We start from the raw sequence: 57086 nt of genomic DNA on the forward strand, positions 1-57086 counted from the left end.
GGAGGAGGGGGTTTGGGGGAGGAATGGCAGAGTGGGTTTACAGCGTCCGATTTCCAGATCTGCTGAGCTCGCTCAACCTGCACCGGATTGAGCGAGACAAATCTGCCGCAGGATTGATAGCATGTGGCTATCAATGTCCACATCCTTGCAGGAACGGAATCCATGTCCAAAAAAATCCATGCGTTAGTGCTTTGCCTGACCGGCGTCGTTGGCGCTATGCAGAATGCCGTTGCAGCTGACAACCTGTTCAAGAGCTACGCTTACGACACGCCCATCACGAAATACACCGAGGCAGGTGGTTACTATGACTGCTCGGCAGAGGTGGGCGCGCCCGCCCGGTGTATTGATGACGTGGATTTCATTGATCAGAAATTCACCGCCGGCCTGGTGTTCAGCAGTGACAAGCTGATTATGGTTTCACTGTTTGCGCCCTATGAGCGTGAACTCTTCGGGCGTGCCATCGGTGCTCTGGCCAAGTCGTTCGGTCTGGTCGCACTGGCTGACGGCAAATCCATGTTGGATCTCGTCGATCTGGCGGCTAAAGCTAAAAGCAAGGATGAGTACACCGCTAAACTCACCAACTACGAAAGTGTCGCTCTAAACGCCAATAATCTGACCTACTCGTTTATTGAGGGCGCTGCCTCAATCAAAGGCACACCCAGTGTTACTAGTTTGATGGCAGCCGCGCCTGCAAATGTCAGGGGGGCTGATCTGATTGTCACGGGCGAGGGCGAGGAATCGGTCATCATGATCAAGTTTTCTTTCCCGAAACTTGACGAGAACAAACTTGTTGAGCAGGCCAAAAAACCAGTCGAATCTTTCTAAGCTCGATGCTTTGACGTGTAACACGCCTCGCCAGCAATAGAAAAGGGACAGATTTGTTTGCTCATTTTTTGGCGATAAATAAATCTGTCCCCATTATTCAATCTATGAAGATGACGTGTATCCCGCCTTTGAGAATGAGGTAGACGATCTCCTCTCTGATGCGGCCGGTGAAACCAACGCAACTGGATTCATGGTAGAAGGACTGTCAGTTACAGTAACGCCCAACCTACCCGAATCCGACCCCGCATCCCCCAAACGAATCGCTCGATTCTCGCAAACTCCACGAAGCCGCCGAACGCGCCCTCGATCACTACCTCACTCCGGCCAGCCAGACATGGCCAGCGCTGAGCCCTCCGTGGCGAGCGCTGATGTGGTGGTCGTAGAGGGCGCTCAGCGATGCGCAACACAACCGCCGAAAATGGCGGGTTTCAGCCCTCTTCCACAGCAATAGCGATGTGCCACAAAAAATGATGGCAATGCGTCATCACGCGCTCAAAAAAGTTCAACGACTATACAAAAATATAAAGTTGTACAACTTTTCCCAAAATTTATAGCATCTGCTCCAACACCTCTGCTGAAACGATAAATCCAGCGCAAACCCTGGATTTGTCCGCTGGTGCGTGCGCCGTCGGTACGGTTCTTCGCGTCAGTCTGTTGCAGCCGGGACAGTTGGAGCTGTCCGCCATTTGCTCAGGATGACGCCCCCGAATATGAGCGGTAACTCCGGTTATCAGAGATCTACTTTATGTGCCTGACGCTGAATCGCGTCAGGGCGTTAGAGGCTGAACATGGCAGAAGCATCGAGTTTTCTGGGCAACATCAAGGTTTCCCGAAAGTTGGGGGCCGGGTTTGGCGTTCTGTTGCTGGCGGTGGGGGCGGTGGCCTTCATTGGCTACAGCAGCAGCAATGTGTTGGTGGATCGCCTGGACACCACGCGTCTGATCGGCACGCTCAACGATGCGTCGCAGGACATGCGGTTGTCGGAGAAGCAGTACGAGGCGGCGGCGGATGCGGCGTTTGCCGAGGCTTATCAGTCGCGGCTGACGGTGTTGCAAGGGCTGATCGCCAAGGCGTTGCAGACCCTGACGCGGGCGGAAAACCAGCAGGCCTTGAAGCGTTTGCAGGAAACCACGCTGGCTTACGATCAGCAGGTCAAGCGCCTGGTCGAGGCGGATAAGGCGACCAGCGAAGCGCTGAAACCGTTGGGGGCGATGTCGGACAAGTACGCCGAGACCTTCAACAGGCTGTTCGAGAGCGCCACGGCCAGTGCGTTGGCGTCAGCCGACAGTGCGCGGGTGGCGGACTTGCGCACGGTGGCGGATCTGCGCAATGGCATGACGATGTTTCGGCTGATGCTGCGGCGTTATATCGCGGTGCCGAGCGAGGCCAACAAGCAGGTGCTGCTGGACACCACCGATACGTTTCTGACGGACATGGGCAAGGCGCGCAGCGGGTTGCCGGCGGCCCTGTCGAGTCAGCTTGAGGAGGCGCAGGCCGGGATCCGGCGTTATCGCGAGGTGCTGGTGGAGGTTGCCGCGCTGTTCGAGCAGAAGCAGAGCCTGCGCCAGCAGGTGGATCAACAGAGCCAGGCGATGGACAGCATCATGACCGGGCTGATGGACACCCAGCAGCGTCTGGCGCGGGACGATCAACATCGTGCGTTTATCCAGATTGCCGTGCTGACCGTGCTGGCGCTGGTAGTCGGTTTGTTGGCTGCGGTGTTGATCTCGCGGCAGATCACCGGGCCGCTGGCGCTGACGGTGGAACTGGCGCGGCGGATTGCCAAGGGCGATCTGACGGTACAAGCCAAATCCAGCCGCAAGGATGAGTTGGGCGATCTGCAAAACGCGATGCAGGACATGGCGCAAAGTCTCAACACACTGGTGCAGGGGATCGGTAACGGCGTGACGCATATTTCGACGTCGGCCGAGAAGCTTTCGGCGATGAGCGAGCAGACCAGCGCCGGTGTGCGCCAGCAGAAGGTCGAGGTCGATCAGGTCGCCACGGCGATGCACGAAATGGCCTCGACGGTGCAGGAAGTCGCACGCAACACCACCGACGCATCGGCCGCCGCGACCCTGGCCGATCAGCAGGCGCGTCACGGCAGTGCGGTGGTCAAGCAGGCGACTGTGCAGATCAGCGAGCTGTCGGTGGCGATCGAGGACTTGGGCGCGGCAATGAACGTGCTGTCCCAGGACAGTGAGCAGATCGGCAAGGTCATCGATGTGATCAAGGCTGTCGCCGAGCAGACCAACCTGTTGGCGCTGAACGCGGCGATTGAAGCGGCGCGGGCGGGGGAGCAGGGCCGTGGTTTTGCCGTGGTTGCCGATGAAGTGCGTTCGCTGGCGCAGCGCACCCAGGATTCGACCAAGGAAATCGAAGCGCTGATTGTCACCTTGCAGCAGGGCACGCAAGCGGCCTCTACACTGATGACATCCAGCCGCGAACGCACGCTGGACACCGTGGTGCTGGCGCAGAAGGCCGAGCAGGCGATCACCGAGATCAACCAGTCGATCGGTACGATCCAGCAAATGAGCCTGCAGATTTCCGCCGCCGCCGAGCAGCAAAGCGCGGTGGCCGATGAGATCAATCGCAGCATCGTCAGTGTGCGCGATGTGGCCGATCAGTCGGCCGTCGCCAGCGAAGAAAGTGCTGCAGCGACCCTTGAACTGGCGTCGCTGGGGCAGGATTTGCAACGCATGACGGCGCATTTCCGCACCTGATGGCATTTCGCAATGAACTTGGCCGGAATTGACCGGTCAGCCTGTATAAGCGGGGGCCGCCACGCGGCGCCACCCGGTCCGTGCAGTGATTTTTTTCTGGGCCATGGATGGTTGCAACCCGCTCTCAGGGGGCGTCATGACCAAAACTCCAGTTTTCCCCCAGCCCAGCGGGGGGTGCCAAGGCTGCCGGCAAAAAGGCGAGGCCGACATGGCGTTCTCCTTCGCGTTCCAGCCGATTGTCGATGTGCGTGATCAATCGACCTTCGCCCACGAGGCGTTGGTCCGGGGCGTGCAGGGCGAAGGGGCGCTGTCGGTGCTGCAGCAGGTCGATGACCAGAACCGCTATCGCTTCGATCAACTGTGCCGCGTGCGGGCGATCTCCACCGCCGCGCAGTTGGGCCTCACCGGTTTTCTCTCGATCAACTTCCTGCCGAACGCCGTTTATCGTCCGGACCTGTGCATTCGCAGCACGCTGGAGGCGGCGCGTGCGCATGCGTTTCCGCTTGAGCGGCTGATCTTCGAAGCGGTCGAGGGCGAGCACGTCGAAAGCAACAAGCACTTGATGAATATCTTGCGCGAGTACCGCGAGTTTGGCTTCAAGACCGCCATCGATGACTTCGGTGCGGGGTATTCCGGGCTGAATCTGCTGGCGGACTTTCAACCGGATCTGATCAAACTGGACATGGCGCTGATACGCGGTATTCACCGCGACCGCGTACGTCAGGCGATTGTGCGGGGCGTGGTAGGCATGTGTACCGAACTGGGGATCGAGGTGATTGCCGAGGGCATCGAACATCCGGAAGAGCGCGATTTCCTCGCTGATTGCGGGATTTATCTGATGCAGGGATTCTGGTTCGCCAAACCGGCGTTCGAGGCGATGGCGCAGATTCCGGCCGGGGCGTGGCGGACGGTTTGATGCGAAGCTGAACCCGTGCTGTCGATCAGCCAGGTTTCATCTTGCCGGGTGCGGTGAACGCCTAGGATGTTTGCACAAGATCATCCCAAGGGGAGCCGTACCATGCGCGCCGCTGTCGTCAAAGTGCTGTTGATCGCTGCAACTGTTTCGGTATTGAGTGCCTGTTCGGGCGCCGGTGGCTTGACCACCACCAGTTGTTTTTCTGCGGATTGTCAGTCGCCCGAAGGGCGCAGTCATGCCACGACCCTGAAGTTTGGCGGCAACAGCATTGGCAGCAGCTTGAATCAGTACAGTTCCGGGATGTTGCATGATGATTGATCAAAATCGAGGCTGAACCTGTGGCGAGGGAGCTTGCTCCCGCTGCGGCGCGAAGCGGCGCCTCAAAAGAAGGCCTGCTGCGCAGTCCAGCAGAAGCAAGCTCCCTCGCCACAACTGTTTGTGCCTGGACGATTACTGCGGCACTGCCAGCCACTCACCAATGACCTTCTGATAACTGCCAGTGACTTTGCTCAAATGCAGCCACTGATCGACGTACAGCTTCCAGCTGATGTCATCGCGCGGCAGCAGATACGCCTTCTCGCCATACTGCATGTACTGATGTGGATTCACCGCACACAACCCCGGTTTGAGTTTCTGCTGATACAGCGCTTCCGAGGCGTCGGTGATCATCACGTCGGCCTGGTTGTCGAGCAGTTGCTGGAAGATCGTCACGTTGTCGTGCAGGGCCAGTCGGGCCTTGGGCAGGAAGGCGTGGACGAAGGCTTCGTTGGTACCGCCGGCCGGTTCCACCAGGCGCACGTCTGGCTGGTTGATCTGCTCGATGGTCTGGTATTTGCCTTGGTCGGCGCAGCGTACCAGCGGGATCTTGCCGTCGCTGTCGAGGGTGTTGCTGAAGAAGGCTTTTTTCTGCCGTTCCAGCGTCACCGAAATGCCGCCCATGCCAATGTCGCACTTGCCAGCCTGCATCTCCGACATCAGGGTTTTCCAGGTGGTCTGCACCCACTCGACTTTGACCCCGAGGCTGTCGGCCAGCGAGCGCGCCATGGCGATGTCGATGCCCTCGAAGTCGCCGTCGGCGCGCTTGAAGGTGTAGGGCTTGTAGTCGCCGGTGGTGCAGACGCGCAGTTGGCCTTGTTGCTGAATGCTGTCGAGGTGCGAAGTGGCTTCCTGGGCTTGCACACCCGCGGCCAGGGCCAGCGTGCCGCAAAGGATCATCGTGCTTTTTAGAATAGTCATGAACATTGCGCTTCTGCAGAGGACGGTGAGCCAGTGTAGTGAAAGGCCTTCGCGGGTGTCATCCCGCGTCCGGACTCAACGTGCCGAGCCACGCCACCAGCGCCACGATCAGCAGGGCCAAGCCCAGTTCCAGCAGCACACTGCGTCTGAGTGCGTTCGCCGCGATGACGTGCTGTCCATCGCGTAGCGATCGCTCCAGCGCCGGCCCAAGGTGGAAGCGGTTCAGCGCGGCCAACACCAGCATCCCGGCAAACAGCGCAACCTTGATCGCCAACAACACGCCGTAAGTGCCGAGCAGCATGTCATCCAGCCTCGGGCCGACGATGAACAGGTAATTCACCACGCCGCTCACTGAGAGCGTCAGCACAATCGTCGCGCCGACCCATTCGAAGCGTTTCACCGCGTCGGCCAGCAGGCGAATCCGCGCTTCATCCACGCGACCCCGCGCCAGCAACACCAGCGCCAGCATCCCCCCCAACCACGCACCCGCCGCCAGCAGATGCAGGATGTCGCTGAGGAAATGCCAGACCCGCAGCGAGCCCTCGTCCATGGCCCCGTGCCCACTCCACGCAAGGGAGCTGAGGACAACCGCGCCGGCCGTCGACGCGAGCCACTTCCCCGGCTGAATCAGCACCACGATCAGCGCAATCATGCGCAGCGCCCACGCCAACCCGACGTCCGTTTCCAGCAGCATCATCTGCAGATGCGGCCAGAGCGCGGCGAGTTCGGTTTCGCCACTCATGGTGCTCGTCATCAGCACCAGTCCAGCCACTGACAGCAGTGCCCCGATCAACGCCAGTCCACGCAGCATCGGGCCAGAGCGCAGGTCGGCGTTGGCGCTGTACAGCGTAAACAACCCCACCCCGAACAACAGCAGCAAATCCACATACAACGCCAGGCGCAGAATGATGTTGATCAGTTCAGCCATCGCTCACTTCACTTTGAACGTGACGTTGCCGGTGATCGGGTGCGTATCTGACGACACCGCACGCCACTCGACCTGGTAGGTGCCGGCGGGCAACGGCGCGAGCGGGGTGACGAGCATGGATTTCGGGTCGCTGCCAGCGCTGACTCTGGCCTTCATCGGCATCGGTGAATGGGCCATGCCGGGCATCTCGGTCATCACCAGTTTGGCACCGGAGAACCGGGTCAACAGGTTTTCGGAAAAGTGCAGCTCGATCTTGTCCGGCGCTGCGCCGTCAGCACCTTCGGCCGGGGTTGATGACAGCAGTTTCGGGTGGGCCTGGGCGAGGGTGCTCAAGAGCAATCCGCTGGCGAGTGCCAAGGTGATATTCAATGTGCGCATGCAAGACTCCGGGTTGTTTTTTAATGGGATTCAAAACCACAGCCGCACACCGAGTACGAGGCGTGCTTCGCTGCGACTTTCGCCTTCTTCGCGGGCGTAATCGGCGGTGTTGCCGTAGGTGCGGTTCCACGTCACGCCGAGGTACGGCGCAAATTCGCGGCGGATTTCGTAGCGCAGGCGCAGGCCGGCTTCAGTGTTCGACAGGCCGGAACCAAGGCCCCGTTGCGGGTCGTTTTTGCCGTAGACGTTGAGTTCGGCAGTGGGCTGCAGGATCAGCCGGTTGGTCAGCAGAATGTCGTAGTCGCCTTCCAGCCGCAGCGCGCTTTGTCCGCCCTCACCGAGAAACGCCGTGGCCTCGGCCTCGAAGTTGTACAGCGCCATGCCCTGCAGACCGAACGCGGCCCAGGTTTGTGCGGCGCCGGGTTTGAAGTCCTGACGCACGCCGCTGACCACGTCCCACCAAGGCGAAATCGCATGACCCCACAATGCCTGGAGCTCGGCGTCCTCGGTCTTGCCGTTGCTGCGTTCGCCTTCGGACCGCAGCCACAGGCGATCGATGTCGCCGCCGATCCAGCCGGACAGATCCCAGGCCAAAGCGCTGCCGTCATCGGCGTTTTGCCACTCAAGTTTGTCGGCGAGGAAGTAACTGTTGATCGCGCTGTCATGCACCTGATGGCCGCCGGGGCTGGCGAACACGGCGGCGCGGTCGGCGTCGGTCAGCGCCGGGATCGGCGTGCGGCTTTCAGTGGGGGCGGCAGGCTGCATCATGCCGTCGTCCATGCTTTGCATCGAGTGATCCATGCCGGGCATCTGGCTGTGATCCATGCCTTGCATGTCGTTGGCGGCCATGACGGAGGCGCTGATGAACAGCACGGAGAACGCTGCAAGTCGAGTCATCATCAGCCCCTTCATTCTTCCACCCGCACTTCGCGGAACATGCCCGTTTCCATGTGATAAAGCAGATGGCAGTGATAGGCCCAGCGGCCCAATGCATCGGCCGTGACCCGATAACTGCGACGGGTACCGGGAGGCATGTCGATGGTGTGTTTGCGCACCTGGAAGTTGCCGTTTTCGTCTTCCAGATCGCTCCACATGCCGTGCAGGTGGATGGGGTGGGTCATCATCGTGTCGTTGACCAGCACCAGACGGATGCGCTCGCCGTACTTGAGGCGCAGCGGCTCGGCGTCGGAGAACTTGATGCCGTTGAACGACCAGGCGAACTTCTCCATGTGCCCGGTCAGGTGCAGCTCGAGCGTGCGCCCGGGATCGCGGCCATCCGGGTCGTCGAAGGTGCTGCGCAGGTCGGCGTAAGTCAGCACGCGACGACCGTTGTTGCGCAGCCCGAGGCCGGGGTCGTCGAGTTTCGGTGTGGGGGTCATGGCTTGCATGTCCACCAGCGGGTTGTCTTTTTCGCTGGCGGGGTGCGATTGCATCGGGCCCATCGCCGAGTGGTCCATGCCCGCCATGTCGCTCATGTCCATCGAGCCGTGGTCCATGCCACCCATGCCCATGTCGTCCATGGTCACCCGTGGGCGCGAATCCAGCGCTGGCAGCGGGGCCGTCAGACCGGCGCGGGACGCGAGGGTGGCGCGGGCGTAACCGCTGCGGTCCATGGCCTGGGCGAACAGGGTATAAGCGTCGGCGGCGGGCTCGACGATCACGTCGTAGGTTTCCGCCACCGCGATGCGCAGTTCATCGACGCTGACCGGTTTGACGTGCAAACCGTCTGCTGCCACCACGGTCATTTTCAGCCCGGGTATGCGCACGTCGAAGTAGGTCATGGCCGAGCCGTTGATCAGGCGCAGGCGCAGTTTTTCGCCGGGGCGAAACAGGCCGGTCCAATTCGAGTCAGGAGCGTGGCCGTTGATCAGGAAGGTGTAGGTGGCGCCACTGACGTCGGCGATGTCGGTGGGGTTCATCTTCATTTCGGCCCACATCGTGCGGTCGGCGACGGTGGCACCCCAGCCTTTGTCGCTGACGTCGTCGATGAAATCGCCAACCGTGCGCTTGTGGTAGTTGTAGTAGTCGGACTGCTTTTTCAGGGTTTTCAGCAGGCTGGCCGGGTCATCGTCGGTCCAGTCGCTGAGCATCACCACGTAGTCGCGGTCGTAGTGGAACGGCTCCGGTTCTTTCGCATCGATCACCAACGGCCCGTAGACCCCGGCCTGTTCCTGCAAGCCGGAGTGGCTGTGATACCAGTAAGTGCCGTGCTGCCGCACCTTGAACTGGTAGACGTACATGCCGCCCGGTTCGATGCCGTGAAAACTCAGACCCGGCACGCCGTCCATGTTGGCCGGCAGCAGGATGCCGTGCCAGTGAATCGAAGTGCTGTCCTTGAGCCGATTACGCACCCGCAGCGTCACCGTGTCGCCTTCGCGCCAGCGCAACAGTGGACCGGGCAGGCTGCCATTGATGGTCAGCGCAGTGCGCGGGCTGCCGGTGAAGTTGACCGGGGTTTCGCCGATGAACAGCTCGAACTCGCTGCCGCTCAGCTCATTGATCTGCCCTGGCCCGCTCAGCGCCCAGACCGGCGCGCGCCACAGACCGAGGCCGCCGAGCAGGCCGCCGGCGGCCAGGCCTTTGACGAAGGTGCGTCTTGAAGTGTTGGAAGGCATGCGCTGGAAGTCCCCGTTTGAAACATGACGGGGAGGCTAACCAGCGCTGGCTTTCAGTTGGCTGAGGGCGGGATTACAGTTTTGACAGTTTGCCCGTTCCTGTTACAGGCCCAGACCTTCCTGCACCACCTGCAACAGATTGTTCTCGGTCAGCGCAATCGCATCCAGTTCTTGCCCGGTTTCCACCGTTTGCAACCACCAATGGCTTTCATGATGTTCATCGACGGTGCGCAGCAGGGAGGTGTTGCGGTCCGGCAGGGTGATCTGTACGCGGCCGGCGCCGTCCTCGGTAAACCGGGCGATGGGATCAAAGGTCAGGGTTTGCTGGTTGGCTTCGATCACCAGTTGGTCGATCGCATAATCGTGGCTTTCGCCATCAGGTGAGCTTTCGCAAACGTGGGTCGGGTTGCGGCGGATTTTCAGGCCGACTTCGGTGACGGGCTGCAGCCAGGCCTCGATGCGGTGGTACAGGTCATAGACCTGCGCCGGCCAGCAATCGATCTCCAGCGCGGCATCCGCGTGGGTGTGCCGGGTTTGCTTGAGTTTGGCGGCGAGTTCGTCTGCTTTACTCATTTCGGATCCCTTGGTTTGATGTCTGCCTGTTAATCGTAGACCTTTCAACGGCGTACGGTCTTGCCTTGCGTCATGCGCTTGCAACACAAGCATGGCGAAATCAGCGCTGGTCAAGTCTGGCCAGCATCAAAAACCACGGACGCAGGCGTCCCAAGGAGCGGGTACATGAAAAAGCTGTTTACAATTCTGGCGCTGATCGCGCTGACGGCCGGTAGCATCGGCCTGAGTTCGGCGCGTCAGTCGCACGCCAGCAAGGTGCAAACGGAAGCGGTGGCGGGGCAGTTCGATTACTACCTGCTGACGCTGTCCTGGTCGCCGACCTTTTGCCTCACTCACAAAGATGACGTGCAATGTTCCGGCAAGGGTTATGGCTTCGTGCTGCACGGTTTGTGGCCGCAATACGCCAATGGCGGCTGGCCGGAATCCTGCCCACCCTTGACCACGCTGTCGGCGGCGGAGACGACCAAAGGTCTGACGCTGTTCCCGACCAAAAAACTGCTTGATCACGAATGGTCCAAGCACGGCACTTGCAGCGGTTTGGGCTCGATGGGCTATCTGGATGAGGCGGACAAAGCGGTGGGCGCGGTGAAGATTCCGCAAGAGCTGCAGCCGTTCAGTTCCTCGTATTATTTCGAAGCCCAGGAAATCGCCGACCTGTTCCGCAAGGCCAACCCGGGCATCCCGGCCAATGGCATCGCGGTGATCTGCAGCGGCCCGGAACTCTCGGAAGTGCGGGTGTGCATGGGCAAGGATCTGCAGTTCGGTGCTTGCGGCAAGGGCGTGAAGACCCAGTGCCGGGCGGGGGATATTCGGGTGCCACCGTCGCGTTGATGTGAGCGGTTTACGCGAATGAAAAAGGCGCCTCGATCGGGCGCCTTTTTTTGCCTGGAGGTTTGAAGCAACCTGGAAATTCACGCATGCTTGCGCCCCCAAAAGGATGACCCGCAACACGGCAAGGAGCTGTTCATGAGCGGAAAACCCGCCGCCCGCGTCACCGATCCGACCGCCTGCCCACTCCCGGGACATGGCACCAATCCGATTGCCAATGGCTCGCCGAACGTGAATTTCGACGGATTGGTGAAAAGTGGCTTATCTCCTTTGGCCCTTCATTAAACGTCAATGTAGACACAAATTATGCAAATGCTTTGGGGTTGTTTACTGCCCGTATCGCCGGGGCAAGCCGGCAGGCGATATGCTTTTTGACTCAATCATGAAGGAGTTTCCATGATGTACAGGCTACTCCTTTGCGTTTTACTCGCTATTTGCTCTGGTTGTGCGAAGAACCACGTAAAGCCTCCGGCAAACCTGAGCTTCGAGTCTGTGGAAAGAGAAAAATCGCTGCTATACGTCATCCGGTATCAGTCGGACGTTGATGTGTTGGATCTTTTTGATCGCGGAGAGCGAGTTGGGGTGATTTCGGGCATGCTTCATTGTGCATTGGCGGATGATCATGATTTCTCAGTAGGCAAAGCCATACAGTTTTCCGCCACCGGTTTGATACGCTCGGAAAAAAATGAAAACAACAAGGCCAAGTTTTCCTATCTCACTCGCGCATTCTTGAGTGAAACTTCAAGCAACCGGAGTTCTGAAAGAAATCTCTCGGTGGCAGAGCTGAATCAACTCCTCGCCAACAAACAACAAATCCCCTGCAAAGTCGTCGTCACCGCGTACGGCTATAAACCCTACTACTCAAACACCATGAACCTGCCGGTCGCGGATCTACTGCGGGAAATCAACAAACCCCGATAGCTGCCACTGGTGCCCTGCGCGAATGCCCTGCGCAGATACGCGAGGGCGATCACCTGCAAAACGACCTCTGAAAATAAATCGCGGCGCGGCGTTCATCCAAATCCCTCGCGCGCCGATACAGCGGGGCGGGCGTGTGTTGGCGCGGCGGGTTTGCCGTGCGCATCCCGGTGGGCTACGCTCACAAAAAGTAAGGGTTTCGGGCTGCGGCCCCTGTCGTACCTGCCCAGGACACGTTTTTGCCAATCCCCATTCACGAACCGCATCAAACTCCCGGCACGCTTAAACGCCTGCCGTTGCGCAAGGCGGCAGCGCTGTTCATCGTTGCGGTGTGCCTGTGCCTGTCCGGCTTGCTTTATTTGCAGCTGGAGCAGACGCGGCGTCAGGATCTGGCGAACGCGCAGGTTGCCTCTACCAACTTGACCCGAGCCATGGCGCAGCAGGCCGAAGACACGTTTCTGGCTGCCGATCTGGTGCTCACCAGTCTCGCCGACTGGGTCGAGGACGATGGTTATGGCGCCACGCAGCGACCACGCCTGCAAAAAACCTTTGCCCGCCGGGTGCAGCAACTGGAACAGCTGCACGGCATGTTCCTGTTCGACCGCGAGGGGCAGTGGGTGATTACCTCGTTCCCGGACCTGCCTCGTGGCAACGGCGTGGCCGACCGCGAGTACTTCAGGTTTCACCAACAGAATGTTTCTACCGTGGCGCACATCGGCCCGGCGATCCGCAGTCGGGAAAATGGTGAGTGGATCATTCCGATCTCGAAGCGCATCAATGACCGCGCCGGCAACTTTCAGGGCGTGCTGATGGCCGGGATCAAGATGGCGTACTTCGACCGCTTCTTCAAAAGCTTCAGTATTGATGACGACGGCATCATGTTTCTCGGCCTTAAGGACGGCACCTTGCTGGCCCGGCGACCGTTCGACGAAAGCCTGATCGGCTCGTCGCTGGCGCGGGGCAAGATCTATCAGAAACTGCTGCCTGAAGCACCGGCCGGTACGGCGATGATCAGATCAGTGGTCGACGGCGTGGTGCGTTTATATGGCTACCGGCAGTTGGCGGCTTACCCGCTGGTGGTCGCGTCCGCCTCTTCGCGCGACACGATTCTCAAGGGCTGGTCCGAGCGGGCCTTTCAGTCCAGCGTGATTGTGGCGCTGGTGATTCTCGGCGTCGGCCTGTTCGGCTGGGTGTTCATTCATCAGGTGCGTGACGGTGAGCGTATCGAGAAAAACCTGCGCAAGGCACAGCGCGCACTGGAGCAGATTGCGACTCATGACAGCCTGACCGGGCTGGCGAACCGGCGGCTGTTCGAGCAATCGCTGGACATCGAATTCGCCCGCGGTGCACGGCAGTCGAGTCCGGTCGGCCTGATCATGCTCGATATCGACTTCTTCAAACGCTACAACGATGCCTACGGCCATGTGGCGGGGGATCATTGCCTGACCCAGGTGGCCCAGGTGCTGAAGAACAGTTGCCAGCGCAAGGCTGACCTGGCAGTACGGTACGGTGGCGAAGAGTTCGCGGTGCTGCTGCCGGACACTGACATCAACGGCACGCTGGCGATTGCCGGGCAGATCCGCCGCAGCGTGATGGACAAGCGCATCACCCACAGCGGTTCGCCGACCGGCTACCTCACGGTGAGCCTGGGTTGTTATGCGTTTGTGCCCAGCGGCAACGACAGCGTGGAAGAATTTATCCAGCGTGCCGACGCGGCGTTGTATCAGGCGAAAAACGCCGGGCGCAATCGCGCAGCGGTGTTGTCGCTGGAATCGGAGGTTGCCGAGTTGATGCGTTCGGATCGCTAAAGGCCCGCCCCTGATCCGTGGCGAGGAGCCCGGTTCCCGCGCCACAGATTGTTGGCTTTATGCCGGATCACCAGCTGTCACGCTTGTTCGTTCAGCTGCCGGTGCCACCGCCGGCACCGCCAGTTCCGCCGCCGGCCGAGCCGGTGCCGCCACCCGCCCCCGAACCAGAACCCATGGTGCCACTGTTAGTGCCCGTACCCTTGCCGGCGCCATCGGTACTGTCGCCGTTTTTCGGTGCTCCGGGATTGGTGTTGGGGGGCATGTTGGTGCCACTTGTCGCACCGGATTGGGTGCCTGAGGAATCTGCCCCGTCATTGGCGGCAAAGGCGCCGAGCGACGCGGAGGTCAACAGCCCGGCGAGCAACAGCGAAGTCAGTTTGCGCGATGTCATGGTACGTCTCCAGAAAGGGTCGGTTACCTGACTTTGGTCTGACGGCCCTGAACGTTGGTGCCACCTGGCTGACGAGCGGTTGCGACCTGAGCTTTACTGAGCATGCGGCAGGTCGCGGCAATCAGGCCAGAGGTGAGCGCCTGTTGCGCGGCAGGCGGTTGATCCGATGCAACCAGCGGCGCCGCCACCGGGTCACAATTGTCATACCTTGTTCGCCGGAGCCTGGACGATGAAAAACCTGCGGATTGCCACCTTCAACGTCAACGGTTTGCGTGCGCGGTTACCGAACCTGCTGCAATGGCTCAAGCGCGAGCAGCCGGACATTGCCTGCCTGCAGGAACTCAAGTCGGTGGACAGTGCATTTCCGGCTGCCGAACTCGAAGCGGCGGGTTACGGCGCGATCTGGCACGGTCAGGCGTCATGGAACGGCGTGGCGATCCTCGCTCGCGATGCGCAGCCGCTGGAAAGCCGTCGTGGTCTGCCGGGCGATCCCGACGACAAGCACAGTCGTTATCTGGAGGCGGCGGTGCACGGCGTGCTGGTCGGCTGCCTGTACTTGCCCAACGGCAATCCGCAGCCGGGGCCGAAGTTCGATTACAAACTGGCCTGGTTCGAACGCCTGATCCGCTACGCCAAGGATCTGCAAAGCAGCGATCATCCGGTGGTGCTGGCCGGCGATTACAACGTGGTGCCCAGCGACATGGACATCTACAACACCCGTTCCTGGCTCAAGGATGCGCTGCTGCAGCCCGAAAGCCGCGAGTGTTATCAACGGCTGCTCGATCAGGGCTGGACTGATTCGCTGCGTCATCTGTATCCCGAGGATCGCCTCTACACGTTCTGGGATTACTTCCGCCAGCATTGGCAAACCAACTCCGGTCTGCGTATTGATCATCTGCTGCTCAACCCGGCACTCAGCCCTTACCTGCACGAGGCCGGGGTCGACGCCTGGGTGCGCAACGAACCGCACGCCAGCGACCATGCACCGACCTGGATTCGCATCGGTTCGCGCAAGCGGCGGTAGCGCTGATTGGCGAAATCAATTGTCGGAGTCGGGGCCTGATCCCGTATACCTGTCGGCCAGCGGCACAGCGATCCGCGGCCACATGCAAAAGGACTGAGCAATGAGCGAGCCACGTCTGGCGAATCCGACGTTGTACCTGCAGCGCCTGGGGTTCGATGCCCCACCGGCACCGACCCTGGAAACCCTGCGGCAGTTGCAGTTACGCCATACCGGCGTCTTCCCCTTCGAGAACCTGTCGACGATCACGGGCGCAGCGGTGCTGATCGATCTGGCGTCGGTCGAACAGAAAGTTCTCCACGGAGGCCGAGGTGGTTACTGCTACGAACTGAACAATCTGTTTCTGGCGTTGTTGCAGGAATTGGGCTTCGAGGCCCGTGGCATCTCCGGCCGTGTGGTGCTGGCGCAACCCGAGGGCACCTGGACGGCGCGCACCCATCGCTTGAGCCTGGTGATCATCGACGGCGAGCGTTACATCACCGATGTCGGCTTTGGCGGCATGGTGCCGACTGCGCCGCTGTTGCTCGATACCGAGGCTGAACAGCCGACGCCGCACGAGTCCTATCGTATCGAGAAACAGGCCGACGGTTACATGCTGCGCGCCAATGTCGCAGGCGAGTGGCGCGCGATGTACCTGTTTGATCTGCAACGCCAGGAAGACATCGATTACACCCTCGGCAACTGGTACGTCTCGACCCATCCCGAGTCACCGTTCGCCAAACGGCTGATGGTTGCACGCACTGGCGATGGCTGGCGACGGACCCTGAACAACGGCAGCTTCGCGATTCATCACATGGGCGCCGACAGCGAGCGGCGCGAGGTGGCGGATGTCGATGAGTTGATCGAGGTGCTGGAACAGGAGTTCGGCCTGCGCCTGCCTGACCAGCCGCATGTGCGCCAGTCGCTGGCGCGGATGCTCGTACCGGCCTGATCTCAAGGCTTGGCCTCCGGTTCCAGTACCCGGCGGATTTCACCGACCGCCGCCGAGAGCTTTTTTTCCAGGCTCTTGAGGTCGGCGGCGGTGATGCCTTTCTTTAATTGCCCGGAGTGGGGCGGCTCGGCCTCCTGCGTTTTGCTGCCAGCCTCCAGCAGGGCATGGCGCAGGTTGTTGTTGATCACCGTCTGATAACCGAAGCCTTCGTTTTCCGCCACGTTGCGGGCGGCTTCGATGACCGCGTCATCGAGCATGATGGTGATGCGGGTCTTGCCCTTGGCGGGCGCCAAGGCACCGCGTTTGCCCTGCGAGAAGTCGTATTCGTCTTTCATTGTTCAAGCCTCCAGAAAGTAAGCGCAACGCTCGCTCGGTGTGGCGACGCGTGCAGAAATGATTCGTACGACGTTGGCTTCGCGATAACTGTACGCAACCACCAGCAAACGCCCTTCGCCATCAAGGCCGAGGGTGATCCAGCGCTGTTCGTCATGGTCGTTGTCCTCGATCGTCAGCGCGCGCTCGTCGTGAAAGACCGGCTCGGTCTCGGCAAGGCTGACGCCCCTGTGCTTGAGTTTGTTGGCTGCGTTCTTGCTTTTGTCGTACTGAATTTCGAATGACTTCACTATGCATACTTTATATGTATAAAAAAGAGCGCCGGTGCACCGCTGGTCGCCATGAATAATTCAGCCTAGTGCGATAAGAACCGGGGCAGGAGGGGATGTGTTGCCGGATTTGTGGGAGCTAGAGGTGGCGAGATAGAAGCTTGGGTGGCTACCTATCCATTATGTGACTGATAAGTTGTATACAACTCTATGGACATTTGTCCCGAGTATTGAATACAGTGTGCGCATAACAAAAACTAGGGAACCCCCCACATGAAAACGCCCCATGTTTCACACCAACGGCCCGAGGACGAAAATCTCGGGGTCGGCGCGAATATGGCTTACGGCCTGCAACATGTTCTGACCATGTACGGCGGTATCGTTGCGGTGCCACTGATCATTGGCCAAGCGGCCGGCCTTTCGCCGGCGGACATTGGTTTGTTGATTGCTGCTTCATTGTTTGCGGGGGGGCTGGCGACACTGCTGCAAACCCTGGGTCTACCGTTTTTTGGCTGTCAGTTGCCGCTGGTGCAGGGCGTGTCGTTCTCCGGTGTCGCGACCATGGTCGCGATCGTCAGCAGTGGCGGGGAGGGCGGCTTCCAGTCGGTGCTGGGCGCGGTGATTGCCGCGTCGTTGATCGGCTTGCTGATTACGCCGGTGTTCTCGCGAATCACCAAGTTTTTCCCTCCACTGGTCACCGGCATCGTGATCACCACCATCGGTCTGACGCTGATGCCGGTGGCGGCGCGCTGGGCCATGGGTGGCAACAGCCATGCGCCGGACTTCGGCAGCATGCAGAACATCGGGCTGGCGGCGGTCACGCTGGTGCTGGTGTTGTTGCTGAGCAAGGTCGGCAGTTCGACCATCTCGCGTCTGTCGATCCTGTTGGCCATGGTGATCGGCACGGTGCTGGCGGTGTTCCTCGGCATGGCGGACTTCTCCGGTGTCGCTCAAGGACCGATGTTCGGCTTCCCGACGCCGTTCCACTTCGGCATGCCGACTTTCCACTTCGCCGCGATCCTGTCGATGTGCATCGTGGTCATGGTGACGCTGGTGGAAACCTCGGCGGACATTCTGGCGGTCGGTGAGATCATCGGCACCAAAGTCGACTCCAAGCGCCTGGGCAACGGCTTGCGGGCGGACATGCTGTCGAGCATGTTTGCGCCAATCTTCGGATCGTTCACCCAAAGCGCCTTCGCGCAGAACGTTGGGCTGGTGGCAGTGACCGGGATCAAGAGCCGTTACGTGGTGGCCACCGGCGGCGTGTTCCTGGTGATTCTCGGTCTGCTGCCGTTCATGGGGCGAGTGATTGCTGCGGTGCCCACCTCGGTGCTGGGCGGTGCCGGTATCGTGCTGTTCGGGACGGTGGCGGCGAGCGGGATTCGCACGCTGTCGAAGGTCGATTACCGCAATAACGTCAACCTGATCATCGTCGCGACCTCGATCGGCTTCGGCATGATCCCGATTGCCGCGCCGAACTTCTACGATCATTTCCCGAGCTGGTTCGCGACCATTTTCCACTCGGGCATCAGCTCGTCGGCGATCATGGCGATCGTGCTGAACCTGACCTTCAACCACTTCACTGCCGGCAACTCGGATCAGCAGTCAGTGTTTGCCGCTGCGGAAGAGCGGACCCTGCGTTATCGCGACCTGGCGGCGTTGCGCGAGGGTGACTACTTCAGCGACGGCAAGCTGCACGATTGCGACGGCAAAGAAGTGCCGGTGGTCGAGCCTGATGACCACGATCATGGGCATGGTACGCCGAAGACCCAGATGAAGAGCAGCGAACACGTTTGATCGCTGATTGGGTGAAAAAGGCCGAACTGTAGTTCGGCCTTTTCGTTTGAAGATCAAAAGATCGCAGCCTTCGGCAGCTCCTACAGGGGAACGCATTCCACATGCAGGAGCACCGCAGGCTGCGATCTTTTGACTTTTCGAGCGCCCACAAAAAAGCCCCTGAATCTTTCAATTCAGGGGCTTTGCTATTTGGCTCCACAACCTGGACTCGAACCAGGGACCCAATGATTAACAGTCATTTGCTCTACCAACTGAGCTATTGCGGAATTGGTGCGTATGTTACTGATTCAAAAAGAGAAGTCAAGCAATGGATGTAAATTTTCAGGTGTAGGCAGGACGGACGGTGATTTGTCAGTGATTGGCGGTTACCAGAAAACCATCGGCGGTCTACCATGGGGTCCCGGAAGTGGTCACACGCGCTGCCGGCCATTCGCCGAAAAGGTACGCGCCATGAAGCCTGCAATCCGCAACAACGAGGTGCTCGCATGAGCATCGCGCAAATCAGTCTGCCCAAGGGCGTTGGCCCCCACGCCGAGAAACTCTTCGACGCAATCACTCAGGCCGGCACGGCTGAGGAACTCAATCGCGCTGGCGGCAAAGCCGAAGGTTTCGTGCTCGGCCTGGAAAGCACCAAGGCGATCAAAAGCCATATCGCCGAATCGCTGTACGTCGTGTATGACGATGCCGCGAGTCAGCGCGCGAGCGAACTGGCTTAACTGCCGAAGGTAATCGTTCCGAGCAGTAATTTGGCGTACGCCGCGGTGGCCGCCAGTTGCACCAGCCACAGGGCGAGACCGCCGAGAAACACCCCGGCGGCGACTTGCAGCACCAGGCTTTTTTCGCGTCTGGCCGGGGCGCGGGGGATGAAGTCATCCAGGTCGTCACGGTCGGCGCGCAGGTTGTCGTTTTTCATTTGGGTTCTCACAGAATTCCTGGATGTATATGAAACCTGTGGGAGCGAGCCTGCTCGCGAATGCTGTCAGCCACCAACAATGGCGACTGACCCACCGCATTCGCGAGCAGGCTCGCTCCCACAATTCAGATTTGTATGCAGTTTAGAGGGAATGTTGCATTCCTTCGGACAAATAAAAAACGGGAAGCCCAAGGCTTCCCGTTTTTCATTGCCAGGCGAATCAGATGACCTGCACGATCGCATCCGTTACCGCTTTGATGTTGCTCTGGTTCAGTGCCGCGACGCAGATGCGGCCGGTGTCCAGGGCGTAGATGCCGAACTCGTTACGCAGGCGATGCACCTGTTCGGTGGTCAGGCCGGAGTAAGAGAACATGCCGCGCTGACGGCCGACGAAGCTGAAGTCACGCTGCGGGGCTTTCTCGGCCAGCAGGGCGACCATCTGCTCGCGCATGCCGCGAATGCGCAGACGCATTTCTGCCAGTTCGGCTTCCCACTGGGCGCGCAGTTCCGGGCTGTTCAACACGGCGGCGACAACGCTGGCACCGTGAGTCGGCGGATTGGAGTAGTTGGTGCGGATCACGCGCTTGACCTGCGACAGCACGCGCGCGCTTTCTTCTTTCGATTCGCTGACGATCGACAGGGCGCCCACGCGCTCGCCGTACAGCGAGAACGACTTGGAGAACGAGCTCGAAACGAAGAAAGTCAGGCCCGATTCAGCGAACAGACGCACCGCTGCGGCGTCTTCGTCGATGCCGTCGCCGAAACCCTGGTAAGCCATGTCGAGGAACGGCACGTGACCTTTGGCCTTGACCACGTCCAGCACGTTCTTCCAGTCGGCCGGGGTCAGGTCGACGCCGGTCGGGTTGTGGCAGCAGGCGTGCAACACAACGATCGAGCCGTTCGGCAGGGCGTTGAGATCGTCGAGCATGCCGGTACGGTTCACGTCGTGGGTGGCGGCGTCGTAGTAACGGTAGTTCTGCACCGGGAAGCCAGCAGTTTCGAACAGCGCACGGTGGTTTTCCCAGCTCGGGTCGCTGATCGCCACGACGGCGTTCGGCAGCAGTTGCTTGAGGAAGTCGGCACCGATTTTCAGCGCGCCGGTACCGCCGACAGCCTGAGTGGTGACGATGCGACCGGCAGCGATCAGCGGCGAGTCGTTACCGAACAGCAGCTTTTGCACGGCCTGGTCGTAGGCGGCAATGCCGTCGATCGGCAGGTAGCCACGGGAGGCGTGCTGGGCAGCGCGAATGGTTTCGGCTTCGATCACCGCGCGCAGCAGGGGAATTCGCCCCTCTTCGTTGCAGTAAACACCTACACCCAGGTTGACCTTGGTGGTCCGGGTATCGGCGTTGAATGCTTCGTTGAGGCCCAGGATTGGATCGCGGGGTGCCATTTCGACAGCGGAGAACAGGCTCATTATTACGGCGGCTCTGAATGGAGAGTGGAGGGACGTGTCGCGCTCCAGCCGAATGCACTAGAGCGGTGCACAAACGGGGAGCTAGTATAGAGGCCATTACTGAGCAATGGCGACAGGCGATTCAGCTTTTCCGGCAAGTTTTTCCGATTATTTCTTGACCGTTAGTCGATTGACTCTGTCAGAGACTTTACCGGATGTAGGACGTTTGCCTTGAAAGGCGAGGCAATCGGCTCCACATTGAGCACAATCTTCGTTTTTCCTTGGGCGACAACGGTCGTTTGCGGTCATCCCCGCGGCTCGGCTGTTTTCTGCGCGAGCCGCGATCCCAGAGGTGTGTATGTCCGAATTCCAGCTAGTCACCCGCTTCGAGCCCGCCGGCGATCAGCCGGAAGCGATCCGCCAATTGGTCGAGGGCATCGAAGCCGGGCTGGCGCACCAGACGCTGCTCGGTGTGACCGGCTCGGGCAAGACCTTCAGCATCGCCAATGTCATCTCGCAGGTACAGCGCCCGACGCTGGTGCTGGCGCCGAACAAGACCCTCGCCGCGCAACTGTATGGCGAGTTCAAGGCGTTCTTCCCGAACAACGCCGTCGAATACTTCGTTTCCTACTACGACTACTACCAGCCCGAAGCCTATGTGCCGTCGTCCGACACCTTCATCGAGAAGGACGCGTCGATCAACGACCACATCGAGCAGATGCGTCTGTCCGCGACCAAAGCGTTGCTCGAGCGCAAGGACGCGATCATCGTCACCACCGTCTCGTGCATCTACGGTCTCGGTAGTCCGGAAACCTATTTGAAGATGGTGCTGCACGTCGATCGCGGCGACAAACTCGATCAGCGCGCTTTGCTGCGGCGTCTGGCCGACCTGCAATACACCCGCAACGACATGGATTTTGCCCGGGCGACGTTCCGCGTGCGCGGCGACGTGATCGACATTTACCCGGCCGAATCCGATCTGGAAGCGATCCGCATCGAGCTGTTCGATGACGAGGTCGAGAGCATTTCCGCGTTCGACCCGCTGACCGGCGAAGTCATCCGCAAGATGCCGCGCTTCACCTTCTATCCGAAGAGTCACTACGTGACGCCGCGCGAGACCCTGCTCGACGCCATCGAGGGGATCAAAGTCGAGTTGCAGGAGCGTCTCGAGTACCTGCGCAGCAGCAACAAACTCGTTGAGGCCCAGCGCCTGGAGCAGCGCACCCGATTCGACCTGGAAATGATCCTCGAACTGGGTTACTGCAACGGTATCGAAAACTACTCGCGCTACCTGTCCGGGCGTCCTGCTGGTGCCGCGCCGCCAACGCTTTATGACTATTTGCCGGCCGACGCCTTGCTGGTGATCGACGAATCCCACGTCAGCGTGCCGCAAGTCGGCGCGATGTATAAGGGCGACCGTTCGCGTAAAGAAACCTTGGTGGAATATGGCTTCCGCTTGCCGTCGGCACTGGACAACCGGCCGATGCGTTTTGACGAGTGGGAAGGGGTCAGCCCGCAGACGATTTTTGTCTCGGCGACGCCGGGCAACTACGAGGCCGAGCATGCCGGGCGCGTGGTCGAGCAAGTGGTGCGTCCGACCGGCCTGGTCGACCCGCAGGTTGAAGTGCGCCCGGCGCTGACCCAGGTTGACGACTTGCTCTCGGAAATCACCAAGCGCGTGGCGGTCGAGGAGCGGGTGCTGGTCACCACGCTGACCAAGCGCATGGCCGAAGACCTCACCGATTACCTCGCCGACCACGGCGTGCGCGTGCGCTATCTGCACTCGGATATCGACACCGTCGAGCGGGTCGAGATCATCCGCGATCTGCGCTTGGGCACCTTCGATGTGCTGGTGGGGATCAACCTGCTGCGTGAAGGTCTGGACATGCCGGAAGTGTCGCTGGTAGCGATTCTGGACGCCGACAAGGAAGGCTTCCTGCGTTCCGAACGCTCACTGATCCAGACCATCGGTCGGGCTGCGCGCAACCTCAATGGCCGGGCGATTCTCTACGCCGACCGCATCACCGGTTCGATGGAGCGGGCGATTGGCGAGACCGAGCGTCGTCGCGACAAGCAGATTGCCTTCAACCTCGCCAACGGCATCACGCCCAAAGGCGTGTTCAAGGACGTCGCCGACATCATGGAAGGCGCCACCGTGCCCGGCTCGCGCAGCAAGAAGCGCAAGGGCATGGCCAAGGCTGCCGAAGAAAACGCCAAGTACGAAGCCGAACTGCGCTCGCCGAGCGAAATCACCAAGCGTATTCGCGCGCTGGAAGAGAAGATGTATCAACTGGCGCGGGATCTGGAATTTGAGGCGGCGGCGCAGATGCGCGATGAGATTGCCAAGTTGCGCGAGCGGCTTTTGGCGGTTTGAACTTCATCGCCTGATCGGGCCCATCGCTGGCAAGCCAGCTCCCACAGGGATTGAGGGTGTACACAAAATGTGTGAGCACCATAGAAACTTGTGGGAGCTGGCTTGCCAGCGATGAGGCCGGTCCAGGCAATACAGATCAGTGAGACTCCCCAGCCTTCAATCCCTGCGGCAATTTTTTGGTCAACAAAATCGCCAACATGCTGATCCCTAGCGCTATCCCGACAAAGTGAAACGCGTCGTTGTAGGCCATGATCAGCGCCTGCTGATGGACGATCTCGCTCAACTTGCCCAACGCCGCCGTGTCACTGCCAAAGCGGTCGGTCATCGACGCCAGCCGCTCGGCCACTTGCGGATTGGTCGGCACCACCGCCTCGCGCAAATAATCGAAGTAAGTCTTGGTCCGTGCATCCAGCAGCGTGGCGAGCAGGGCAATGCCGATTGCACCGCCGAGGTTGCGCAGGATGTTGAACAGGCTCGATGCCGATCCCGCGTCCTGCGGCAGGATGTAAGCGGTGGCGATCAGCGAAATGGTCACCATGATCAGCGGCTGGCCCAGCGCCCGGATGATCTGGATTTGATTGAACTGCGGTCCGGCGAAATCCGGGTTGAGCACTCCCGACGAAAAACTCGCCAGCCCGAACAGTCCGAAGCCCAGGGTGCACAGCCACTTCGGTGAAACGAACTTCATCAGCTTCGGCACCAGCGGAATCAGGAACAGCTGTGGCACGCCCATCCACATGATCACTTCGCCGATTTGCAGGGCGTTGTAGTTCTGGATCTGCGCCAGGTACAGCGGCAGCAGATAAATCGAGCCATACAAGCCGACACCCATGCCCAGGCTGGAAATGCTCGACAGGCCGAAGTTGCGATTGCGCAGGATGCCGAGGTTGATCAGCGGGTTGGGTTTGGAGACCTGCACGATGACGAAGGTGATCAGGCTGAGGAGGGCGATGCTGCCGAGGGTCACGATCAGGTTCGATTCGAGCCAGTCCTTGCGGTGGCCCTCTTCAAGAAACACCTGCAGGCAACCGAGGCCGACACCGAGGGTGAGAATCCCGGTGTAGTCGGTGCTTTTTAGCAGTTCCCAGTGCGCTTCTTTCTTCTCCAGCCCGTACATCAGCCCGGCGATCATGATCAGCCCCGGCGGAATGTTGATGTAAAAAATGTATTCCCAGCCCCAGTTTTCCGTGAGCCAGCCGCCGAGGGTCGGGCCGATGGACGGAGCAAAGGTCGCGGTCATGGCGAACATCGCCATGCCTTTGGCGCGATGATGTTCGGGGAGTTTGATCAGGGTCAGGGTGAACGCCAGCGGGATCAGCGCGCCGCCGGTGAAACCCTGCATGGCGCGAAAGACAATCATGCTTTCGAGGCTCCAGGCCATCGAGCACAGCAGCGATGACACCAGAAACCCCAGCGACACCCACACCGCCAAGCGTCGTGCCGAGAGTAACTGCACCAGCCACGCGGTCAGCGGAATCATGATGATTTCCGCTACCAGATAGGAGGTGGAAATCCACGAGCCTTCTTCCAGTGTCGCCGACAGCGCGCCCTGAATGTCCTTGAGCGAAGAGTTGGTGATCTGAATGTCGAGCACTGCCATGAAGGCGCCAAGCATCACGCTCATCACCGCGATCCAGTCCCGCCGGGTCGGTTCGCCGGCCGGGCGGATCAGTTGATCACCGGCCATTGTCTGGGGCGTCTTTGATGTTCACGGTGGCGGTGACCGACATGCCCGGACGGATCTTGCCATGCAACGGATTGTCAGCCTTGAACGTCAATTTCACCGGAATCCGCTGCACGACTTTGGTGAAGTTGCCGGTGGCGTTGTCCGGCGGCAACAGGCTGAACTGCGCACCCGAGGCGGCGAACAGACTGTCGACACGCGCCTCGATCGGCGTGTCGCTGTAGGCGTCGAAAGTCAGTTCGGCTTTTTGGCCGGGGACCATGTGGCCGATCTGGGTTTCCTTGAAGTTGGCCTGCACCCAGATGTCTTCGTCCGGGACGATCGACAGCAGGTACGCGCCGGCCTGCACCACTTGGCCGTTGCGCGCGGCACGCTGGCCGACCATGCCGCTGATCGGCGCGTGGATATCGCTGCGGGTCAGGTTGAGTTCGGCTTGCGCCAGATCGGCGCGGGCGTTGGCGATCTGCGCGTCGAGGCGTTTGATCTCGGCGGTCAGTGCGTTGACCTGCTGGCGCTGACTCTGCGCATCGGCCTGAGCCTTGGCCACTTGCGAGCGGGCGATATGGTTGTCGGCGGAGAGGGTGGTGACCCGTTCCTCGGACACAAAACCAGGCTTGCGCAGGGCTTCAGCGCGAGACAGATCTATCTGCGAGCGACCCAGCGATGCCTGGGAGGCGGCCACTTGCGCGTCGCTGGCGGCGATCAGGCTCGATTGCTGAGTCAGTTTGCTTTGCGCCTGCAGGCGCTCGGCTTCGCGGGTGGCGAGGGCGGCGCTGGCGCGATCCACGGCCAGGCGGAAATCATTGGGTTCGAGGCGTACCAGCAACTGGCCTTTTTCCACGTGCTGGTTGTCCTGCACCAGCACTTCGTCGATGCGCGCGCTCAACTGGCTGGAGACGCGGGTGATCTCGCCCTGGACATAGGCATTGTCGGTGCTTTCATAAAAGCGTCCCTTGAAAAACCAATGGGCGAAGAAGCCCCCGGCAATCAACAGAACCAGCAGCAGGAAAACGAACAGGCGACGCTTGAGTTGGGCAGGCATGGGCAAACTGTAGTCGAGGAATTGTAAGGAAAGTTATCAGGGGGAGAATCTGGCACGAAGCCGATAAACGGTAAATGCTGTCGACCGATATTCGGCCATTCGCCACGCTCTATGGGCGTTCCAGCCGCAAACTTGGCTTAAATGCCCTGCCCGCTGGAGCGGGGCGGGTGTCGCCTGTTACCATTCGCCGCTTGATTGTTTTGCTTTTCATTCTTTTCGAGACATGCCATGACCACCGTCCGCACTCGCATCGCGCCATCGCCTACCGGGGACCCCCACGTAGGTACCGCTTACATCGCATTGTTCAACTACTGCTTTGCCAAGCAGCATGGCGGTGAGTTCATCCTGCGCATCGAAGACACCGACCAGTTGCGTTCGACCCGCGAGTCCGAGCAGCAGATTTTCGACGCCCTGCGCTGGCTGGGGATCGACTGGAGCGAAGGCCCGGATGTCGGCGGCCCGCACGGCCCGTACCGGCAGAGCGAGCGTGGCGATATCTATCAGAAGTATTGCCAGCAACTGGTGGACATGGGCCACGCGTTCCCATGCTTCTGCACCGCTGAAGAACTGGACCAGATGCGCGCCGAACAAATGGCGCGCGGCGAAACCCCGCGTTACGACGGCCGCGCGCTGCTGTTGTCCAAGGAAGAAGTCGCGGCGCGTCTGGCCGCTGGCGAGCCGCACGTGATCCGTATGAAGGTGCCGACCGAAGGCGTCTGCGTGGTGCCGGACATGCTGCGCGGCGATGTCGAGATCCCGTGGGATCGCATGGACATGCAAGTGCTGATGAAGACCGACGGCCTGCCGACGTACTTCCTCGCCAACGTGGTCGACGACCACCTGATGGGCATCACCCATGTGCTGCGTGGCGAAGAATGGCTGCCGTCGGCGCCGAAACTGATCCTGCTCTACGAGTACTTCGGCTGGGAACAGCCGGAGCTGTGCTACATGCCGCTGCTGCGTAACCCGGACAAGAGCAAGCTGTCCAAGCGCAAGAACCCGACTTCGGTGACGTTCTACGAGCGCATGGGCTTCATGCCCGAAGCGATGCTCAACTACCTCGGTCGCATGGGCTGGTCGATGCCGGACGAGCGCGAGAAGTTCTCGCTGCAGGAAATGGTCGACAACTTCGACCTCAAGCGTGTGTCCCTCGGCGGGCCGATTTTCGACATCGAGAAGCTGTCGTGGCTCAACGGCCAGTGGTTGCGTGACCTGCCGGTGGAGGAATTCGCCGCGCGCGTGCAGAAGTGGGCGTTCAATTCCGAATACATGATGAAGATCGCGCCGCACGTCCAGGGCCGCGTGGAAACCTTCAGCCAGGTTGCACCGTTGGCCGGGTTCTTCTTTGCCGGTGGTGTCAATCCGGATGCCAAGCTGTTCGAGTCGAAAAAGCTCTCGGGCGATCAGGTGCGTCAGCTGATGCAGTTGATCCTGTGGAAGCTGGAAAGCCTGCGTCAGTGGGAGAAGGACAGCATCACCGCGACGATTCAGGCGGTAGTCGAATCCCTTGAGCTGAAGCTGCGTGACGCGATGCCGCTGATGTTTGCCGCGATCACCGGGCAGGCAAGCTCGGTATCGGTGCTCGATGCGATGGAAATCCTCGGCCCGGACCTGACCCGTTTCCGTTTGCGCCAGGCGATTGACCTGCTGGGTGGCGTGTCGAAGAAAGAAAACAAAGAGTGGGAAAAGCTGCTGGGCGCTATCGCCTAAGCGTTTGCGGCTTGTGTAGGAGCTGCCGAAGGCTGCGATCTTTTGCTCTTGCTTCTAAAGACCAACGGCAAAAGATCGCAGGCTGCGCCAGCTCCTACAGGTCGGCGGCGTGCGTAAACCTCCCGGATTTTCGGGGGGAGGGCGGTAAGTGATTGTTATGCCGACAAAAAACTTTGAATTTTTTCAAAAATAAGTTTGACAGGCTTTCGATACGCCCTTAAGATTCGCCCCGTCCTCAGCGATGACATCAACGATGAGGGGCTATAGCTCAGCTGGGAGAGCGCTTGCATGGCATGCAAGAGGTCGACGGTTCGATCCCGTCTAGCTCCACCAATTTACACTTCGAAGCCTGGCCACACCGGCTTCGAAGCGATCAACACTCAGCGTTGATCAGTTGTATGGAAGGGTTTGCGTCCCCTTCGTCTAGTGGCCTAGGACACCGCCCTTTCACGGCGGTAACAGGGGTTCGAGTCCCCTAGGGGACGCCAGTTTTACAGAAGCGATGTTGCAAGATGTCGCTCCGCCGCGAGGCGAAAAATCCGGGGCTATAGCTCAGCTGGGAGAGCGCCTGCATGGCATGCAGGAGGTCAGCGGTTCGATCCCGCTTAGCTCCACCAATTTTACAGTTCAAGGTCTGGCCACACCGGCCTTGAATCAGATCAGATCTCAGCACTGATCAGCTGTATAGAAGGGTTTGTGTCCCCTTCGTCTAGTGGCCTAGGACACCGCCCTTTCACGGCGGTAACAGGGGTTCGAGTCCCCTAGGGGACGCCACGATTACCCGCTCTGCGGGATTTATAAGGGTCATTCAATTATTGAATGGCCCTTTTGTTTGTCTGGCGTTTGGCCAACTCTCCATTTTCCTTACACTGTGCTTCAGACCAGCGGTCATATCCTCGACTTGCAGAATATTATTATGCGAATAATATTCTAGGCGTAATATTCGGAGGCAACGATGAACGATAAAAAAGCTCAAACCCGCGAACGCATCCTCAAGGCTGCCAGCGCTGCGCTGATGCAGCGGGGTCCGGCGGATCCCAGCGTAGGCGAAGTGATGGGCGCCGCCGGCCTGACTGTTGGTGGTTTCTACGCGCACTTCGAAAGCAAGGACGCAATGATGCTCGAAGCGTTCAAGCAACTGCTCAGCCGTCGACGCGACCTTATTGCCGACATGGACTCCGAGCTGACCGGCGAAGAGCGGCGCGCCCTGGTTGCTGCGTTCTATCTGTCGCGCAAGCATCGGGATTCCAGCGATGCTGCGTGCCCGATACCGGCTTCGATTGGCGAACTGGGGCGTCTGCCGGAATCCTTCCGCATCGCACTGAACGAACACCTGGAACTGATGATTGCGCAGTTGGCGTCCAGCCCCGAGGACACCGACAAAGCATTGGCCGATGTGGCGTTGATGGTGGGTGGTCTGGCGCTGGCACGCGCGCTGGGCCCGGGCGATTTATCCGATCGATTGCTGCGCGCTGCCAAGTCGGCGGTGCGTTGACCTGAAGGCAATACGCCTGAGGAGAGAGCGATGAACACGTTGAAGTGGGTTCGTGGCGTTAATGGCACCTTGGGCTGGATTGCACCAAAGCGGGTAGCGAGCAAAATGCGCGTAGCGTTCATGACGCCGCGCACGTTGCCGCTGCGCGATTGGGAGCTGCCGCTGCTGGCGAGCTCCGAACGCATCACTTTGCGCTTTGGCCTGTCGGCGCTGCGCTGGGGCCAAGGCCCGGCGGTGCTGCTGATGCACGGCTGGGAAGGGCGACCCACGCAGTTTGCGGCGTTGATCACAGCGCTGGTCGAGGCCGGTTACACCGTCGTTGCCCTTGATGGTCCGGCTCATGGTCGTTCGCCGGGGCGTGAAGCCAACGTCGTACTGTTCGCCCGCGCCATGCTCGAAGCAGCCGCCGAACTGCCACCGCTGCAAGCCGTCATCGGCCACTCCATGGGCGGCGCCAGTGCCATGCTCGCGGTGCAACTGGGGCTGCGTACCGAAACCCTGGTCAGCATCGCGGCGCCCGCACGGATCCTGGGAGTGCTGCGTGGTTTCGCCCGTTACGTCGGCATGCCGCCGCGGGCACGATCCGCCTTCATCCGTCAGGTCGAGCAGGATGTCGGCATGCGCGCCGCCACCCTAGATGTCGCGCACTATCAACTGGATATGCCGGGCCTGATCGTGCATGCCGAGGATGACAATTTCGTCCCGGTCAAGGAATCGCAATTGATCCACGAGTCCTGGTTCGACAGTCGCCTGTTGCGCCTGGAAAGCGGCGGTCACCAGCGCGTACTGGCCGACCCTCGGGTGGTTGATGGCGTGTTATCACTGTTGGCGGGGCGCAGCCTTCAAGCGCGGCAATCGGCCTGACATCCGTTACACTGCCCCGGTTGAATAATCTGACCGGGAGTGGGGCATGGGCTGGGATCGGGCAACGCCGTTCACCATTGATCTGCAAGTAGGCGCCGAGGACATCGACGGGTTGGGCCACGCCAACAACGCGGTGTACGTGACCTGGCTCGAACGCTGCGCCTGGCGTCACTCGCAGCGTCTGGGGCTGGATCTGGTCGAGTACCGGCGCCTGGATCGGGCGATGGCCGTGGTGCGGCACGAAATCGATTACCTGGCGGCGGCCTACGAAGGCGACGAACTGCAACTGGCAACCTGGATCGTCGATTGGGATCAGCGCCTGAAAATGACCCGGCACTTCCAGCTGATCCGCCCCAGCGACAACGCCACCCTGTTGCGCGCCCAGACCACTTTCGTCTGCATCGAACTGTCCACCGGCAAGCCCAAGCGCATGCCGGCGGAGTTCATCGAGGGTTACGGCCCGGCGATCCTGTCCCTGGCCTGACCCGATCCCTGTAGGCGCTGCCGAAGGCTGCGATCTTTTGATTGTGATCCTTAAAAATCAAAGTCAAAAGATCGCAGCCTGCGGCAGCTCCTACAGGTGGTCGTGGGTTTAACCGGCTTAATCCAGTAAACTGCCGCACGTTTTTTCTTCCTGAGTAGTGTGTTCCCCATGCAAATTGCCCTGGCGCCCATGGAGGGGTTGGTCGACGACATCCTGCGCGACGTGCTGACCCGCGTTGGCGGCATCGACTGGTGCGTGACCGAATTCATTCGGGTCAACGATCAGCTGCTCACCCCGGCTTATTTCCACAAGTTCGGCCCGGAGCTGCTCAACGGCGCCCGCACCCGTTCCGGCGTGCCGCTGCGCGTGCAATTGTTGGGTTCCGATCCGGTGTGCCTGGCGGAAAACGCGGCGCTGGCCTGCGAACTCGGCTCGCAAGTGATCGACCTGAACTTCGGCTGTCCGGCCAAGACCGTCAACAAATCGCGGGGCGGGGCGGTGCTGCTCAAGGAGCCGGAACTGCTCAACAGCATTGTCGAGCACGTGCGTCGCGCCGTGCCGGCGCACATCCCCGTCACCGCGAAGATGCGCCTGGGTTTCGACAGCCCGGATGGCTCGCTGGTCTGCGCCACCGCGCTGGCCGAGGGCGGCGCCGAACACATCGTGGTGCATGCCCGTACCAAGGTCGATGGCTACAAGCCGCCGGCGCATTGGGAGTGGATTCCGCGGGTGCAGGACGTGGTCAAGGTGCCGGTGTTCGCCAACGGTGATATCTGGAGCGTCGAGGACTGGCGCCGCTGCCGCGAGATCAGCGGCGTCGAAGACATCATGCTCGGACGCGGTCTGGTATCGCGCCCGGATCTTGCCAGGCAGATCGCCGCCGCGCGCGCTGGTGAAGACGTGGTCGAGATGAGCTGGGCCGAGCTGCTGCCGCTGATTCAGGACTTCTGGCTGCAAGCCAAGGCGCAGATGACCGCACGCCAATCGCCGGGTCGCTTGAAGCAGTGGCTGGCGATGCTGACGCGCAATTATCCCGAGGCGACCGAGCTGTTTACTGTGCTGCGTCGCGAGACAGAACCGGACCAGGTCTCGCGTTTACTGGGTTTGCCGGTCGCCGAAGCGGCCTGAAAAAAATCTTCAAATACTCTCTTGAAATCATTTTGGCGGTCCCTATCTAAGGGTTACGCGATGCCGAATTCGGGTCGCGGAGACACAAAAACTTGCTGATTGTTTTCAGGAGATTTGAACCATGAGTACTGCATTTTCCCTGGCACCACTGTTCCGTTCTTCGGTGGGTTTCGACCGTTTCAACGACCTGTTCGAAACCGCTCTGCGCAACGAGCCAGGCAGCACCTACCCACCCTACAACGTGGAAAAACACGGTGACGATCAATACCGCATCGTCGTGGCGGCCGCCGGTTTCCAGGAAGAAGACCTGGAGCTGCAAGTCGAGAAGGGTGTGCTGACCATCAGTGGCGGCAAGCGTGATGTCAACGAAGGCGTGACCTTCCTGCATCAAGGCATTGCCCAGCGGGCTTTCAAGCTGTCCTTCCGCCTGGCTGATCACATCGAGATCAAGGCCGCCGATCTGAGCAACGGTCTGCTGAGCATCGACCTGTTGCGGGTGATCCCGGAAGAAGCGAAAGCCAAGCGCATCCCGATCAACGGAGCGCAAAAGCCGGTTCTGCAATAAGACCGAGCAATAAAAAAGGGCGCCACTGGCGCCCTTTTTTTGTGCCCGTCATTCGAGCATCTTTTTCAACGCTTCCAGTGCCACCGGCCGACTGTGCAGGTAGCCCTGATACAAATGGCAGCCGAGCCCTTGCAGGAACGCCAGTTGCTCCGGCGTCTCCACGCCTTCGGCAATCACCTCCAGTTCCAGGCTGCGGGCCATGGCGACGATGGCGCGGATGATCTCGGCGTCGTTGGGGTCGGTGGTTGCGTCGCGGATGAACGACTGGTCGATTTTCAGAGTATCGACCGGCAGGCGTTTGAGGTAAGTCAGCGATGAATAGCCGGTGCCGAAATCGTCCATGGCGAAGCTCACACCGAGTTTTTTCAGGCGACGCATTTTGCTGATGGTGTCTTCCAGGTTCTGGATGACGATGCCTTCGGTGATCTCCAGTTTCAGCAGCGAGCAGGGCAGGCCGTGGCTGCTCATGCTGTGTTCGATACGTTCGACGAAGTCGTTCTGGCGGAACTGCCGTGGGCTGATGTTCACGCACAGGCTGAAGTTGAGCGGGTCGACCAGTTTCAGCGCGATCAATTGTTTGAACGCCTCGCAGGCTTCATCGAGAATCCAGGTGCCGACTTCCAGAATCAGACCGCTGTCTTCCAGTACCTTGATGAATTCGGTGGGCGATTGCGCACCCAGTTCCGGGTGGTTCCAGCGCACCAGCGCTTCGGCGCCGATGATGCGGTTGTCCTGCGCGTCGACCTGCGGCTGGTAATGCACGTTGAACTCGCCACGGGACAGCGCCAGACGCAAGTCAGTCTCCATGCGCAGCCGTTCGCTGGCCGCTTTCTGCATGGTGTTGTGGTACATCTGCGTGGTGTTGCGCCCGGAGTCCTTGGCCCGGTACAGGGCAATGTCGGCGCGCTTGAGCAGGTCGGTCGGGGTCGAGCCGTGGTCGGGAATCAGCGCCACGCCGATACTCGGTGTCACTTGCAGGCGCTGGCCGTCGAGGAACATCGGCTCCGACAGCAGCTCGCGAATGGTGTCGGCCAGCTCGCGCACTTGCGCGCTGACCTCGTTGCGCGTGCCTTCGAGACCGCTGAGCAGTACCACGAACTCATCGCCGCCGAGACGCGCCACCGTGTCCTCCATGCGCACGCTGGCTTCGAGCCGTGCGGTGATGATTTTCAGCACCGTATCGCCGACCGGATGGCCCAGCGAGTCGTTGATGTGCTTGAAGTGGTCAAGGTCGAGGAACAGCAGCGCACCGCGCAGGTTGTGGCGCTTGAGCAGGGCGATCTGCTGGCTCAGGCGATCCATCAGCAAGGCGCGGTTGGGCAGGTTGGTCAGCGGGTCGTGATAGGCCAGGTGACGGATCTGCGCCTCGGCATTTTTCAGCAGGCTGACGTCGCGCGCGGTCAGCAGCAGACACGCGGTTTCGTTGAGGGTGATCGGTTCGATCGACACCTCCACCGTCAGCAACTCACCGCGCTTGTTGCGTCCGAGCATTTCCTGATGATGCACGCGGCCCTTGATCTGCAGTTCGGCGAGCAGCGCCGAGCGTTGTTTCTCTTCGGCCCAGATGCCGATCTGATACACGGTCTTGCCCACCACCTCGTCGGCGCGATAGCCGGTCAGGCGGCAGAAGCCGTCGTTGACCTCCAGATAGCGCCCGGTGTCGCGCTCGGTGATGGTGATCGCGTCGGGGCTGGAGTGGAACGCCTTGGCGAATTTCTCTTCGCTGGCCTTGAGTGCGGCCTCGGAGCGTTGCTGTTGAGTGATGTCGCGCAGGGTGGTGACGATGCACGGCTGATTGCCAACGCTGATCTGCCGACTGGAAATCACACACGTCAGCGACTGGCCGTCCTTGTGCTGGACGATGATCGCGACATTGCTCAGGCCCTGTTCGCGGATGACGCGTTCGATGCGTTGCAGGCTCTTTGCCGAGGCGTCCCACAGGCCGATGTCTTCGGCGGTGCGTCCGATGACGTCGGCGGCGCTCCAGCCGAAAGTCTGGGTGAAGCTGTTGTTGATTTCGATGAACTCGCCGCTGTCCTGACGGGTGACGCAGATCGGGTCCGGACTGACCTGAAACAATGTCGCGAATTTTTCTTCCGAGGCCACCAGACGTTGCTCGCGCTCGACCTGATCGGTGATGTCCAGCAAGGTTCCGGCCATGCGCAGCGGCGCGCCGTTTTCGTCGCGATAGAGGCGGGCGCGGCTTTCCAGATAACGTGAGCTGCCGTCGGGCAGTTGCACGCGATAAGTCAGCTGATAGTTGCCGGCCGGGCCCTCGCGCAGGCTGCGGTAGGCGTCGCGCATGCTGTCGCGCTCTTCGCCGGGCACGCCTTCGAAAAACTCTTCGAATGACTCGTGAAACGGGATCGGTTCCAGCCCGTGCAATTGCGCGGCCCGCGCCGAGCCGTAGAGCATGCCGCTGGGGATGTGCCAGTCCCAGGTGCCGAGCTGCGCCGAGTCCAGCGCCAGATCGAGACGTTCCTGGCTGTCTTTCAAGGCGTGTTCGGCGGCTTTGCGCTCGGTGGTATCGAGGAATGTGCTGAGCAGATATGGCTGGCCTTCGAGTTCGACCTTTTGCGCGCTGAGAATGCCGTCATGGATCTGCCCGTTGCTGGCGCGAAACTGCACTTCCATGCTGACCAGTTCGCCTTTGGCCTTGGTCTTTTTCACCAGTTCGGCACGTTGCTCGGGGTGCACCCACAGGCCCAGCTCCAGAGTGGTGCGGCCAATGGCGCTCTGCACCGGCCAACCGAACAGGCTTTCGAAGTACTGGTTGGCCTCGCTGATCAGGCCGTCTTCCTGGCGCGTCAGCAGCACCATGTTCGGGCACAGATGAAAGAGTGTGGCGAAACGTTTCTCCGAGCTGCTGAGGGCCTGTTCGCGTTGACGCTGGTGGGTGATTTCGCGAATCACCCCGATCATTCGGGGACGGCCGTTTTTGTCCGGCAGCAGGCTGCCGCTGATTTCCAGCCAGTGCAGGCTGCCGTCGGGCCAGCGGATGCGGTGGTGCATCGCCTGTTCCAGCGGCGCGCCGGCAATCACCGCGTGGAAGGCGCGCACGGTTTTCGCCCGGTCTTCGGGTGGCAGCAGGTCGAGGTATTCGAGGTCTTGGGGCAGCGGTTGCCGTGGATCGAAACCGAACAGCGCCTGAGTGCCCCGTGACCAACTGATCTGACCACGCTCGATGTCCCAATACCAGGCGCCGAGCCGGGCGCCGTTGAGTGCGGCGAGCAGTTGCGGCGCACTCTCCCAGCTCTGCTCGGAACGTCGCGGATCAATGGCCTGAATACGCGGCATCGGCGGAATTCGGTCAACAGATTTCGGCATTGTTAACGGGCCTTGAGCTGATGGTGGCGTTAGGCACAGGGACAGCGGCTCTATAGGAGTAGCACAAGTTAGCCTGGAGTCCCTGGCAGATCGATTTGCGCATCCAGCAAGGCCATGAAAGCCCTTGCCGCATTCGACAGCGTCCGTTCGGTGTGCACGATATAGCCTAGCTGGCGACTGAGCTGTATGCCCGGCAAAGGTATGCGCGCCACCTGTTCGTCAAGCATGGTACGGGGCAGAACACTCCAGGCCAGTCCAATGGACACCATCATCTTGATGGTTTCCAGGTAGTTGGTGCTCATGGCGATGTTCGGCGTCAGCCCTTGGGCTTCGAACAAGCGTTGGACAATGTGATGAGTAAAGGTGTTGCCGCCGGGAAAAACTGCCGGATGACCGGCAACGTCCGCCAGGCTCACGGCGCCATTGCTGATCAGCGAATGCTCCGGCGCTACCACGAAATCCAGCGGGTCGTCCCACACCGGCGTGGCTTTGACCAGCGTGTGCGGCTCCGGGGCCAGAGTGATTACCGCCAGCTCGGCGCGGCCGTGGAGAATTTCCTCGTAGGCCACTTCCGAATCGAGGAACTGAATATCCAGCGCCACTTGTGGGTAACGGCGGGTGAACTCCCTCAAGAGTGGCGGCAAACGGTGCAGGCCGATGTGGTGACTGGTGGCCAGGGTCAGGCGACCGCTGACTTCACCGGTCAGGTTGGTCAGGGCGCGACGCGTGTCGTCCAGCACGTTGAGAATCTGGTAGGCCCGGGGCAGCAGAGCGCGGCCGGCTTCGGTCAGGCCGACTTCACGACCCAGGCGGTCGAACAGGCGCACGTTCAATTGTTGCTCCAGCCCGGCGATGCGTTTGCTGATCGCCGGTTGGGTCAGGTGCAGGCGTTCCCCGGCGCCGGAGAAGCTGCCAGTCTCGGCGATGGCGATAAACGCATTGAGGTTGGCCAGATCCATGGTTCGTATTCCAGTTGGTTATCCAAAGCATAAAAAATATGAATTTGAGTTATTTAATGTAACCCCATAGGATCGGCCTCACAAGCCAAAGGGTTATTGATAAGCCCAGGGCATAGAAACAAGCTGATGAGGAACCGTCTGATGGCCGGCAAAACGCTCTACGACAAGCTCTGGGATTCGCATTTGGTCAAGCAGCGCGACGATGGCTCGGCGCTGATCTATATCGATCGTCACATCATCCACGAAGTGACCTCGCCGCAAGCCTTCGAAGGCCTGCGTCTGGCCGGGCGCAAGCCGTGGCGCATCGATGCCAACATCGCGACCCCGGACCACAACGTACCGACCACGCCAGAACGCAAGGGCGGCATCACGGCCATTGCCGACCAGGTCTCGCGTTTGCAGGTTCAGACCCTCGATGACAACTGTGATGAGTACGGCATCGTCGAGTTCAAGATGAACGACATCCGTCAGGGCATCGTCCACGTGATCAGCCCGGAGCAGGGCGCAACCTTGCCGGGCATGACCGTGGTCTGCGGCGACTCGCACACCTCGACCCACGGCGCCTTCGGTGCCTTGGCGCACGGGATCGGCACTTCCGAGGTCGAGCACGTGCTCGCCACCCAGTGCCTGGTCGCCAAGAAGATGAAAAACATGCTGGTGCGCGTCGAGGGCCAGTTGCCGTTCGGCGTGACCGCCAAAGACATCGTCCTCGCGGTGATCGGCAAGATCGGCACCGCCGGCGGTAACGGCCATGCCATCGAATTCGCCGGCAGCGCGATTCGTGATCTGTCCGTCGAAGGCCGCATGACCATCTGCAACATGTCCATCGAAGCCGGCGCCCGCGTGGGTCTGGTGGCAGCGGATGAAAAGACCGTCGAGTACGTCAAGGGCCGTCCGTTTGCGCCGAAAGGCGCGCAGTGGGATCAGGCGGTTGAAGCCTGGAAAGACCTGGTCTCCGACGCCGATGCCAAGTTCGACACCGTGGTTGAACTCGACGCTGCGCAGATCAAGCCGCAAGTCAGCTGGGGCACTTCGCCTGAAATGGTGCTGGCCGTTGATCAGAACGTGCCGGATCCAGCCAAAGAGATGGATCTGGTCAAGCGTGACTCGATCGTCCGCGCCCTGAAATACATGGGTTTGAGCGCCAATCAGGCGATCACCGACATTCAGCTGGATCGCGTGTTCATTGGCTCCTGCACCAACTCGCGCATCGAAGACTTGCGCGCTGCAGCCGTGATTGCCAAGGGCCGCAAAGTCGCTTCGACGATCAAGCAGGCCATCGTGGTGCCGGGCTCGGGTCTGGTGAAGGCGCAGGCGGAGGCCGAAGGTCTCGACAAGATCTTCCTCGAAGCCGGTTTTGAGTGGCGTGAGCCGGGTTGCTCGATGTGCCTGGCGATGAACCCGGACCGTTTGGAGTCCGGCGAGCATTGCGCTTCGACCTCCAACCGTAACTTCGAAGGCCGTCAGGGTGCCGGTGGTCGTACCCACCTCGTGAGCCCGGCCATGGCCGCTGCGGCGGCGGTGAACGGTCGTTTCATCGACGTTCGTGAATTGATCTGAAGGAGAGCGCAGCATGAAAGCTTTTACCCAGCACACTGGTCTTGTCGCGCCTCTGGATCGTGCCAACGTCGACACCGACCAGATCATTCCCAAGCAGTTCTTGAAATCGATCAAGCGCACCGGTTTCGGCCCGAACCTGTTCGACGAGTGGCGTTACCTGGATGTCGGCCAGCCGTATCAGGACAACTCCAAGCGCCCGTTGAACAAGGACTTCGTGCTCAACGCCGAGCGCTATCAAGGCGCCAGCGTGTTGCTGGCCCGTGAGAACTTCGGTTGCGGCTCCAGCCGTGAACACGCCCCGTGGGCGCTGGAAGAATACGGTTTCCGCAGCATCATCGCGCCGAGCTACGCCGACATCTTCTTTAACAACAGCTTCAAGAACGGCTTGCTGCCGATCATTCTGAGCGACGCTGAAGTTGATGAGCTGTTCAAGCAGGTCGAGGCCGCGCCGGGCTATCAATTGCAGATCGATCTGCACGAGCAGACCGTGACCAGCCCGAACGGCAAGGTGTACCACTTCGAGATCGACGCGTTCCGCAAGCATTGCCTGCTCAATGGTCTGGATGATATCGGCCTGACCTTGCAGGACGGCGATGCGATTGCCGCGTTCGAGGCCAAGCATCGTGTGAGCCAGCCGTGGTTGTTTCGCGACGCGTGAGATTGATTTAGTCAGGGCTGGCCCCATCGCTGGCAAGCCAGCTCCCACAGGTTTTGTGAACGCTGCAAATCAATGTGGGAACTGGCTTGCCAGCGATGAGGCTGGAACAGGCATCCCAAGATCAAAAGGAAGTCCCTATGACCAGCACCGCCCAGCACAGCCAGGTCGTACAAAAGCAATTCGGTGAACAGGCCGCCGCCTACCTGAGCAGCGCCGTTCACGCTCAAGGCACCGAATTCGCGCTGCTACAGGCTGAACTGGCCGGGCAGGGCGCGGCCCGGGTGCTGGACCTGGGGTGCGGCGCCGGTCATGTGAGTTTTCATGTGGCACCACTGGTCAAGGAAGTGGTGGCCTACGACCTGTCGCAGCAAATGCTCGATGTGGTCGCCGCCGCAGCGGTTGATCGCGGTTTTGCCAACATCTCCACGGTCAACGGCGCCGCCGAGCGTCTGCCGTTTGCCGATGGCGAATTCGATTTCGTGTTCAGCCGTTATTCGGCGCACCATTGGAGCGACCTCGGCGTAGCCCTGCGCGAAGTGCGTCGGGTGCTGAAACCGGGTGGTGTGGCGGCGTTCGTTGACGTGTTGTCACCGGGCAGCCCGCTGTTCGACACCTATCTGCAGAGCGTTGAAGTGCTGCGCGACACCAGCCATGTGCGCGATTATTCTGCCGGCGAGTGGTTGCGTCAGGTCAGCGAGGCCGGGCTGCATACCCGCAGCACCACGCGTCAGCGTCTGCGTCTGGAGTACAACAGCTGGGTCGAGCGCATGCGCACGCCCGAGGTGATGCGCGCGGCGATTCGCCAGTTGCAGCAGTCCATGGGCAACGAAGTGCGCGAATATTTTGAGATTGATGCCAACGGCTCGTTCAGTACAGATGTAATCGTATTGATGGCTGAGCGATAAGAATTTTTCCGGGCGCGCCCTGAGTGGCGCACCGACTGATGACATGAGGAAAGCATGAGCAAGCAGATTCTGATTCTCCCAGGTGACGGTATTGGTCCGGAAATCATGGCCGAAGCGGTCAAGGTGCTGGAGCTGGCCAACGACAAGTACAGCCTGGGCTTCGAGCTGAGCCATGACGTGATCGGTGGTGCCGCCATCGACAAGCACGGCGTGCCGCTGGCCGACGAAACGCTCGACCGCGCCCGTGCTGCCGACGCCGTCCTGCTGGGCGCCGTGGGCGGCCCGAAATGGGACGCCATCGAGCGCGACATCCGCCCTGAGCGCGGCCTGCTGAAGATTCGTGCGCAACTGGGCCTGTTCGGCAACCTGCGTCCGGCGATCCTCTACCCGCAACTGGCCGACGCTTCGAGCCTGAAGCCGGAAATCGTGGCCGGTCTGGACATCCTGATCGTCCGTGAGCTGACCGGCGGCATCTACTTCGGCGCGCCACGCGGCACCCGCACCCTGGACAACGGCGAGCGTCAGTCCTACGACACCCTGCCGTACAGCGAAAGCGAAATCCGCCGAATCGCCCGCGTCGGTTTCGACATGGCCATGGTTCGCGGCAAAAAGCTGTGCTCGGTGGACAAGGCCAACGTGCTGGCGTCCAGCCAACTGTGGCGTGAAGTGGTCGAGCAGGTCGCCAAGGATTACCCTGAAGTCGAACTGAGCCACATGTACGTCGACAACGCCGCCATGCAGCTGGTGCGCGCGCCGAAGCAGTTCGACGTGATCGTCACCGACAACATGTTCGGCGACATCCTGTCCGACGAAGCCTCGATGCTCACCGGATCGATCGGCATGCTGCCGTCGGCTTCGCTGGATTCGAACAACAAGGGCATGTACGAGCCGTGCCACGGTTCGGCGCCGGACATCGCCGGTAAAGGCATTGCCAACCCGCTGGCGACCATTCTGTCGGTGTCGATGATGCTGCGTTACAGCTTCAATCTGCACGACGCGGCCGATGCCATCGAGAAAGCCGTCAGCGTGGTGCTGGATCAAGGCTTGCGTACCGGCGACATCTATTCGGCCGGTTGCACTAAAGTCGGAACGCAGGAAATGGGTGACGCAGTAGTCGCCGCGCTGCGGAATCTGTAATCTCTCGGGCCCGCTGCGAAATTCAATACAAAGCAGCGGCCCACTTTTCAAGAAGGTGTAGTTGCGATGAAACGTGTAGGTCTGATCGGTTGGCGCGGCATGGTCGGTTCCGTGCTCATGCAGCGGATGCTGGAAGAGCAGGATTTCGATCTTATCGAGCCGGTGTTTTTCACCACTTCCAATGTCGGTGGCCAAGGCCCGTCCGTGGGCAAGGACATTGCTCCGCTCAAGGACGCTTACAGCATTGAAGAGCTGAAAACCCTCGACGTGATCCTGACCTGCCAGGGCGGCGACTACACCAGCGAAGTGTTCCCGAAGCTGCGCGAAGCCGGCTGGCAGGGTTACTGGATCGACGCGGCGTCCAGCCTGCGCATGAACGATGACGCGGTCATCATTCTCGATCCGGTCAACCGCAAGGTCATCGACCAGCAACTGGACGCGGGTACCAAAAACTACATCGGCGGCAACTGCACCGTCAGCCTGATGCTGATGGGCCTGGGCGGTCTGTTCGAAGCCGGTCTGGTCGAGTGGATGAGCGCCATGACCTATCAGGCGGCCTCCGGCGCCGGCGCACAGAACATGCGTGAACTGATCAAGCAGATGGGCGCGACCCACGCTGCGGTGGCCGATCAACTGGCCGATCCGGCCAGCGCGATCCTCGACATCGACCGTCGCGTGGCCGAAGCCATGCGCAGCGACGCGTACCCGACCGAGAACTTCGGCGTACCGCTGGCCGGCAGCCTGATCCCGTGGATCGACAAGGAACTGCCGAACGGCCAGAGCCGTGAAGAGTGGAAGGCCCAGGCCGAGACCAACAAGATCCTTGGTCGCTTCAAGAGCCCGATCCCGGTCGACGGTATCTGCGTGCGCATCGGCGCCATGCGTTGCCACAGCCAGGCACTGACCATCAAGCTGAACAAAGACGTGCCGATCGCTGATATCGAAGGGCTGATCAGCCAGCACAACCCTTGGGTCAAACTGGTGCCGAACAACCGCGACATCAGCATGCAGGAGCTCAGCCCGACCAAGGTCACCGGCACCCTGAACGTCCCGGTGGGTCGTCTGCGCAAGCTGAACATGGGTTCGCAATTCGTCGGTGCCTTCACCGTCGGCGACCAACTGCTGTGGGGCGCGGCCGAACCGCTGCGTCGCATGCTGCGGATCCTGCTGGAACGTTGATCGCTTGATGCAATGAAAGAACCCGTGCCTTGTGAGAGGTGCGGGTTTTTTTATGCCTTGGATTTTCGGGTATCAGCTCTGGCCTCATCGCTGGCAAGCCAGCTCCCACAGGTTTCAGGTGTGTACAAATATCTGTGTCCCACACTGACCACTGTGGGAGCTGGCTTGCCAGCGATGAGGCCGGTCAGGCGGCACAAATCCCCGGCAGAAATTGCCTGCATGGCAGTCACCCGGTAAAGTGCCGCTCCCCCCGTTTCGCCAGAGGTAGAACCATGACCCAGACCCTAGATATTGCCGTCGTCGGCGCCACCGGTACTGTCGGCGAAACCCTCGTACAGATTCTCGAAGAACGCGACTTTCCGGTCGGTAACCTGCACCTGCTGGCCAGCAGCGAATCCGCTGGCAGCTCGGTGCTGTTTCGCAACAAAAACGTGCGCGTGCGCGAAGTCGACGAGTTCGATTTCAGCAAGGTCAAACTGGTGTTTTTCGCCGCGGGCGCTGCCGTTTCCCTGAGCTACGCGGCGCGTGCCCACGCGGCCGGTTGCTCGCTGATCGACCTGTCCGGCGCATTGCCGGCCGAGCAGGCGCCGCAAGTGGTGCCGGAAGCCAACGCCGAGGTCATCGCCGGTCTGACCGCGCCGTTCCAGGTCAGCAGCCCAAGCCCGTCGGCGACGACGCTGGCTGTGGTGCTGGCGCCGCTGCTCGACTTGCTCGACCTGCAATACGTCAACGTCACCGCCAATCTCGCCGTCTCCGCGCAAGGTCGCGAAGCCGTGACCGAGCTGGCGCGGCAGACCGCCGAGTTGCTGAATATGCGTCCGCTGGAGCCGACCTTCTTCGATCGGCAGATGGCCTTCAACCTGCTGGCCCAGGTCGGTACGCCGGACGCTCAAGGCCACACGCTGCTGGAAAAACGCCTGGTGCGCGAGCTGCGTCAGGTGTTGGCGCAGCCTTTATTAAAGATTTCCGCTACTTGCGTTCAAGCCCCGGTGTTTTTTGGCGATAGCTATAGCGTGACCTTGCAGTCAGCGAGCGCGGTCGACCTGGAAAAGGTCAACGCCGCACTTGAAGACGCACCCGGCATCGAGCTGGTTGAAGCGGGCGATTACCCGACGGCGGTGGGTGACGCGGTGGGGCAGGACGTTGTCTATGTTGGCCGTGTGCGCGCCGGTGTCGACGACCCGGCGGAACTTAATCTGTGGCTGACGTCAGATAACGTACGCAAAGGCGCGGCCCTCAACGCTGTGCAGGTTGCTGAATTGTTGATAAAAGACCTGCTGTAAAAGATACTTGGCAACAATTTGTCGACTGATTCTAGGTGAGCGCTATGCTTGCCCGGAGCACTTGATAACGTGTCACCCTCCGGGACTTTCCGGGGCATCAAAGAAATGATCGCGCGCGGCATGTGTCGTCGTCGCGCGCAATGCCTTACGGCAGCGGCAATCAACATCTTCTCGCTGGCCGAGGAACGTTCAAACAAAGGATGAGGCTATGGTTCAAGTTCGCAAACTGGTGTTAGCAATAGCGGCCGCCTCGGCGCTGTCCTCCGGTATGGCGCATGCCCTCGGGCTCGGGGAGCTGACCCTGAAGTCGACCCTGAACCAGCCGCTGGTGGCCGAGATCGAGTTACTCGACGTCAAGGATCTCACCGCTGCCGAAGTGGTGCCGAGCCTGGCTTCACCCGAAGATTTCGCCAAGGCCGGTGTTGATCGCCAGGCCTTCCTCAACGACCTGACGTTCACCCCGGTGCTCAACGCCAGCGGCAAAAGTGTGCTGCGCGTGACGTCGAGCAAGCCGCTGTCGGAACCGATGGTGAAATTCCTCGTGCAGGTGATGTGGCCGAATGGCCGTCTGCTGCGCGATTACAGTGTGCTGCTGGATCCGTCGAAATTCTCGCCACAGACCGCTGACGCCGCCGCGCAACCGGCGCCGTCGCAGACCATCACCGCACCGACCACCGGCGCCACGCACCCGAATCAGTACACCACCACGCCGCGCGATACCCTGTGGGAGATCGCCGCGAAGGCGCGCACTGGCGGCTCCGTGCAGCAAACCATGCTGGCGATTCAGGCGCTGAATCCGGATGCGTTCATCGACGGCAACATCAACCGGCTGAAAACCGGTCAAGTGTTGCGTCTGCCGGACTCGGTGGAAAGCACCGCGCTGCCACAATCGAAAGCGATTGCCGAAGTTGCCGCGCAGAACGAAGCCTGGCGTCAGGGTCGTCGCTATGTGGCCAAGCCGGGTACCGGCCAGCAGCAGCTCGACGCAACCAAGCGTGGTCGCAGCAATGCCGGCACCGGCCAGAATGCCAAAGACAACTTGAGCCTGGTCTCCGCCGAAAGTGCCAAGGCCCGGGGTAAAGGCCCGGCCGGCGATGCCAAGGCCTTGAGCAACCAGTTGGCGGTGACTCAGGAAAGCCTCGACACGACCCGTCGTGACAACGAGGAACTGAAAAGCCGCATGGCTGATCTGCAAAGTCAGCTGGACAAGCTGCAGCGCCTGATCGAGCTGAAGAATAATCAGCTGGCGAAAATGCAGGCCGACGGTACCGGTGCCGCGCCAGCTGCCAACGCCGCTGTGCCGGCGATCACTGCTGAGCTGGCCGCCACTCCGCCGGCGACCCCGGCAGAAGCTGCACCCACCCCGGAATCGGCGATTGCGCCACCGGTCGACACGCCTGCCGAGACGCCAGTGGTTGCGCCAAAACCGGTGGTCGATGAAGACAAAACCTTCAATGAACTGCTGACCAATCCGATCCTGCTGGGTCTGATCGGCGGCGGTGCGGTGGTGTTGCTGCTTCTGCTGTTGCTGCTGGCCCGTCGCCGCAAAGCCCAGCAGGAAGCCGAGAAACACCTGCGCATGGCCCGCGCTTTGGCTGAAGAGCAGGAGTTCTCTGCCGAGCAGGATCTGCCGGAAAGCAGTTTCGAAGGTCTGGAAACACCTGCCGCCAGCGTCAAGCTCAACACCCCGGCACCCGCACCAGCGCCTGCTGCGGTAGTGGCTCCGGTGGTGATGGCCGAGCCGATTGCTGCGCCATTGGTCGCGCCGGCCGCCGAGCGTTCCGATGACGTGCTGGACAAAGCTCAGTCGCACATCAATGCCGGTCGCCTGAATCAGGCCGCCGCGCTGCTGGAAGAGGGCGTCAGCCTTGAGCCGCAACGCAGTGATCTGCGCCTGAAACTGATGGAAGTCTATGGTCAGCAGGGTGACCGCGATGCGTTCGTCGGTCAGGAGCGTCAACTGGTGGCCAATGGCGACAACTTCGCCAAGGTCGAAGAACTGAAAAAGCGCTTCCCGGCCATGGCTGTAGTCGCGGTCGCTGGTCTGGCTGCAGCGGCCGCCGCCGCTGAACTCGATGCGCAATACGTCAAGGAGCTGCTGCTTGACGAGCCCGAGGCGCCTGCACCTGAGCCGGCGGCAGACGATCTGGACAGCGCGTTCGACCTGAGTCTGGACGATCTCGATAACATTACCCCGGTTGAGCCTGCGCCTGTTGTCGCACCTGAAGCACCAGTGGAGCTGGACGAGTTTCCGGCTGACGACGATCTGAGCTTTGAGTCGGTGCTGCAACAGCAGACCGAGATCAAAGAGAACCTCGACGACCTGTCGGACTTCGACCTCGATCTGGACCTCGGTGCCGAGCCTGCGCCAGCCTCGATGGCTGACCTGGCGGACGATGACTTCCTGCTGGATCTGGACGAAGGCGTGAAAGACCTGTCGCCGGCCGAGCCTGTGGTCGCCAACGAAGTGCCACAGGACGATCTGGAGCTGCCCGCCGATTTCGATCTGTCGCTGGCCGACGAGATGGACACCAACCCGGCCGAACCGGATGCCTTCGCGGCAGAGTTGGATGACGTCAACGCCGAGCTGGATCGTCTGTCGCAGAGCATCACCGAGCCGACCTTCACCGAAGCCGACGCAGCCATGGGTGGTGATCTGGGCGAAGATGACTTCGACTTCCTCGCCGGCACCGACGAAGCCGCCACCAAGCTCGATCTGGCCCAGGCCTACATCGACATGGGCGACAATGACGGCGCGCGCGACATCCTCAACGAGGTGTTGACCGAGGGGGATGAGAAGCAGCGGGGCGAGGCCAAGGAAATGCTTTCGCACCTGGCTTGAGTCAGCGGTAAATCAAAAACGGCAGCCCGATCAAGGCTGCCGTTTTTGTTTGGGCAGAATTTAGTGGCGGCTGTGCAATCGCCATCGCTGGCAAGCCAGCTCCCACCGGTATTGCATGCGCTGCAGAAACTGTGGGAGCTGGCTTGCCAGCGATGGGGCCGGATCGGTCAACACAGAACTGACTGGCATCCCCGACCCACAGCCTTATAATGCCCGCCTTTGTACATCAGCAGGCTGTCCCACCTTGGCAAACATAGATAATCCGGCCGCCGAAATGGCACCCGAAGGCTTTTACCGCGTGGCACTGGGCGTCGAGTACAAAGGCTCGCGCTACAGCGGCTGGCAGCGTCAGTTGACCGGTGTGGCCACGGTGCAGGAAGAGCTTGAAAAAGCCTTGTCGAAAGTCGCCAATTCGCCGATTTCGCTGCAGTGCGCCGGTCGCACCGATGCCGGGGTGCATGCGTGCGGGCAGGTGGTGCATTTCGACACGCCGGTCGATCGTTCGCTGAAAGCCTGGGTGATGGGCGCCAATATCAATCTGCCCCACGACATCAGTGTCAGTTGGGCGCGGGTGATGCCGGCGCATTTTCATGCGCGGTTCAAAGCCATCGCCCGACGTTACCGCTATGTGATCTACAACGATCAGATTCGTCCGGCGCATCTCAATGAAGAGATCACCTGGAACCATCGCCCGCTCGACGTCGAGCGCATGGCGCAAGCTGCGCAATATCTGATCGGCACCCACGACTTCAGTGCGTTCCGTGCCGGTCAGTGCCAGGCCAAGTCGCCGATCAAGAAGATGCATCACCTGCGCGTGACCCGGCACGGCAAGATGATCGTGCTCGATATCCGTGCCAATGCGTTCCTGCACCACATGGTGCGCAACATTGCCGGTGTGCTGATGACCATCGGTGCCGGCGAGCGCCCGGTGGAGTGGATGAAGGAAGTGTTGGAGAGCCGAGAGCGGCGCTCCGGTGGCGTGACAGCGCATCCGTATGGGTTGTATCTGGTGCAGGTTGAGTATCACGACGAGTTCCCGTTGCCCGAGCGTTTCATCGGGCCACATTTCCTTACGGGTTTCTCGGACCTTGACGGCTGACGCCTCCCGACGCTTTTGTTACCATCCGGGACTTTCCCGGTTTTTACCTTGAGGTTTTTATCGACATGTCAGCCGTTCGCAGCAAGATTTGCGGGATTACCCGCATAGAGGATGCGTTGGCAGCGGTCGAGGCCGGGGCCGATGCCATCGGTTTCGTGTTTTATGCAAAAAGTCCGCGCGCAGTGAGCGTGCAGCAGGCAAGGGCGATCATTCAGGCTTTGCCGCCCTTCGTGACGACGGTGGGCTTGTTCGTCAACGCCAGCCGCTGTGAATTGGGGGAAATCCTCGATGCCGTGCCGCTGGATCTGTTGCAGTTCCATGGCGACGAGACCGCTGAAGAGTGCGAAGGCTGGCATCGTCCGTACATCAAGGCATTGCGGGTCAAGGCCGGCGACGACATCGCGGCTGCCGTCGATGCCTATCCGAGTGCCAATGGCGTGCTGCTCGACACCTACGTCGAAGGCGTGCCTGGCGGAACCGGTGAGGCGTTCGACTGGTCATTGATTCCGCAGCAGTTGAGCAAGCCGCTGATCCTGGCGGGTGGCCTGACCCCGGAAAACGTCGCCGACGCCGTGGCCCGGGTCAAACCGTACGCCGTCGATGTCAGCGGCGGGGTAGAGGCGAGCAAGGGCATCAAGGATCCTGCGAAGATCCGCGCGTTCATCAATGCCGTACGCAGCAGCTCGCAGGGAGCGTCTACTTCGATGTGACGGCTGGCAGTCTGCCGCCGTCCATCAATGCACTTGCACAAAGCAGGCGAGGCTGAGGGTTTCTGGAGGTGCACGCAGGTCATGTTTCGCGCTGACCGCGGCGTTCCACGAACCATCGCCACACACATGAATTTAGCTGAAGGGCATACGCGGGGCTGCGAACCAGAGCGTTCGGGCCGCCGGTACTGGAGAAAGAAAGCATGAGCAACTGGTTGGTAGACAAACTGATCCCTTCGATCATGCGGTCGGAGGTCAAGAAGAGCTCGGTGCCTGAAGGTCTGTGGCACAAATGCCCGTCCTGCGAGGCTGTGCTGTATCGTCCTGAGCTGGAAAAGACCCTGGATGTTTGCCCCAAGTGCAACCACCACATGCGCATCGGCGCACGGGCGCGTATCGACATCTTCCTGGATGCCGAAGGTCGCAACGAGCTGGGTGCCGATCTGGAGCCGGTTGACCGTCTGAAGTTCCGTGACGGCAAGAAGTACAAGGACCGTCTGGTCGCCGCACAGAAGCAGACCGGCGAAAAGGACGCGCTGATCTCCGTCAGCGGCATCTTGCTGGGCATGCCGGTGGTGGTGTCGGCGTTCGAATTCAACTTCATGGGCGGTTCCATGGGTGCCATCGTCGGTGAGCGCTTCGTGCGCGCCGCCAACTACGCCCTGGAAAACCGTTGCCCGATGATCTGCTTCGCCGCCTCCGGTGGTGCGCGCATGCAGGAAGCGCTGATCTCGCTGATGCAAATGGCCAAGACATCGGCCGTACTGGCGCGCCTGCGTGAAGAAGGCATTCCGTTCATCTCGGTGCTGACCGATCCGGTCTACGGCGGTGTTTCTGCCAGTCTGGCGATGCTTGGCGACGTGATCGTCGGTGAGCCAAAAGCCCTGATCGGCTTCGCCGGTCCGCGCGTGATCGAGCAGACCGTGCGGGAAAAACTGCCGGAAGGCTTCCAGCGCAGCGAGTTTCTGCTGGAGCATGGCGCAATCGACCTGATCATCGATCGTCGTGAACTGCGTCCACGTCTGGGCAATCTGCTGGCGCAGCTGACCGGTCAGCCGACACCGACCTACGTCGCCGCTCCTGTCGAGCCAATCGTCGTTCCACCGGTGCCTGCCAACGTATGACCGAGCGTACCCTTGGCGAGTGGCTCGCCTACCTTGAACAGTTGCATCCATCGGCCATCGACATGGGGCTGGAGCGTTCGCAACAGGTAGCGTCCCGCATGGGACTGGGCCAGCCGGCGCCTCGGGTGATCACGGTCACCGGCACCAACGGCAAGGGTTCAACCTGCGCTTTCATGGCTTCATTGCTACGGGCGCAGGGCCTGAGCGTAGGTGTCTACAATTCTCCGCACCTGCTGCGTTACAACGAGCGGGTGCAGCTCAATGGCGTCGAAGCCACTGACGCACAGCTGTGCGAGGCCTTCGCTGCAGTCGAGGCCGGGCGAGGCGACACGTCCCTGACTTACTTCGAAATGGGTACCCTGGCGGCGTTCTGGCTGTTTCAACAGGCAAAACTTGACGCTGTGGTGCTGGAAGTCGGTCTGGGCGGGCGTCTGGATACGGTCAATGTGGTGGATGCCGATGTCGCGCTGGTCACCAGCATTGGCGTTGATCATGCCGAATACCTGGGCAATACCCGTGAATCCGTGGCATTCGAGAAGGCCGGGATTTTCCGTCAGGGCAAACCTGCCTTGTGTGGTGATCTGAATCCTCCGCAGCCGTTGCTCGACAAGGCGCGCGAATTGGCGTGTCCGTTTTTCCTGCGTGGGCGTGATTTCGACCTGGGAGTCACTGAGCAGCATTGGCAATGGCGCGGTACCGATGCGCAAGGCCTGCAGGTCGAACTGCATGATCTGCCGTTGCTCGATCTGCCGATGGAAAACGCCGCGCTGGCCTTGCAGGCGTATCTGTTGCTCGGTCTGCCGTGGGATGCCTCGCAGATCGTTGCAGCCTTGCAGGCGACTCGCGTGGTCGGGCGTCTGGATCGTCGCTCCTTTGACTTCAATGGCAAACGCTTGAACCTGCTGCTGGATGTGGGACACAACCCGCACGCGGCGGAATATCTGGCGCGGCGTCTGGCCAGTCGGCCACTGGCGGGCAAACGTCTGGCGGTGTTCGGCTTGCTGGCCGACAAGGATCTGGATGGTGTTGTCGGTGAATTGAATGCTAGTGTCCAGCATTGGGCGGTCGCGCCGCTGGATTCGCCGCGTTCGCGCCCGGTCAGCGAATTGCACGCCGGGTTACAGAACCTTGGCGCATCCGTCACGTCCTATGACAGTGTTGCGGCGGCGCTGGAAGGGCAGTGCGCAGTGGCCACCAGTGACGACGAGATTCTGTTGTTCGGATCATTTTATTGTGTCGCCGAGGCCCTTGAATGGCTGGCCCGGCGCTCCACGGAGGAAGCGGCAAATGGCTTTGCTGGATAAAGCGTACAAGCAGCGCATGGTTGGTGCCCTGGTGCTGGTGGCACTGGCGGTGATTTTCCTGCCGATGCTGTTTTCCCGTCAGGACGAGCAACGTCAAGTGACGGTCGAGGCGCCATCCGCACCGCAAGCGCCGGCTGTGCCGCAAGTGCAGCTCGAGCCGGTGGCCGTGCCTGAGCCGCAAGCACTGCCGCAGGAGCCGGTACCGAGCGACGACGAAGTGGCCGAGCAATCGGCGCCGTCGATGCCGATTGACGCAGCACCGGCACCCGCGCCGACCCCGGCTCCGGCTCCGGCAGCCAAACCGGTTGCGCCTGCGCCCGTTGCCAAACCTGCTGCGGCGCCGGCTCAGCCGATTGCTGCGGCTGCGGCCAAGCCTGATACCACGCAAAGCCGGGTCGATGCCAACGGTCTGTCGGTCAGCTGGTCGGTGCAACTGGCCAGCCTGTCGAGCCGTGAGGGCGCGGAATCGCTGCAGAAAACCCTGCGCAGCCAAGGCTACAACGCTTACATCCGTTCTGCCGATGGCAAGAATCGGGTGTTCGTCGGGCCGCTGATCGAACGTGCCGAGGCTGATCGTCTGCGGGATGTGTTGAGCCGTCAGCAGAACCTCAAGGGTTTTGTCGTGCGCTTTCAGCCCGAGCGCGGCTAGGATCTATCGATTCGATTGAAATGCACTGAAAATCGCAGCTTACCGACAGCGGTGCGCTCTGCTAAAATGCGCCGCCTTATCCGTCTGTAGGCTGCACTGTGCCATTTACCCTGGTTGACTGGGCGATCGTTGCAATCATCGCCATCTCCGCTTTGATCAGTTTGAGCCGCGGCTTCGTCAAGGAAGCATTATCGCTGGTGACCTGGATCATCGCAGGAGCGGTTGCCTGGATGTTCGGTGGCTCACTGTCCGAGTACCTCGCCGGATACATCGAAACCCCATCGGCTCGCGTGATCGCGGGCTGTGCCATCATGTTTGTCGCCACACTGATCGTGGGCGCAATGATCAATTATCTTATCGGCGAGTTGGTGCGCGTGACCGGGTTGTCCGGCACCGACCGATTCCTGGGCATGGCCTTCGGCGCGGCGCGTGGCGTGTTGCTGGTGGTCGTGGCAGTCGGGCTGTTGAGCCTGGGGCCGGTACAGCAGGACGGGTGGTGGAAAGAATCACAGCTCGTGCCAAAGTTTCTATTGGTCGCCGACTGGTCCAAAAACCTGATTCTCGGGTGGAGCAGTCAGTGGCTTGCCAGCGGAATCAGCGTACCCGCTGATATTCCGTTCAAGGAGCAGCTCTTGCCGTCGGCCAAAACGCCACAGTGAGTGTTGTTCAGTTCAGATCCATTAAGTAGGGGTTGCGTCGCATGTGTGGCATCGTCGGTATCGTCGGTAAGTCGAACGTCAATCAGGCGCTGTATGACGCGCTAACCGTGCTCCAGCACCGCGGCCAGGACGCTGCCGGTATCGTGACCAGCCATGATGGCCGGTTGTTCTTGCGCAAGGACAATGGTCTGGTGCGTGACGTGTTTCAGCAGCGTCACATGCAGCGCCTGGTCGGCCACATGGGTATCGGCCACGTGCGTTATCCGACCGCCGGCAGCTCGACCTCGGCCGAAGCGCAGCCGTTTTACGTCAACTCGCCTTACGGCATCACCCTGGCGCACAACGGCAACCTGACCAATGTTGAACAGTTGGCCAAGGAAATCTACGAATCCGACCTGCGTCACGTCAACACCAGTTCCGACTCGGAAGTGCTGCTCAACGTGTTCGCCCACGAGCTGGCCCAGCGCGGCAAGCTGCAGCCGACCGAAGAAGACGTGTTTGCCGCCGTGACCGACGTGCACAACCGTTGCGTCGGCGGTTACGCCGTGGTGGCAATGATCACCGGTTACGGCATCGTCGGTTTCCGTGACCCGCACGGCATTCGTCCGATCGTGTTCGGCCAGCGTCACACCGACGAAGGCGTCGAGTACATGATCGCTTCCGAAAGCGTTTCGCTGGACGTACTCGGTTTCACCCTGATCCGCGACCTGGCCCCGGGCGAAGCGGTCTACATCACTGAAGACGGCAAGCTGCACACCCGTCAGTGCGCGACCAACCCGTCCCTGACCCCGTGCATCTTCGAACACGTTTACCTGGCGCGTCCGGATTCGATCATCGACGGCGTGTCGGTGTACAAGGCGCGTCTGCGCATGGGTGAGAAACTCGCCGAGAAGATCCTGCGCGAGCGTCCAGAGCACGACATCGACGTGGTCATCCCGATTCCGGACACCAGCCGCACCGCCGCGCTGGAGCTGGCGAACCATCTGGGCGTGAAATTCCGCGAAGGTTTCGTCAAGAACCGTTACATCGGCCGGACCTTCATCATGCCGGGCCAGGCGGCGCGCAAGAAATCGGTTCGCCAGAAGCTCAACGCTATCGAACTGGAATTCCGCGGCAAGAACGTGATGCTGGTCGACGACTCGATCGTGCGCGGCACCACCTGCAAGCAGATCATTCAGATGGCCCGCGAAGCCGGCGCGAAAAACGTCTACTTCTGCTCGGCGGCCCCGGCCGTACGCTTCCCGAACGTTTACGGCATCGACATGCCGAGCGCTCACGAACTGATCGCACACAACCGTTCGACGCAGGACGTGGCGGATCTGATCGGCGCAGACTGGCTGATCTATCAGGATTTGCCTGACTTGATCGAAGCGGTCGGTGGCGGCAAGATCAAGATCGAAAACTTCGATTGCGCGGTGTTCGACGGCAAGTACGTCACCGGCGACGTCGACGAGGCTTACCTGGACAAGATCGAGCAGGCACGCAACGATGCCTCCAAGGTCAAGACCCAGGCGGTCAGTGCGATCATCGATCTGTACAACAACTGAGTTTCTACCGGCCCTGAGGGGCCGGTTTTGTATCTGGCAAAAGACTTTCATTTATTCAGAACAGGGCAAGGAGTGACAGCATGAGTCAGGAATGGGATGCCGGTCGGCTGGACAGCGACCTCGAAGGCGTAGCGTTCGATACCCTGGCCGTACGTGCCGGTCAGCACCGTACGCCGGAAGGCGAACACGGTGATCCGATGTTCTTCACTTCCAGCTATGTGTTCCGCACCGCCGCCGACGCGGCCGCGCGCTTTGCCGGGGAAGTGCCGGGCAACGTTTACTCGCGTTACACCAACCCGACTGTGCGCGCGTTCGAGGAACGTATTGCTGCGCTGGAGGGCGCCGAGCAAGCGGTTGCCACTGCCACGGGCATGGCCGCGATCATGGCGGTGGTGATGAGCCTGTGCAGCGCCGGCGATCATGTGCTGGTGTCGCGCAGCGTATTCGGTTCGACCATCAGCCTGTTCGAAAAGTACTTCAAGCGTTTCGGCGTGGAAGTCGATTACGTGCCGCTGGCCGATCTGTCGGGTTGGGAGGCGGCGATCAAACCGAACACCAAGCTGTTGTTCGTCGAGTCGCCGTCCAATCCGTTGGCCGAGCTGGTGGATATCACCGCGCTGGCGGAAATCGCTCACGCCAAAGGCGCGATGCTGGTGGTCGACAACTGCTTCTGCACGCCTGCCTTGCAGCAACCGCTGAAGCTCGGTGCAGACATCGTCGTGCATTCGGCAACCAAGTTCATCGACGGCCAGGGCCGGTGCATGGGCGGGGTGGTGGCCGGTCGCAGCGAGCAGATGAAAGAAGTTGTCGGTTTCCTGCGCACCGCCGGGCCGACCCTCAGCCCGTTCAATGCGTGGATCTTCCTCAAGGGCCTGGAAACCCTGAACCTGCGGATGAAGGCGCACTGCGCCAACGCCCAGCAACTCGCCGAGTGGCTGGAGCAGCAGGACGGTATCGAGAAAGTCCATTACGCCGGGCTCAAGAGCCATCCGCAGCACGAACTGGCCCAGCGTCAGCAGAAGGGCTTCGGTGCGGTGGTGAGTTTCGAGGTCAAGGGCGGCAAAGAGGGCGCATGGCGCTTTATCGACGCCACCCGCTTGATCTCGATCACTGCCAACCTTGGTGACAGCAAAACCACCATCACCCATCCGAGCACCACCTCCCACGGCCGTCTGGCGCCGCAGGAGCGTGAGGCGGCGGGGATTCGTGACAGCCTGATCCGCATTGCGGTCGGTCTGGAAGACGTGGCGGACCTGCAGGCCGACCTGTCGCGCGGTCTGGCGGCGTTGTGATCGAGTTGTCGACGCCGACGGCGGGTACCCATGGCCGCGTGGCGCTGGTCACCGGCGCCGCGCGTGGCATCGGTCTGGGCATCGCGGCCTGGCTGATCAGCGAAGGCTGGCAAGTGGTGCTGACCGATCTTGATCGCGCACGCGGTTCGAAAGTAGCGAAGGTGCTGGGCGAGAATGCCTGGTTCATCGCCATGGACGTGGCGGATGAAAGTCAGGTGGCATTGGGTGTTGCTGAAGTGCTTGGGCAATTCGGTCGTCTCGATGCGTTAGTGTGCAACGCGGCGGTGGCTGATCCGCACAACATCACCCTGGAAAGTCTGGATCTGGCGTACTGGAATCGGGTGCTGGCGGTGAATCTCAGCGGGCCGATGCTGCTGGCCAAGCACTGCGCGCCGTATCTGCGCGCGCACAACGGCTCGATCGTCAATCTGGCCTCGACCCGTGCGCGGCAGTCGGAGGCAGATTCCGAGGCCTATGCGGCGAGCAAGGGCGGGTTGTTGGCGCTGACCCATGCGCTGGCGATCAGTCTTGGGCCGGAGATTCGGGTCAACGCGGTCAGTCCCGGCTGGATCGATGCGCGGGATCCTTCTGCGCGTCGAGCCGAGCCGCTGGCCGATGCCGATCATGCGCAGCATCCGGCGGGCAGGGTAGGGACGGTCGAGGATGTGGCGGCGATGGTTGCGTGGCTGTTGTCGCGCAATGCCGGGTTTGTCACCGGGCAGGAATTCGTCGTGGATGGCGGCATGACCAAGAAGATGATTTACACCGAGTAGATCGCGTGCTTCTCCTGAATTTGCGTCAAATGGGCTGCCGTCTTCGCGAGCAAGCTCGCTCCCACATTTGGAATGCAATCCCCTGTGGAAGCGAGCTTGCTCGCGAATGCAGTCTTGCAGGATGGAAACAATTTCGTCTTTTTCAGAAAAACTTCAATCCTGCTATTGACTTAGGTTCGCCACCTGCGTAAATTTCGCGGCCTCGGAGATGCAAACGGGTGATTAGCTCAGCTGGGAGAGCGTCTGCCTTACAAGCAGAATGTCGGCGGTTCGATCCCGTCATCACCCACCACTCCCGAGAAACTTGCGAAAGCAAGAGGTAGGCTGAAAGTGCCTCCACCGACGCGCAGCGGTAGTTCAGTCGGTTAGAATACCGGCCTGTCACGCCGGGGGTCGCGGGTTCGAGTCCCGTCCGCTGCGCCATATTTTACGAGTCGGGCATTGTCCGGTTCGCGATTGAAAAGCACCGAAGCTTTCAGTCAAAACGAGTTACTTGAGCGCAAGCTCAAAGCGATACGCAGCGGTAGTTCAGTCGGTTAGAATACCGGCCTGTCACGCCGGGGGTCGCGGGTTCGAGTCCCGTCCGCTGCGCCATATCTGTTTCAAGGACCACTGAACGCCTTGAAACACCGAAAGCAACCCTTGGTTGATTCGGAATCGATAGCAAAGACCCTGGTCGAAAGACCGGGGTTTTTTGTGTCTGAAATTTGACCGCTCTCCCTTCACTACCCAGTCCTGCACAAATCCCTGCAGGAGCTGCGGCACGCTGCAATCTTTTGATTTTGATCGTAGAAGTAGGATCAAAAAATCGCAGCCTCGTTTCACTCGACAGCGCCTGCATGAAGTGGGCAACCGCATTCGACTGTGTATGGCGGGGGGCAATCGACCTCATGCGGTGCCACGTCGCATTGATTTTTTGATTCTTTAGTCAAATTTTTGTAACTGGTTGTTTGCTGCGAGCGCGGAAACCTTTAAAGTTAACCTTTCGGTCAGCTTTGCACTGTCAACACGCCCTTTGTTTAGCCAAGAAGGGCTTCTGCAAGACTCGAGATTCCCAGTAGATAACCAGAAGGGCGGACACATAACCGCCCAGAGGATGATCCATGTCCAACCGTGATATATCCCGGCGCTCGTTCCTCCAGGGCGGGCTGGTGGCGGGTGTGAGCGTCACGCTCACGCCGCTCAGCAGCCAGGCGCTGGCTGCCTTGATGGAAACCAGCGTCACCGTGCCGTCCGAGAAGTGGCTCGGCAACAACGGCAAGGCGCGTCAGCGTAACGATGCGCTGTCCAAAGTTTGCGGCAGCAAAGTATTTGCCCGCGACATTCGCTCCAAGGACATGCCGGGCTGGCCTGAGCAACAGGGCCACGCCATGCTGCTGAAAACCATCAAGGCCGACCGTATCTACGCTGGTCACGACCTGTCGTGGCTCGGTGCCGACTTGCAACCTGACCGCATCGTCACCGCGGCCGATCTGGACAAGGACGGCATCGTCTTCCCGGAAGAGCACGCGCCGGACCCTTTGCTGCCGGAAGGCAAAGTACCGATGTTCATCGGTCACCCGGTAGCAATCCTGATCTGGAACGATTTCGAGCGTTTCCGCCAGGCCAAGACCAAACTCAAATTCAATGACAAGGCGATTCGTTACGGTGCACAAGTGCCGTACTACGAAGGCGATCCTTATGGCAGCTTCCGCTACGTGCGCGTGGGCGGTCCGACCTCGGCCGACGAAGACGAATTCGCCAGCCTGAAAGACTCGATCCTGTTCCCGATGCTGAAGAACCGTCGGCCGGTGTGGAATTCTCAGCCGAACCTGCACGGCAACCTGACTGAGCGCGGTCTGTTCTACGCCGATCGCATGAAGAAAGAGATCGATAGCCCGCCAGACAACTGGCTGGTGTTCGATGAGCGCTACAAGACCCCGTCGATCGAACCGGCT

Annotated in this window: 50 protein-coding genes, 8 tRNA genes and 2 pseudogenes (1 of these 60 running past the window's edge); 44 read left to right on the forward strand and 16 right to left on the reverse strand. The window is 60.6% G+C overall.

All coding sequences use genetic code 11. The features are described 5' to 3' along the window. Positions 1-162 precede the first annotated feature (162 nt). From L6D63_RS25710 to L6D63_RS25725, 5 genes and pseudogenes are all read left to right on the forward strand, one after another. On the forward strand, positions 163-825 hold the full coding sequence (locus tag L6D63_RS25710) for a hypothetical protein (RefSeq protein WP_131671804.1): 663 nt from the start codon (positions 163-165) through the stop codon (positions 823-825). Positions 826-1613: 788 nt separating this feature from the next. Beyond that, positions 1614-2690, forward strand: a pseudogene (locus tag L6D63_RS28875) (methyl-accepting chemotaxis protein); the annotation flags it as partial. 78 nt (positions 2691-2768) lie between these two features. Next, positions 2769-3548, forward strand: coding sequence for a methyl-accepting chemotaxis protein (locus L6D63_RS28880; protein ID WP_371260353.1), 780 nt, complete (start codon positions 2769-2771; stop codon positions 3546-3548). Positions 3549-3684: 136 nt separating this feature from the next. Next, a complete protein-coding gene (rimA, locus tag L6D63_RS25720) occupies positions 3685-4464 on the forward strand; it encodes a S6 modification regulatory phosphodiesterase RimA (RefSeq protein ID WP_131671802.1) in 780 nt (259 codons plus the stop codon). A gap of 102 nt (positions 4465-4566) precedes the next feature. Then, complete coding sequence (locus L6D63_RS25725; RefSeq protein ID WP_047293172.1) at positions 4567-4782, forward strand: hypothetical protein; 216 nt, start codon at positions 4567-4569, stop codon at positions 4780-4782. Between the two features lie 132 nt (positions 4783-4914). On the opposite strand, the gene L6D63_RS25730 is transcribed toward L6D63_RS25725, so the two are convergent. The 6 genes from L6D63_RS25730 to L6D63_RS25755 form a co-directional block, all read right to left on the reverse strand. Continuing rightward, a complete protein-coding gene (locus tag L6D63_RS25730; RefSeq protein WP_131671801.1) occupies positions 4915-5700 on the reverse strand; it encodes a transporter substrate-binding domain-containing protein in 786 nt (261 codons plus the stop codon). A 58-nt stretch (positions 5701-5758) separates the two neighbouring features. After that, entirely contained in the window at positions 5759-6628 is an 870-nt protein-coding gene (gene copD, locus L6D63_RS25735; protein WP_131671800.1) for a copper homeostasis membrane protein CopD, read from the reverse strand. Positions 6629-6631: 3 nt separating this feature from the next. Continuing rightward, positions 6632-7006, reverse strand: a complete 375-nt coding sequence (gene copC / locus L6D63_RS25740; protein ID WP_131671799.1) for a copper homeostasis periplasmic binding protein CopC — start codon at positions 7004-7006, stop codon at positions 6632-6634. 30 nt (positions 7007-7036) lie between these two features. Then, a complete protein-coding gene (locus L6D63_RS25745) occupies positions 7037-7903 on the reverse strand; it encodes a copper resistance protein B (RefSeq protein WP_131671831.1) in 867 nt (288 codons plus the stop codon). Positions 7904-7914: 11 nt separating this feature from the next. Continuing rightward, entirely contained in the window at positions 7915-9621 is a 1707-nt protein-coding gene (locus L6D63_RS25750; RefSeq protein ID WP_131671798.1) for a copper resistance system multicopper oxidase, read from the reverse strand. Between the two features lie 102 nt (positions 9622-9723). After that, positions 9724-10194 (reverse strand): hypothetical protein, encoded by a 471-nt coding sequence (locus L6D63_RS25755; RefSeq protein WP_047293177.1) that lies wholly within the window; start codon positions 10192-10194, stop codon positions 9724-9726. A gap of 165 nt (positions 10195-10359) precedes the next feature. Here L6D63_RS25755 and L6D63_RS25760 point away from each other — a divergent pair, with 165 nt between their 5' ends. The 4 genes and pseudogenes from L6D63_RS25760 (at position 10360) to L6D63_RS25775 (ending at position 13748) form a co-directional block, all read left to right on the forward strand. After that, positions 10360-11025, forward strand: a complete 666-nt coding sequence (locus L6D63_RS25760; RefSeq protein ID WP_047293178.1) for a ribonuclease T2 — start codon at positions 10360-10362, stop codon at positions 11023-11025. 135 nt (positions 11026-11160) lie between these two features. Next, positions 11161-11271: pseudogene (locus tag L6D63_RS25765) on the forward strand (PAAR domain-containing protein); the annotation flags it as partial. Between the two features lie 147 nt (positions 11272-11418). Beyond that, a complete protein-coding gene (locus L6D63_RS25770; protein ID WP_047293179.1) occupies positions 11419-11943 on the forward strand; it encodes a hypothetical protein in 525 nt (174 codons plus the stop codon). Positions 11944-12179: 236 nt separating this feature from the next. Beyond that, on the forward strand, positions 12180-13748 hold the full coding sequence (locus tag L6D63_RS25775) for a sensor domain-containing diguanylate cyclase (RefSeq protein WP_131671797.1): 1569 nt from the start codon (positions 12180-12182) through the stop codon (positions 13746-13748). 91 nt (positions 13749-13839) lie between these two features. Here the strand turns inward: L6D63_RS25775 and L6D63_RS25780 are convergent, their stop codons facing one another. Beyond that, positions 13840-14139 (reverse strand): hypothetical protein, encoded by a 300-nt coding sequence (locus L6D63_RS25780; RefSeq protein WP_047293181.1) that lies wholly within the window; start codon positions 14137-14139, stop codon positions 13840-13842. 229 nt (positions 14140-14368) lie between these two features. Here L6D63_RS25780 and L6D63_RS25785 point away from each other — a divergent pair, with 229 nt between their 5' ends. Continuing rightward, positions 14369-15163, forward strand: coding sequence for an exodeoxyribonuclease III (locus L6D63_RS25785; RefSeq protein WP_095668805.1), 795 nt, complete (start codon positions 14369-14371; stop codon positions 15161-15163). A 100-nt stretch (positions 15164-15263) separates the two neighbouring features. Beyond that, on the forward strand, positions 15264-16091 hold the full coding sequence (locus tag L6D63_RS25790; RefSeq protein WP_131671796.1) for an arylamine N-acetyltransferase family protein: 828 nt from the start codon (positions 15264-15266) through the stop codon (positions 16089-16091). A gap of 2 nt (positions 16092-16093) precedes the next feature. On the opposite strand, the gene L6D63_RS25795 is transcribed toward L6D63_RS25790, so the two are convergent. Both L6D63_RS25795 and L6D63_RS25800 read right to left on the reverse strand, forming a co-directional pair. Beyond that, positions 16094-16426 carry a BrnA antitoxin family protein gene (locus L6D63_RS25795; protein WP_131671795.1) on the reverse strand — a complete coding sequence of 111 codons (333 nt, stop codon included), beginning with the start codon at positions 16424-16426 and terminating at the stop codon, positions 16094-16096. Positions 16427-16429: 3 nt separating this feature from the next. Next, positions 16430-16714: a BrnT family toxin gene (locus L6D63_RS25800; RefSeq protein WP_131671794.1), complete on the reverse strand. Its 285-nt coding sequence runs from the start codon at positions 16712-16714 to the stop codon at positions 16430-16432. A gap of 252 nt (positions 16715-16966) precedes the next feature. Here L6D63_RS25800 and L6D63_RS25805 point away from each other — a divergent pair, with 252 nt between their 5' ends. Continuing rightward, a complete protein-coding gene (locus L6D63_RS25805; RefSeq protein ID WP_121186280.1) occupies positions 16967-18490 on the forward strand; it encodes a nucleobase:cation symporter-2 family protein in 1524 nt (507 codons plus the stop codon). Positions 18491-18680: 190 nt separating this feature from the next. On the opposite strand, the gene L6D63_RS25810 is transcribed toward L6D63_RS25805, so the two are convergent. After that, a tRNA-Asn gene (locus L6D63_RS25810) sits at positions 18681-18756 on the reverse strand. A gap of 219 nt (positions 18757-18975) precedes the next feature. On the opposite strand from L6D63_RS25810, the gene L6D63_RS25815 reads away from it, so the two are divergent. Then, a complete protein-coding gene (locus L6D63_RS25815; RefSeq protein ID WP_095668809.1) occupies positions 18976-19206 on the forward strand; it encodes a hypothetical protein in 231 nt (76 codons plus the stop codon). Here L6D63_RS25815 and L6D63_RS25820 read toward each other — a convergent pair. Together L6D63_RS25820 and L6D63_RS25825 are read right to left on the reverse strand one after the other, a co-directional pair. Continuing rightward, positions 19203-19403 carry a hypothetical protein gene (locus L6D63_RS25820; protein WP_047293188.1) on the reverse strand — a complete coding sequence of 67 codons (201 nt, stop codon included), beginning with the start codon at positions 19401-19403 and terminating at the stop codon, positions 19203-19205. The two genes, L6D63_RS25815 and L6D63_RS25820, sit on opposite strands and share 4 nt — an antisense overlap. A 220-nt stretch (positions 19404-19623) precedes the next feature. Further along, entirely contained in the window at positions 19624-20820 is a 1197-nt protein-coding gene (locus tag L6D63_RS25825; RefSeq protein WP_047293190.1) for an amino acid aminotransferase, read from the reverse strand. Between the two features lie 337 nt (positions 20821-21157). Between L6D63_RS25825 and uvrB the strand changes: the two genes are divergently transcribed. After that, positions 21158-23173 (forward strand): excinuclease ABC subunit UvrB, encoded by a 2016-nt coding sequence (gene uvrB, locus L6D63_RS25830; protein ID WP_108183251.1) that lies wholly within the window; start codon positions 21158-21160, stop codon positions 23171-23173. 136 nt (positions 23174-23309) lie between these two features. On the opposite strand, the gene L6D63_RS25835 is transcribed toward uvrB, so the two are convergent. Continuing rightward, the gene (locus tag L6D63_RS25835) at positions 23310-24860 is read right to left on the reverse strand and encodes an MDR family MFS transporter (protein ID WP_047293195.1); all 1551 of its coding nucleotides are present in this window, start codon (positions 24858-24860) and stop codon (positions 23310-23312) included. Further along, positions 24850-25899: an HlyD family secretion protein gene (locus L6D63_RS25840; RefSeq protein ID WP_047293197.1), complete on the reverse strand. Its 1050-nt coding sequence runs from the start codon at positions 25897-25899 to the stop codon at positions 24850-24852. The genes L6D63_RS25835 and L6D63_RS25840 overlap by 11 nt, the downstream gene beginning before the upstream one ends. 228 nt (positions 25900-26127) lie before the next feature. Here L6D63_RS25840 and gltX point away from each other — a divergent pair, with 228 nt between their 5' ends. The 10 genes from gltX (at position 26128) to L6D63_RS25890 (ending at position 32145) form a co-directional block, all read left to right on the forward strand. Further along, positions 26128-27609, forward strand: a complete 1482-nt coding sequence (gene gltX, locus L6D63_RS25845) for a glutamate--tRNA ligase (RefSeq protein WP_047293199.1) — start codon at positions 26128-26130, stop codon at positions 27607-27609. A 257-nt stretch (positions 27610-27866) separates the two neighbouring features. Next, positions 27867-27942: transfer RNA gene (locus L6D63_RS25850), tRNA-Ala, on the forward strand. A 79-nt stretch (positions 27943-28021) separates the two neighbouring features. Beyond that, positions 28022-28097 (forward strand) — tRNA-Glu (locus L6D63_RS25855). 53 nt (positions 28098-28150) lie between these two features. Continuing rightward, positions 28151-28226 (forward strand) — tRNA-Ala (locus L6D63_RS25860). An 81-nt stretch (positions 28227-28307) separates the two neighbouring features. Then, positions 28308-28383 (forward strand) — tRNA-Glu (locus L6D63_RS25865). Between the two features lie 181 nt (positions 28384-28564). Further along, entirely contained in the window at positions 28565-29104 is a 540-nt protein-coding gene (locus L6D63_RS25870) for a TetR/AcrR family transcriptional regulator (protein ID WP_007969225.1), read from the forward strand. Positions 29105-29134: 30 nt separating this feature from the next. Beyond that, positions 29135-29968: an alpha/beta fold hydrolase gene (locus tag L6D63_RS25875; RefSeq protein WP_131671793.1), complete on the forward strand. Its 834-nt coding sequence runs from the start codon at positions 29135-29137 to the stop codon at positions 29966-29968. Positions 29969-30014: 46 nt separating this feature from the next. Next, complete coding sequence (locus L6D63_RS25880) at positions 30015-30452, forward strand: acyl-CoA thioesterase (RefSeq protein ID WP_095668811.1); 438 nt, start codon at positions 30015-30017, stop codon at positions 30450-30452. A gap of 168 nt (positions 30453-30620) precedes the next feature. Next, positions 30621-31580, forward strand: coding sequence for a tRNA dihydrouridine synthase (locus L6D63_RS25885; RefSeq protein ID WP_047293205.1), 960 nt, complete (start codon positions 30621-30623; stop codon positions 31578-31580). 121 nt (positions 31581-31701) lie between these two features. Then, on the forward strand, positions 31702-32145 hold the full coding sequence (locus L6D63_RS25890; RefSeq protein ID WP_047293206.1) for an Hsp20 family protein: 444 nt from the start codon (positions 31702-31704) through the stop codon (positions 32143-32145). Between the two features lie 48 nt (positions 32146-32193). On the opposite strand, the gene L6D63_RS25895 is transcribed toward L6D63_RS25890, so the two are convergent. Together L6D63_RS25895 and L6D63_RS25900 are read right to left on the reverse strand one after the other, a co-directional pair. Next, complete coding sequence (locus L6D63_RS25895; protein ID WP_041066032.1) at positions 32194-35472, reverse strand: sensor domain-containing protein; 3279 nt, start codon at positions 35470-35472, stop codon at positions 32194-32196. A gap of 68 nt (positions 35473-35540) precedes the next feature. Continuing rightward, positions 35541-36431, reverse strand: a complete 891-nt coding sequence (locus L6D63_RS25900) for a LysR family transcriptional regulator (RefSeq protein WP_041066034.1) — start codon at positions 36429-36431, stop codon at positions 35541-35543. 141 nt (positions 36432-36572) lie between these two features. Between L6D63_RS25900 and leuC the strand changes: the two genes are divergently transcribed. From leuC to L6D63_RS26000, 20 genes are all read left to right on the forward strand, one after another. After that, positions 36573-37991: a 3-isopropylmalate dehydratase large subunit gene (gene leuC, locus L6D63_RS25905; protein ID WP_095668812.1), complete on the forward strand. Its 1419-nt coding sequence runs from the start codon at positions 36573-36575 to the stop codon at positions 37989-37991. A gap of 13 nt (positions 37992-38004) precedes the next feature. Continuing rightward, positions 38005-38649, forward strand: coding sequence for a 3-isopropylmalate dehydratase small subunit (gene leuD / locus L6D63_RS25910; RefSeq protein ID WP_047293213.1), 645 nt, complete (start codon positions 38005-38007; stop codon positions 38647-38649). A 137-nt stretch (positions 38650-38786) separates the two neighbouring features. Then, positions 38787-39554: a class I SAM-dependent methyltransferase gene (locus L6D63_RS25915; protein ID WP_182401797.1), complete on the forward strand. Its 768-nt coding sequence runs from the start codon at positions 38787-38789 to the stop codon at positions 39552-39554. Between the two features lie 54 nt (positions 39555-39608). Beyond that, complete coding sequence (gene leuB / locus L6D63_RS25920) at positions 39609-40691, forward strand: 3-isopropylmalate dehydrogenase (RefSeq protein ID WP_047293218.1); 1083 nt, start codon at positions 39609-39611, stop codon at positions 40689-40691. A gap of 66 nt (positions 40692-40757) precedes the next feature. Continuing rightward, positions 40758-41870, forward strand: a complete 1113-nt coding sequence (asd, locus tag L6D63_RS25925; protein WP_003226428.1) for an aspartate-semialdehyde dehydrogenase — start codon at positions 40758-40760, stop codon at positions 41868-41870. Positions 41871-42142: 272 nt separating this feature from the next. Further along, positions 42143-43153 (forward strand): aspartate-semialdehyde dehydrogenase, encoded by a 1011-nt coding sequence (locus L6D63_RS25930; RefSeq protein WP_047293220.1) that lies wholly within the window; start codon positions 42143-42145, stop codon positions 43151-43153. Positions 43154-43361: 208 nt separating this feature from the next. After that, the gene (locus L6D63_RS25935; protein ID WP_131671791.1) at positions 43362-45995 is read left to right on the forward strand and encodes a motility hub landmark protein FimV; all 2634 of its coding nucleotides are present in this window, start codon (positions 43362-43364) and stop codon (positions 45993-45995) included. 274 nt (positions 45996-46269) lie between these two features. Then, positions 46270-47094 carry a tRNA pseudouridine(38-40) synthase TruA gene (truA, locus tag L6D63_RS25940; protein WP_041066053.1) on the forward strand — a complete coding sequence of 275 codons (825 nt, stop codon included), beginning with the start codon at positions 46270-46272 and terminating at the stop codon, positions 47092-47094. 65 nt (positions 47095-47159) lie between these two features. Next, positions 47160-47804 carry a phosphoribosylanthranilate isomerase gene (locus L6D63_RS25945; RefSeq protein WP_047293224.1) on the forward strand — a complete coding sequence of 215 codons (645 nt, stop codon included), beginning with the start codon at positions 47160-47162 and terminating at the stop codon, positions 47802-47804. A gap of 200 nt (positions 47805-48004) precedes the next feature. Next, positions 48005-48925, forward strand: a complete 921-nt coding sequence (accD, locus tag L6D63_RS25950) for an acetyl-CoA carboxylase, carboxyltransferase subunit beta (protein ID WP_131671790.1) — start codon at positions 48005-48007, stop codon at positions 48923-48925. Continuing rightward, a complete protein-coding gene (gene folC, locus L6D63_RS25955) occupies positions 48922-50229 on the forward strand; it encodes a bifunctional tetrahydrofolate synthase/dihydrofolate synthase (RefSeq protein WP_047293227.1) in 1308 nt (435 codons plus the stop codon). The genes accD and folC overlap by 4 nt, the downstream gene beginning before the upstream one ends. Continuing rightward, positions 50213-50878 (forward strand): SPOR domain-containing protein, encoded by a 666-nt coding sequence (locus L6D63_RS25960; RefSeq protein ID WP_131671789.1) that lies wholly within the window; start codon positions 50213-50215, stop codon positions 50876-50878. The genes folC and L6D63_RS25960 overlap by 17 nt, the downstream gene beginning before the upstream one ends. Before the next feature lie 98 nt (positions 50879-50976). Further along, positions 50977-51537: a CvpA family protein gene (locus tag L6D63_RS25965; RefSeq protein ID WP_007961197.1), complete on the forward strand. Its 561-nt coding sequence runs from the start codon at positions 50977-50979 to the stop codon at positions 51535-51537. Between the two features lie 41 nt (positions 51538-51578). Beyond that, positions 51579-53084 (forward strand): amidophosphoribosyltransferase, encoded by a 1506-nt coding sequence (purF, locus tag L6D63_RS25970; protein ID WP_003226416.1) that lies wholly within the window; start codon positions 51579-51581, stop codon positions 53082-53084. A gap of 80 nt (positions 53085-53164) precedes the next feature. After that, positions 53165-54376 (forward strand): O-succinylhomoserine sulfhydrylase, encoded by a 1212-nt coding sequence (locus L6D63_RS25975; protein WP_108183232.1) that lies wholly within the window; start codon positions 53165-53167, stop codon positions 54374-54376. Further along, positions 54373-55149, forward strand: a complete 777-nt coding sequence (locus tag L6D63_RS25980; RefSeq protein ID WP_047293232.1) for an SDR family oxidoreductase — start codon at positions 54373-54375, stop codon at positions 55147-55149. Before L6D63_RS25975 ends, L6D63_RS25980 begins: the two co-directional genes overlap by 4 nt. 216 nt (positions 55150-55365) lie before the next feature. Next, positions 55366-55441 (forward strand) — tRNA-Val (locus L6D63_RS25985). A gap of 54 nt (positions 55442-55495) precedes the next feature. After that, positions 55496-55572, forward strand: a tRNA-Asp gene (locus tag L6D63_RS25990). Positions 55573-55666: 94 nt separating this feature from the next. After that, positions 55667-55743, forward strand: a tRNA-Asp gene (locus L6D63_RS25995). Positions 55744-56252: 509 nt separating this feature from the next. Next, a protein-coding gene (locus L6D63_RS26000) for a xanthine dehydrogenase family protein molybdopterin-binding subunit (RefSeq protein ID WP_131671788.1) crosses the window boundary here: on the forward strand, positions 56253-57086 show its 5' end (the start). The gene runs 1998 nt beyond the window's last position; the window shows 834 of its 2832 coding nt (coding positions 1-834); it begins with the start codon at positions 56253-56255; the stop codon falls past the right edge of the window.

The organism is Pseudomonas parakoreensis (assembly GCF_021602155.1).
Taxonomy (GTDB): Bacteria; Pseudomonadota; Gammaproteobacteria; order Pseudomonadales; family Pseudomonadaceae; genus Aquipseudomonas; species Aquipseudomonas parakoreensis.

Coding starts and splice junctions, on each gene's coding strand:
- L6D63_RS25710 (WP_131671804.1), top strand. CDS start 163: ATGTCCAAAAAAATCCATGCGTTAGTGCTTTGCCTGACCGGCGTCGTT.
- L6D63_RS28880 (WP_371260353.1), top strand. CDS start 2,769: ATGAGCGAGCAGACCAGCGCCGGTGTGCGCCAGCAGAAGGTCGAGGTC.
- rimA (WP_131671802.1), top strand. CDS start 3,685: ATGACCAAAACTCCAGTTTTCCCCCAGCCCAGCGGGGGGTGCCAAGGC.
- L6D63_RS25725 (WP_047293172.1), top strand. CDS start 4,567: ATGCGCGCCGCTGTCGTCAAAGTGCTGTTGATCGCTGCAACTGTTTCG.
- L6D63_RS25730 (WP_131671801.1), bottom strand. CDS start 5,700: ATGACTATTCTAAAAAGCACGATGATCCTTTGCGGCACGCTGGCCCTG.
- copD (WP_131671800.1), bottom strand. CDS start 6,628: ATGGCTGAACTGATCAACATCATTCTGCGCCTGGCGTTGTATGTGGAT.
- copC (WP_131671799.1), bottom strand. CDS start 7,006: ATGCGCACATTGAATATCACCTTGGCACTCGCCAGCGGATTGCTCTTG.
- L6D63_RS25745 (WP_131671831.1), bottom strand. CDS start 7,903: ATGACTCGACTTGCAGCGTTCTCCGTGCTGTTCATCAGCGCCTCCGTC.
- L6D63_RS25750 (WP_131671798.1), bottom strand. CDS start 9,621: ATGCCTTCCAACACTTCAAGACGCACCTTCGTCAAAGGCCTGGCCGCC.
- L6D63_RS25755 (WP_047293177.1), bottom strand. CDS start 10,194: ATGAGTAAAGCAGACGAACTCGCCGCCAAACTCAAGCAAACCCGGCAC.
- L6D63_RS25760 (WP_047293178.1), top strand. CDS start 10,360: ATGAAAAAGCTGTTTACAATTCTGGCGCTGATCGCGCTGACGGCCGGT.
- L6D63_RS25770 (WP_047293179.1), top strand. CDS start 11,419: ATGATGTACAGGCTACTCCTTTGCGTTTTACTCGCTATTTGCTCTGGT.
- L6D63_RS25780 (WP_047293181.1), bottom strand. CDS start 14,139: ATGACATCGCGCAAACTGACTTCGCTGTTGCTCGCCGGGCTGTTGACC.
- L6D63_RS25785 (WP_095668805.1), top strand. CDS start 14,369: ATGAAAAACCTGCGGATTGCCACCTTCAACGTCAACGGTTTGCGTGCG.
- L6D63_RS25790 (WP_131671796.1), top strand. CDS start 15,264: ATGAGCGAGCCACGTCTGGCGAATCCGACGTTGTACCTGCAGCGCCTG.
- L6D63_RS25795 (WP_131671795.1), bottom strand. CDS start 16,426: ATGAAAGACGAATACGACTTCTCGCAGGGCAAACGCGGTGCCTTGGCG.
- L6D63_RS25805 (WP_121186280.1), top strand. CDS start 16,967: ATGAAAACGCCCCATGTTTCACACCAACGGCCCGAGGACGAAAATCTC.
- L6D63_RS25815 (WP_095668809.1), top strand. CDS start 18,976: ATGAGCATCGCGCAAATCAGTCTGCCCAAGGGCGTTGGCCCCCACGCC.
- L6D63_RS25820 (WP_047293188.1), bottom strand. CDS start 19,403: ATGAAAAACGACAACCTGCGCGCCGACCGTGACGACCTGGATGACTTC.
- L6D63_RS25825 (WP_047293190.1), bottom strand. CDS start 20,820: ATGAGCCTGTTCTCCGCTGTCGAAATGGCACCCCGCGATCCAATCCTG.
- uvrB (WP_108183251.1), top strand. CDS start 21,158: ATGTCCGAATTCCAGCTAGTCACCCGCTTCGAGCCCGCCGGCGATCAG.
- L6D63_RS25835 (WP_047293195.1), bottom strand. CDS start 24,860: ATGGCCGGTGATCAACTGATCCGCCCGGCCGGCGAACCGACCCGGCGG.
- L6D63_RS25840 (WP_047293197.1), bottom strand. CDS start 25,899: ATGCCTGCCCAACTCAAGCGTCGCCTGTTCGTTTTCCTGCTGCTGGTT.
- gltX (WP_047293199.1), top strand. CDS start 26,128: ATGACCACCGTCCGCACTCGCATCGCGCCATCGCCTACCGGGGACCCC.
- L6D63_RS25870 (WP_007969225.1), top strand. CDS start 28,565: ATGAACGATAAAAAAGCTCAAACCCGCGAACGCATCCTCAAGGCTGCC.
- L6D63_RS25875 (WP_131671793.1), top strand. CDS start 29,135: ATGAACACGTTGAAGTGGGTTCGTGGCGTTAATGGCACCTTGGGCTGG.
- L6D63_RS25880 (WP_095668811.1), top strand. CDS start 30,015: ATGGGCTGGGATCGGGCAACGCCGTTCACCATTGATCTGCAAGTAGGC.
- L6D63_RS25885 (WP_047293205.1), top strand. CDS start 30,621: ATGCAAATTGCCCTGGCGCCCATGGAGGGGTTGGTCGACGACATCCTG.
- L6D63_RS25890 (WP_047293206.1), top strand. CDS start 31,702: ATGAGTACTGCATTTTCCCTGGCACCACTGTTCCGTTCTTCGGTGGGT.
- L6D63_RS25895 (WP_041066032.1), bottom strand. CDS start 35,472: ATGCCGAAATCTGTTGACCGAATTCCGCCGATGCCGCGTATTCAGGCC.
- L6D63_RS25900 (WP_041066034.1), bottom strand. CDS start 36,431: ATGGATCTGGCCAACCTCAATGCGTTTATCGCCATCGCCGAGACTGGC.
- leuC (WP_095668812.1), top strand. CDS start 36,573: ATGGCCGGCAAAACGCTCTACGACAAGCTCTGGGATTCGCATTTGGTC.
- leuD (WP_047293213.1), top strand. CDS start 38,005: ATGAAAGCTTTTACCCAGCACACTGGTCTTGTCGCGCCTCTGGATCGT.
- L6D63_RS25915 (WP_182401797.1), top strand. CDS start 38,787: ATGACCAGCACCGCCCAGCACAGCCAGGTCGTACAAAAGCAATTCGGT.
- leuB (WP_047293218.1), top strand. CDS start 39,609: ATGAGCAAGCAGATTCTGATTCTCCCAGGTGACGGTATTGGTCCGGAA.
- asd (WP_003226428.1), top strand. CDS start 40,758: ATGAAACGTGTAGGTCTGATCGGTTGGCGCGGCATGGTCGGTTCCGTG.
- L6D63_RS25930 (WP_047293220.1), top strand. CDS start 42,143: ATGACCCAGACCCTAGATATTGCCGTCGTCGGCGCCACCGGTACTGTC.
- L6D63_RS25935 (WP_131671791.1), top strand. CDS start 43,362: ATGGTTCAAGTTCGCAAACTGGTGTTAGCAATAGCGGCCGCCTCGGCG.
- truA (WP_041066053.1), top strand. CDS start 46,270: ATGGCACCCGAAGGCTTTTACCGCGTGGCACTGGGCGTCGAGTACAAA.
- L6D63_RS25945 (WP_047293224.1), top strand. CDS start 47,160: ATGTCAGCCGTTCGCAGCAAGATTTGCGGGATTACCCGCATAGAGGAT.
- accD (WP_131671790.1), top strand. CDS start 48,005: ATGAGCAACTGGTTGGTAGACAAACTGATCCCTTCGATCATGCGGTCG.
- folC (WP_047293227.1), top strand. CDS start 48,922: ATGACCGAGCGTACCCTTGGCGAGTGGCTCGCCTACCTTGAACAGTTG.
- L6D63_RS25960 (WP_131671789.1), top strand. CDS start 50,213: ATGGCTTTGCTGGATAAAGCGTACAAGCAGCGCATGGTTGGTGCCCTG.
- purF (WP_003226416.1), top strand. CDS start 51,579: ATGTGTGGCATCGTCGGTATCGTCGGTAAGTCGAACGTCAATCAGGCG.
- L6D63_RS25975 (WP_108183232.1), top strand. CDS start 53,165: ATGAGTCAGGAATGGGATGCCGGTCGGCTGGACAGCGACCTCGAAGGC.